General features: G+C 66.0%; 57 protein-coding genes and 2 pseudogenes (1 of these 59 only partly in view). 34 read left to right on the forward strand and 25 right to left on the reverse strand.

Features of this window, described 5'->3' with window-relative positions:
• Positions 1–132: pseudogene (locus L1892_RS18135) on the reverse strand (Rv2640c family ArsR-like transcriptional regulator); the annotation flags it as partial.
• A gap of 97 nt (positions 133–229) precedes the next feature.
• On the opposite strand from L1892_RS18135, the gene L1892_RS18140 reads away from it, so the two are divergent.
• A complete protein-coding gene (locus L1892_RS18140; RefSeq protein WP_005179519.1) occupies positions 230–715 on the forward strand; it encodes an ArsI/CadI family heavy metal resistance metalloenzyme in 486 nt (161 codons plus the stop codon).
• Positions 716–737: 22 nt separating this feature from the next.
• Here L1892_RS18140 and L1892_RS18145 read toward each other — a convergent pair whose 3' ends face one another.
• Genes L1892_RS18145 through L1892_RS18165 form a run of 5 tightly spaced genes read right to left on the reverse strand, consistent with a single transcriptional unit; the run spans position 738 to position 3,750 of the window.
• Positions 738–1,148, reverse strand: a complete 411-nt coding sequence (locus tag L1892_RS18145; RefSeq protein WP_005179518.1) for an arsenate-mycothiol transferase ArsC — start codon at positions 1,146–1,148, stop codon at positions 738–740.
• Positions 1,145–1,570, reverse strand: a complete 426-nt coding sequence (locus tag L1892_RS18150) for an arsenate reductase ArsC (RefSeq protein ID WP_012834432.1) — start codon at positions 1,568–1,570, stop codon at positions 1,145–1,147. The genes L1892_RS18145 and L1892_RS18150 overlap by 4 nt, the downstream gene beginning before the upstream one ends.
• A 41-nt stretch (positions 1,571–1,611) precedes the next feature.
• On the reverse strand, positions 1,612–2,295 hold the full coding sequence (locus tag L1892_RS18155) for an arsenate reductase ArsC (protein ID WP_005179509.1): 684 nt from the start codon (positions 2,293–2,295) through the stop codon (positions 1,612–1,614).
• Positions 2,288–3,391 carry an ACR3 family arsenite efflux transporter gene (arsB, locus tag L1892_RS18160; protein WP_005179505.1) on the reverse strand — a complete coding sequence of 368 codons (1,104 nt, stop codon included), beginning with the start codon at positions 3,389–3,391 and terminating at the stop codon, positions 2,288–2,290. Before arsB ends, L1892_RS18155 begins: the two co-directional genes overlap by 8 nt.
• On the reverse strand, positions 3,388–3,750 hold the full coding sequence (locus L1892_RS18165; protein ID WP_007240805.1) for an ArsR/SmtB family transcription factor: 363 nt from the start codon (positions 3,748–3,750) through the stop codon (positions 3,388–3,390). Before L1892_RS18165 ends, arsB begins: the two co-directional genes overlap by 4 nt.
• Before the next feature lie 156 nt (positions 3,751–3,906).
• On the opposite strand from L1892_RS18165, the gene L1892_RS18170 reads away from it, so the two are divergent.
• On the forward strand, positions 3,907–5,187 hold the full coding sequence (locus tag L1892_RS18170) for an integrase core domain-containing protein (RefSeq protein WP_435948558.1): 1,281 nt from the start codon (positions 3,907–3,909) through the stop codon (positions 5,185–5,187).
• Between the two features lie 125 nt (positions 5,188–5,312).
• Positions 5,313–6,158: a DUF222 domain-containing protein gene (locus tag L1892_RS18175; RefSeq protein WP_372475208.1), complete on the forward strand. Its 846-nt coding sequence runs from the start codon at positions 5,313–5,315 to the stop codon at positions 6,156–6,158.
• A gap of 93 nt (positions 6,159–6,251) precedes the next feature.
• Here the strand turns inward: L1892_RS18175 and L1892_RS18180 are convergent, their stop codons facing one another.
• The 7 genes from L1892_RS18180 to L1892_RS18210 all read right to left on the reverse strand — a co-directional run bounded on the left by L1892_RS18180 (position 6,252) and on the right by L1892_RS18210 (position 10,086).
• On the reverse strand, positions 6,252–6,521 hold the full coding sequence (locus L1892_RS18180; protein WP_235725124.1) for a GlsB/YeaQ/YmgE family stress response membrane protein: 270 nt from the start codon (positions 6,519–6,521) through the stop codon (positions 6,252–6,254).
• A gap of 71 nt (positions 6,522–6,592) precedes the next feature.
• On the reverse strand, positions 6,593–7,456 hold the full coding sequence (locus L1892_RS18185) for a ParA family protein (RefSeq protein ID WP_235725053.1): 864 nt from the start codon (positions 7,454–7,456) through the stop codon (positions 6,593–6,595).
• Positions 7,457–7,535: 79 nt separating this feature from the next.
• On the reverse strand, positions 7,536–7,826 hold the full coding sequence (locus tag L1892_RS18190) for a hypothetical protein (RefSeq protein ID WP_235725054.1): 291 nt from the start codon (positions 7,824–7,826) through the stop codon (positions 7,536–7,538).
• Positions 7,827–7,891: 65 nt separating this feature from the next.
• Positions 7,892–8,614, reverse strand: a complete 723-nt coding sequence (locus tag L1892_RS18195; RefSeq protein WP_235725055.1) for an LpqN/LpqT family lipoprotein — start codon at positions 8,612–8,614, stop codon at positions 7,892–7,894.
• Between the two features lie 124 nt (positions 8,615–8,738).
• Complete coding sequence (locus L1892_RS18200; protein ID WP_235725056.1) at positions 8,739–9,248, reverse strand: O-acetyl-ADP-ribose deacetylase; 510 nt, start codon at positions 9,246–9,248, stop codon at positions 8,739–8,741.
• A gap of 20 nt (positions 9,249–9,268) precedes the next feature.
• Positions 9,269–9,484 carry a hypothetical protein gene (locus tag L1892_RS18205; protein ID WP_235725057.1) on the reverse strand — a complete coding sequence of 72 codons (216 nt, stop codon included), beginning with the start codon at positions 9,482–9,484 and terminating at the stop codon, positions 9,269–9,271.
• Positions 9,485–9,546: 62 nt separating this feature from the next.
• Positions 9,547–10,086, reverse strand: a complete 540-nt coding sequence (locus tag L1892_RS18210; RefSeq protein WP_235725058.1) for a hypothetical protein — start codon at positions 10,084–10,086, stop codon at positions 9,547–9,549.
• Positions 10,087–10,202: 116 nt separating this feature from the next.
• Here L1892_RS18210 and L1892_RS18215 point away from each other — a divergent pair, with 116 nt between their 5' ends.
• Positions 10,203–10,676 (forward strand): NUDIX hydrolase, encoded by a 474-nt coding sequence (locus tag L1892_RS18215; protein ID WP_235725059.1) that lies wholly within the window; start codon positions 10,203–10,205, stop codon positions 10,674–10,676.
• A gap of 14 nt (positions 10,677–10,690) precedes the next feature.
• On the opposite strand, the gene L1892_RS18220 is transcribed toward L1892_RS18215, so the two are convergent.
• Positions 10,691–11,173 carry an SRPBCC family protein gene (locus L1892_RS18220; RefSeq protein ID WP_308191722.1) on the reverse strand — a complete coding sequence of 161 codons (483 nt, stop codon included), beginning with the start codon at positions 11,171–11,173 and terminating at the stop codon, positions 10,691–10,693.
• A gap of 239 nt (positions 11,174–11,412) precedes the next feature.
• Here L1892_RS18220 and L1892_RS18225 point away from each other — a divergent pair, with 239 nt between their 5' ends.
• The 13 genes from L1892_RS18225 to L1892_RS18285 all read left to right on the forward strand — a co-directional run bounded on the left by L1892_RS18225 (position 11,413) and on the right by L1892_RS18285 (position 27,040).
• Positions 11,413–12,354, forward strand: coding sequence for an NADP-dependent oxidoreductase (locus tag L1892_RS18225; protein WP_235725061.1), 942 nt, complete (start codon positions 11,413–11,415; stop codon positions 12,352–12,354).
• 65 nt (positions 12,355–12,419) lie between these two features.
• The gene (locus L1892_RS18230) at positions 12,420–13,253 is read left to right on the forward strand and encodes an aldo/keto reductase (protein ID WP_235725062.1); all 834 of its coding nucleotides are present in this window, start codon (positions 12,420–12,422) and stop codon (positions 13,251–13,253) included.
• A 106-nt stretch (positions 13,254–13,359) separates the two neighbouring features.
• Positions 13,360–14,535: a pyridoxal phosphate-dependent aminotransferase gene (locus tag L1892_RS18235; protein ID WP_235725063.1), complete on the forward strand. Its 1,176-nt coding sequence runs from the start codon at positions 13,360–13,362 to the stop codon at positions 14,533–14,535.
• A 96-nt stretch (positions 14,536–14,631) separates the two neighbouring features.
• On the forward strand, positions 14,632–15,924 hold the full coding sequence (acmB, locus tag L1892_RS18240) for a methyl acetate hydrolase AcmB (protein ID WP_372475210.1): 1,293 nt from the start codon (positions 14,632–14,634) through the stop codon (positions 15,922–15,924).
• A 172-nt stretch (positions 15,925–16,096) separates the two neighbouring features.
• Positions 16,097–17,734: an aromatic/alkene/methane monooxygenase hydroxylase/oxygenase subunit alpha gene (locus L1892_RS18245; protein WP_235725064.1), complete on the forward strand. Its 1,638-nt coding sequence runs from the start codon at positions 16,097–16,099 to the stop codon at positions 17,732–17,734.
• 170 nt (positions 17,735–17,904) lie between these two features.
• A complete protein-coding gene (locus L1892_RS18250) occupies positions 17,905–18,945 on the forward strand; it encodes a 2Fe-2S iron-sulfur cluster-binding protein (protein ID WP_235725065.1) in 1,041 nt (346 codons plus the stop codon).
• A 26-nt stretch (positions 18,946–18,971) separates the two neighbouring features.
• Positions 18,972–20,078, forward strand: a complete 1,107-nt coding sequence (locus L1892_RS18255; RefSeq protein WP_235725066.1) for an aromatic/alkene monooxygenase hydroxylase subunit beta — start codon at positions 18,972–18,974, stop codon at positions 20,076–20,078.
• Positions 20,079–20,086: 8 nt separating this feature from the next.
• Positions 20,087–20,425 carry a propane 2-monooxygenase effector subunit MimD gene (gene mimD / locus L1892_RS18260; protein WP_235725126.1) on the forward strand — a complete coding sequence of 113 codons (339 nt, stop codon included), beginning with the start codon at positions 20,087–20,089 and terminating at the stop codon, positions 20,423–20,425.
• Between the two features lie 89 nt (positions 20,426–20,514).
• Positions 20,515–21,561, forward strand: coding sequence for an amidohydrolase family protein (locus tag L1892_RS18265; protein WP_235725067.1), 1,047 nt, complete (start codon positions 20,515–20,517; stop codon positions 21,559–21,561).
• On the forward strand, positions 21,558–22,325 hold the full coding sequence (locus tag L1892_RS18270; RefSeq protein WP_235725068.1) for an iron-sulfur cluster assembly protein: 768 nt from the start codon (positions 21,558–21,560) through the stop codon (positions 22,323–22,325). The genes L1892_RS18265 and L1892_RS18270 overlap by 4 nt, the downstream gene beginning before the upstream one ends.
• Positions 22,322–23,347 (forward strand): NAD(P)-dependent alcohol dehydrogenase, encoded by a 1,026-nt coding sequence (locus tag L1892_RS18275; RefSeq protein WP_235725069.1) that lies wholly within the window; start codon positions 22,322–22,324, stop codon positions 23,345–23,347. Before L1892_RS18270 ends, L1892_RS18275 begins: the two co-directional genes overlap by 4 nt.
• 33 nt (positions 23,348–23,380) lie before the next feature.
• Positions 23,381–25,057, forward strand: a complete 1,677-nt coding sequence (gene groL, locus L1892_RS18280; RefSeq protein WP_235725070.1) for a chaperonin GroEL — start codon at positions 23,381–23,383, stop codon at positions 25,055–25,057.
• A gap of 201 nt (positions 25,058–25,258) precedes the next feature.
• On the forward strand, positions 25,259–27,040 hold the full coding sequence (locus L1892_RS18285; protein WP_494516554.1) for a sigma-54-dependent Fis family transcriptional regulator: 1,782 nt from the start codon (positions 25,259–25,261) through the stop codon (positions 27,038–27,040).
• A 52-nt stretch (positions 27,041–27,092) separates the two neighbouring features.
• Here the strand turns inward: L1892_RS18285 and L1892_RS18290 are convergent, their stop codons facing one another.
• Entirely contained in the window at positions 27,093–27,758 is a 666-nt protein-coding gene (locus L1892_RS18290) for a DUF6891 domain-containing protein (RefSeq protein ID WP_372475228.1), read from the reverse strand.
• A gap of 156 nt (positions 27,759–27,914) precedes the next feature.
• On the opposite strand from L1892_RS18290, the gene L1892_RS18295 reads away from it, so the two are divergent.
• From L1892_RS18295 to L1892_RS18325, 7 genes and pseudogenes are all read left to right on the forward strand, one after another.
• Positions 27,915–28,616 (forward strand): class II aldolase/adducin family protein, encoded by a 702-nt coding sequence (locus L1892_RS18295; protein ID WP_308191723.1) that lies wholly within the window; start codon positions 27,915–27,917, stop codon positions 28,614–28,616.
• Positions 28,613–29,518, forward strand: coding sequence for a carbohydrate kinase family protein (locus tag L1892_RS18300; protein ID WP_235725072.1), 906 nt, complete (start codon positions 28,613–28,615; stop codon positions 29,516–29,518). The genes L1892_RS18295 and L1892_RS18300 overlap by 4 nt, the downstream gene beginning before the upstream one ends.
• Positions 29,519–29,627: 109 nt before the next feature.
• A complete protein-coding gene (locus tag L1892_RS18305; RefSeq protein WP_235725073.1) occupies positions 29,628–30,038 on the forward strand; it encodes a RidA family protein in 411 nt (136 codons plus the stop codon).
• Positions 30,039–30,135: 97 nt separating this feature from the next.
• Positions 30,136–31,521 carry an FAD-binding oxidoreductase gene (locus tag L1892_RS18310; protein WP_235725074.1) on the forward strand — a complete coding sequence of 462 codons (1,386 nt, stop codon included), beginning with the start codon at positions 30,136–30,138 and terminating at the stop codon, positions 31,519–31,521.
• A gap of 107 nt (positions 31,522–31,628) precedes the next feature.
• On the forward strand, positions 31,629–32,774 hold the full coding sequence (locus tag L1892_RS18315) for a helix-turn-helix transcriptional regulator (RefSeq protein ID WP_235725075.1): 1,146 nt from the start codon (positions 31,629–31,631) through the stop codon (positions 32,772–32,774).
• A gap of 108 nt (positions 32,775–32,882) precedes the next feature.
• A pseudogene (locus L1892_RS18320) lies at positions 32,883–33,076 on the forward strand (IS1380 family transposase); the annotation flags it as partial.
• 471 nt (positions 33,077–33,547) lie between these two features.
• Complete coding sequence (locus tag L1892_RS18325; protein ID WP_235725076.1) at positions 33,548–34,795, forward strand: HNH endonuclease; 1,248 nt, start codon at positions 33,548–33,550, stop codon at positions 34,793–34,795.
• 222 nt (positions 34,796–35,017) lie between these two features.
• Here the strand turns inward: L1892_RS18325 and L1892_RS18330 are convergent, their stop codons facing one another.
• Entirely contained in the window at positions 35,018–35,599 is a 582-nt protein-coding gene (locus L1892_RS18330; protein WP_372475213.1) for a TetR/AcrR family transcriptional regulator, read from the reverse strand.
• A 107-nt stretch (positions 35,600–35,706) separates the two neighbouring features.
• On the opposite strand from L1892_RS18330, the gene L1892_RS18335 reads away from it, so the two are divergent.
• The 7 genes from L1892_RS18335 (at position 35,707) to L1892_RS18365 (ending at position 43,764) form a co-directional block, all read left to right on the forward strand.
• Positions 35,707–37,482 carry an acyl-CoA dehydrogenase gene (locus L1892_RS18335; RefSeq protein ID WP_235725078.1) on the forward strand — a complete coding sequence of 592 codons (1,776 nt, stop codon included), beginning with the start codon at positions 35,707–35,709 and terminating at the stop codon, positions 37,480–37,482.
• Positions 37,483–37,528: 46 nt separating this feature from the next.
• A complete protein-coding gene (locus L1892_RS18340; protein WP_235725079.1) occupies positions 37,529–38,290 on the forward strand; it encodes an SDR family NAD(P)-dependent oxidoreductase in 762 nt (253 codons plus the stop codon).
• A 3-nt stretch (positions 38,291–38,293) separates the two neighbouring features.
• Positions 38,294–39,076, forward strand: a complete 783-nt coding sequence (locus L1892_RS18345) for an SGNH/GDSL hydrolase family protein (protein WP_235725080.1) — start codon at positions 38,294–38,296, stop codon at positions 39,074–39,076.
• Positions 39,077–39,114: 38 nt separating this feature from the next.
• A complete protein-coding gene (locus L1892_RS18350; protein WP_235725081.1) occupies positions 39,115–39,615 on the forward strand; it encodes a PH domain-containing protein in 501 nt (166 codons plus the stop codon).
• Positions 39,602–41,098, forward strand: a complete 1,497-nt coding sequence (locus tag L1892_RS18355) for a PH domain-containing protein (protein WP_235725082.1) — start codon at positions 39,602–39,604, stop codon at positions 41,096–41,098. Before L1892_RS18350 ends, L1892_RS18355 begins: the two co-directional genes overlap by 14 nt.
• A gap of 198 nt (positions 41,099–41,296) precedes the next feature.
• The gene (locus tag L1892_RS18360; protein WP_235725083.1) at positions 41,297–43,108 is read left to right on the forward strand and encodes a hydroxysqualene dehydroxylase; all 1,812 of its coding nucleotides are present in this window, start codon (positions 41,297–41,299) and stop codon (positions 43,106–43,108) included.
• A 41-nt stretch (positions 43,109–43,149) separates the two neighbouring features.
• The gene (locus tag L1892_RS18365; RefSeq protein ID WP_235725084.1) at positions 43,150–43,764 is read left to right on the forward strand and encodes a TetR/AcrR family transcriptional regulator; all 615 of its coding nucleotides are present in this window, start codon (positions 43,150–43,152) and stop codon (positions 43,762–43,764) included.
• 25 nt (positions 43,765–43,789) lie between these two features.
• Here the strand turns inward: L1892_RS18365 and L1892_RS18370 are convergent, their stop codons facing one another.
• On the reverse strand, positions 43,790–44,200 hold the full coding sequence (locus L1892_RS18370) for a L,D-transpeptidase (RefSeq protein WP_235725085.1): 411 nt from the start codon (positions 44,198–44,200) through the stop codon (positions 43,790–43,792).
• 404 nt (positions 44,201–44,604) lie between these two features.
• Between L1892_RS18370 and L1892_RS18375 the strand changes: the two genes are divergently transcribed.
• The 3 genes from L1892_RS18375 (at position 44,605) to L1892_RS18385 (ending at position 48,531) form a co-directional block, all read left to right on the forward strand.
• Positions 44,605–44,886 (forward strand): DUF1490 family protein, encoded by a 282-nt coding sequence (locus L1892_RS18375; protein WP_235725086.1) that lies wholly within the window; start codon positions 44,605–44,607, stop codon positions 44,884–44,886.
• An 88-nt stretch (positions 44,887–44,974) separates the two neighbouring features.
• Positions 44,975–47,086 carry a heavy metal translocating P-type ATPase gene (locus L1892_RS18380; RefSeq protein ID WP_235725129.1) on the forward strand — a complete coding sequence of 704 codons (2,112 nt, stop codon included), beginning with the start codon at positions 44,975–44,977 and terminating at the stop codon, positions 47,084–47,086.
• Between the two features lie 476 nt (positions 47,087–47,562).
• Positions 47,563–48,531 (forward strand): LysR family transcriptional regulator, encoded by a 969-nt coding sequence (locus L1892_RS18385; protein ID WP_235725087.1) that lies wholly within the window; start codon positions 47,563–47,565, stop codon positions 48,529–48,531.
• A gap of 32 nt (positions 48,532–48,563) precedes the next feature.
• Here L1892_RS18385 and L1892_RS18390 read toward each other — a convergent pair whose 3' ends face one another.
• The 8 genes from L1892_RS18390 to L1892_RS18425 all read right to left on the reverse strand — a co-directional run.
• Entirely contained in the window at positions 48,564–49,781 is a 1,218-nt protein-coding gene (locus L1892_RS18390) for a vWA domain-containing protein (protein WP_235725088.1), read from the reverse strand.
• A gap of 13 nt (positions 49,782–49,794) precedes the next feature.
• On the reverse strand, positions 49,795–50,673 hold the full coding sequence (locus tag L1892_RS18395; protein WP_235725089.1) for an AAA family ATPase: 879 nt from the start codon (positions 50,671–50,673) through the stop codon (positions 49,795–49,797).
• Positions 50,670–51,620, reverse strand: coding sequence for an XdhC family protein (locus L1892_RS18400; protein WP_235725090.1), 951 nt, complete (start codon positions 51,618–51,620; stop codon positions 50,670–50,672). Before L1892_RS18400 ends, L1892_RS18395 begins: the two co-directional genes overlap by 4 nt.
• A gap of 21 nt (positions 51,621–51,641) precedes the next feature.
• Entirely contained in the window at positions 51,642–54,053 is a 2,412-nt protein-coding gene (locus L1892_RS18405; RefSeq protein ID WP_235725091.1) for an aerobic carbon-monoxide dehydrogenase large subunit, read from the reverse strand.
• Entirely contained in the window at positions 54,050–54,577 is a 528-nt protein-coding gene (locus tag L1892_RS18410) for a (2Fe-2S)-binding protein (protein WP_235725092.1), read from the reverse strand. The genes L1892_RS18405 and L1892_RS18410 overlap by 4 nt, the downstream gene beginning before the upstream one ends.
• A 52-nt stretch (positions 54,578–54,629) precedes the next feature.
• Positions 54,630–55,520 carry an FAD binding domain-containing protein gene (locus L1892_RS18415; RefSeq protein ID WP_235725093.1) on the reverse strand — a complete coding sequence of 297 codons (891 nt, stop codon included), beginning with the start codon at positions 55,518–55,520 and terminating at the stop codon, positions 54,630–54,632.
• Between the two features lie 53 nt (positions 55,521–55,573).
• The gene (locus L1892_RS18420) at positions 55,574–56,734 is read right to left on the reverse strand and encodes an XdhC family protein (protein WP_235725094.1); all 1,161 of its coding nucleotides are present in this window, start codon (positions 56,732–56,734) and stop codon (positions 55,574–55,576) included.
• Between the two features lie 149 nt (positions 56,735–56,883).
• On the reverse strand, positions 56,884–57,321 hold the 3' portion of the coding sequence (locus tag L1892_RS18425; protein ID WP_235725095.1) for an NUDIX hydrolase. The gene runs 39 nt beyond the window's last position; only the last 438 of its 477 coding nucleotides appear in the window; its start codon lies beyond the right edge, outside the window; the stop codon is at positions 56,884–56,886.

Raw genomic sequence — 57,321 nt, forward strand, 5'->3', positions numbered from 1 at the left:
CCGGACCGGATCGGCCAGCGCCTTGAGCCGCAGAGCGATTTCTAGGGCGGTGTCGTCATCGAGAGGGGCCGCCGACACGGGCGCACAGCAGATCGGGGCACTGATGTCGACCATCGGCAGGGCCTTCGGCATGACCCGACCATACCCTGGTACTTGACATATGTCGAAAAGGTGGCACCCTGCAGGTGTCAGTAGTTCGATATATGTCTCACAGGTGAAGGTGATGGTCGTGTCCCGTATGCAGCTCGCGCTCAATGTCGATGATCTCGATACCGCGATCGAGTTCTACTCCAAGCTGTTCAACACCACCCCGGCCAAGCGCAAGCCGGGATACGCCAACTTCGCGATCGTCGAGCCGCCACTGAAGCTGGTGCTGCTGGAGAATCCCGGCCAGGGCGGCACGATCAACCATCTCGGCGTCGAGGTGGAGTCGAGCGAGAAGGTGCACGCTGAGATCGCCCGGTTGTCCGGGGAGGGTCTGTTCACCCAGGAGGAGATCAACTCGACCTGTTGTTTCGCGACGCAGGACAAGGTGTGGGTGACCGGGCCGGCGAAGGAGAAGTGGGAGGTCTACACCGTGCTGGCTGACTCCGAGACGTTCGGGACCAGCCCGAAACTGTTGGAACAGAACGCCACCGAGGACGCCGAGCAGGGTTCGGTGTGCTGCGGCGGCAACGCCGCAGACCAGGCCGAGGCGCGCACAGCCTGCTGCTGACAGCCTCGGTTCGCGTTCTCGCCTACCGCGCGATGCGGTCGGCGAGGGCGCGGATCCGGTTGGTGATGTCGTCGCGGATCAGCCGCATTCGTTCGATACCGTCGATGCCCCGTCCGGAGGGTTCGTCGGTGTCCCACACTTCGAGGGCGACGCCGTCGGGTGGGGTGACCTCGGCGGTGCCGACCACCACGACCAGGTCCACGGCTTGCATCAGTTCATCGGTGAGTTGCCGCGGCTGATGTCCGACGACGTCGGCGCCGACTTCGGCGAGTACCTGGGCGGACAGTTCGTTGACCTGGCCGCCGATTTTCGCGTTGGTGCCGGCTGAGGATGGGGTGATCCGGTCGGTGACTGTCGGTGTGAGGTGTTCGGCCATCACCGATTTGCCGCGGTTGGACACGCACACGAACAACACCTGCGGTGGTGTGCTCATTGGCCGACTTGCTGGTCGGCGGGTACCAGTTCGTCGAGGAGGTTCGCGACGAGTCCGCGGATCTGATCGCGGATGGGGCGGACCGCGTCGATGCCTTGGCCGGCTGGGTCGTCGAGAGCCCAGTCCCGGTAGCTGACGCCGGGGAACACCGGGCATGCATCGCCACAGCCCATGGTGATCACGACGTCGGAGGATTCGACGGTGTCGGGGGTGAGGATCTTCGGTGACTGTGCGGAGATGTCGATACCGACTTCAGCCATCGCCTCGACCGCGGCCGGGTTGATGGAGTCGGCGGGAGCAGATCCGGCGGAGCGGACCTCGACGCTGCCCTGGCTCAAGGCGGTGAGGAAACCGGCGGCCATCTGCGAGCGGCCAGCGTTGTGGACACACACAAATAGCACCCTAGGTCGAGATGTAGACATGAGACACAAGCCCTTTCAGCTGTGAAGGAACATCAGATACGTCACACACGTTCGGTGGTGAGTTCGGTGAGAAGACCACGAACTCGGGCGTCAAGATCGTCGCGGATCGCGCGAACCTCGTCGAGGGGACGGCCCTGGGGGTCCGCGACCGTCCAGTCCAGATAGCGTTTGCCGGGATAGATCGGACACGCGTCGCCGCAACCCATGGCTACGACCACGTCGGCGGCGGCGACTACATCGTCGGTGAGCGGTTTGGGGTACTGCGTGCCCATGTCGACGCCGATCTCGGTCATTGCTTCGACGACGGTCGGGTTGATCGAGTGCGCGGGGGCTGACCCGGCGGAGCGCACGTGTACCCGCCCGGCGGCGTGGTGGGTCAACAATCCGGCGGCCATCTGTGAGCGGCCGGCGTTCTGGACGCAGACGAACAGAACTTCGGGCACATCCTTGGGCACCGATCCATCGGACTGGGCCAGGGCGCGTAACCGATCAGCCGCGAACCTGCCCGCCAAGGTCGTCAGGTGCGCATGCACCCGGGAGGTGCGCCGTAAGGCGGTGTAGGACTCGAACACACAGCGTTCCACCGTCTGGCGAGACACCACCCCCTCATACTTGGCGGCCAGGTCAGCGGCGGTACGGGCGAGCACGGCATGGGGCATCAACAGTTCGGGCTGCGCGCGGTGTTCACTGCGACTTAGCTGCTCGTCCAACAGATCCTCAGGCATCGCGAGCCGGCTCCTTCGACACATCCGGGCTGGAGGCAGTGGTTGGGGTGGTGAAGCGTTTCCGCAGTGCCAGGGACACGTACACGAGGGCGACGAGGACGGGGACCTCGATGAGTGGTCCGATGACTCCGGCCAGGGCCTGGCCGGATGTTGCACCGTAGGTGGCGATCGCGACGGCGATGGCGAGCTCGAAGTTGTTGCCCGCGGCGGTGAACGCCAGCGTGGTGGTTCGCGCATACCCCAGCCCCATCGCGGCCCCGAGCACGAACCCACCGCCCCACATCACCGCGAAGTAGATCAGCAGCGGCAGAGCGATCCGCACGACGTCCCACGGCTGCGACGTGATCTGCTCACCTTGCAACGCGAACAGGATGACGATGGTGAACAGCAACCCGTAAAGGGCCCACGGCCCGAGACGCGGCAGGAACGAGGACTCGTACCAGTCGCGGCCTTTGGTTCGCTCGCCGATGCGGCGGGTGAGGAAGCCTGCGACCAGGGGTATACCGAGGAAGATCAGCACCGACTTCGCGATCTGCCACGGCGAGGTGTCGATGGTGGTCTGCTCCAGGCCCAGCCATCCGGGCAACACCGAGAGGTAGAACCAACCCAGCACGGCGAACATGACCACCTGGAACACCGAGTTCAGTGCGACGAGAACAGCAGCGGCTTCGCGGTCGCCGCACGCCAGGTCGTTCCAGATGATGACCATCGCGATGCATCGGGCCAGGCCGACGATGATCAGTCCGGTCCGGTACTCCGGCAGATCCGGGAGCAGGAGCCAGGCCAGCGCGAACATCAACGCCGGTCCGATGATCCAGTTCAACGCCAACGACCCGAGTAGCAGGCGACGATCACCGGTGACCGAGTCGAGTCGGTCGTAGCGCACCTTGGCCAGCACCGGATACATCATGATCAGCAATCCGAGGGCGATCGGCAGCGAGATGCCGTCGAGCTCGACCGCCGCCAAAGTGTCACCCAGGCCGGGGACGACTCGACCGAGCAGCAGTCCGGCGACCATCGCGGCGCCGATCCACACCGGCAGAAACCGGTCCAGCGTCGACAACTTGCCCGCGACCGCGGTGTCGGTGGCGGTCACTGGTCGGCCTCACACGACCGCGTTTCCCCCACGACCGTGGCGAGATCGCCCAGCAGGCCCGACAGTTGTTGCAGCGCTTCGGTGTTCACCCGGTAGTACACCCAGGTCGCGCGGCGCTCGCTGGTCACCAGACCCGCCTGGCGCAGCACCTTCAGATGGTGCGAGATCGTCGGCTGCGACAGCTCGAACGGCCCGGAGATGTCGCACACGCACGCCTCGCCGCCCGGATGCGCAGCGACCTCCGACAGCAACCGCAGTCGAACCGGATCAGCGAGTGCCTTCAACAGTGGGGTGACAGCCCCGGTCTCGTCGCTACTGAGGCCGCGGCCGGGTGGCAGCAGGAGATTCTTATTCGACACGCGTCAATATTGACACACGTCGATGCAGGCGACAAGGTGGCCGACCTGGAAGCAGGCTTGCGCTTTCGCGTTGGTGTCCACGACAAGCAACCGGTTGGGCTCCGATCGAACCGCCATCCTCGGGTCAGCTCACGTGCCGCATTCAACGCTCAGACGGTGGCTGTTAATGAACCTATCGACCCTGTCGTCCGGCTAGCTATCTCGCAGTGGCCTGATGATGCACCCCGCGGAGCGGTCTCAACATTCTGCGTCGAACACGGAATTTCTCGAAAGTCGTTCTACGAGCTGCGTAAACGCGCCAAAGTCGAGGGGCCCGCGGCAGCCCTCGAACCGCGGACCCGCCGCCCAAAGTCGAGCCCGTCAGCGCTCAGTGACGAGGTCAAGTCACAAGCGGTGGCGGTGCGCGCCGCCTTGGAAAGGTCGGGTCTGGACCACGGACCGATCAGCGTGCACGACAAGATGCGGTCGATGGGCATGGCACAGGTCCCCTCGACAGCATCGCTGGCCCGCATCTTCCGCGATGCCGGAGTAGCCCGGCGTGAACCGAAAAAGAAGCCCCGCTCGGCGTGGCGGCGGTTCGTCTATCCCGCACCGAATGCGTGCTGGCAACTCGACGGCACCGAATACGTTCTGACCGGCGGACGTACGTGCGTCATCCTGCAACTGATCGACGATCACTCTCGCTACGCCGTGGGCTCCCACGTGGCCGCCGGTGAGACCTCCGACGCCGCGATCGCGGTGTTCGACAAGGCGGTGACCGCTCACGGCGTGCCCCAGCGACTCCTCACCGACAACGGGCCCGCTTTCAACCCCTCACGCCGCGGCCGCATCGGTCAACTCGTCGAACACGCCCACGCGCTCGGAGTCGAAACAATCACCGGCAAGCCCTACAAGCCCACCACGCAGGGCAAGAACGAACGCTTCCACCAGACACTGTTCCGCTACCTGGACAAACAGCCACTTGCCGACACCCTGGCCGAGTTGCAGGCCCAGGTCGACGCGTTCGACCACATCTACAACACCGAGCGGCCTCACCAAGGACTGCCCGGGCGGGTCACACCGTTGACCGCCTGGCAGGCAACACCGAAAGCCGACGCGCCACACCCCAAATTCGGTCGGCCGTTGCTCGATCCGCCGACACCACGCCCTCGGCCCGCACAGCGGCAACCCACCGACCTACCCGACGGCGTCCTGGCCAGAACTGTCAGCACCTCCGGCACCATCAGCGTGGACGCAGTCACCTACTTGGTCGATGTGGACCACGCCTTCGACCAGGTCCTCGTTGTCACCGACGACAACACAATCGTCATCGCCAACACCGAAGGCGAAGTCCTCGTCGAACACCCCCGACCCGCCCCAGGAATCACCTACGTCGGAAATCGACAACCCCGCGGCCCACGCCCCACCAAGAAGACCGCACCGTCACCGAAGTCCTGACACACCAAGTGTCACCAATGTCCAGATGCAGAAACGTCACCGATGTCCCGATACATCACAGTTGCGGGTTCGACTGGTTGCGGCATTATCGAACATACGTTCGGAACGGTCAGTCGGGGGTGAGTATGGCCGAGTTTCATGAGTGTGATGCAACCGATGCCGCGCCCACCAAGTCTGCGCCCACCGACTCTGCGCCGCCTGATTCGGTGCCCCATGATTCGGTACCCCCTGATTCGGTACCTTCTGGGTCGGTGTCGGCGGGGTCGTTGTCGGAGGTGCCGGGTCTGCTCGCCGAGCTGGATGCGGTGGTGGATCGGTTGCCGCATGACAAGAAGGTGGCCGCCGAGGCCACCCTGGCCGGGTTGGCGCGTGAGCACACGCCCGCCGAGATCGGTGAACTCGGGCAGCGGCTACTCGACAACCTCGACCCCGACGGCGAGTTGTCCGACGGCAGTGACCGTAAACGACGTCGTAACGTGTGGGTCAACCGGCAAGACGCCCAGCAGATGTCGAAACTAACCGGTCACCTCGACCCGGAAACCCGCGCCCTGATCGAAACGCTGTGGGCGGTATGGGCCACACCCGGCCTCAACAATCCCGACGACCCCGACTCGCCACCCGCGCGCAACGGTTGGTGTCTTTCGCCCGCCCCGACGGGCACGTGTGCTCAGCACCCGACTGCGATCAGCCCGCCGCCCACGCGGAGATGCATCACGCCGTGCGTGACTTCGCCGACGGCGGCAACACCGACATCGTCGACCTCGCCCCCGCCTGTGGCCCCCACAACCGGATGGTCGGCAAAACCCGGGCCAGTTCACCGCCGGGGTCTACACCGACGGCCCCGACGCCGGCCGCGTGTGGTGGCGACGCAACAGCGAACCCGACCCTCGAACAGGCACGCGCCCGCATCCACCCACCACCAGCACAGGCGCCGCCGCAGCGTCTCAACTCATTCGAACTCACCGAGATGATCCCCCAACCCATCTCGGTCATGGAGGCCTGCCTCGCGCACCGCCTGTACACCAGCGCCACTGGCCGCGGGGCGGTCACTGACCGCAGGGTGGTCACACCTTCGATCGACCACGCACGAGGCCGACAATCCACAGCAGCAGGCAGGCCCCGGCGAGACAGGTCACGAAACTGAAGATCAGTCCGCCGCCCTCCACATCGACGCCGAACAGGGCGAGGATGAACCCTCCGAGCAGGCCACCGACGATGCCCACCACGATGTTGAGCAGAATGCCCATCTGAGCGTTGGTCTTCATGATCATGCTGGCGATCCACCCGGCAAGGCCGCCCACGATGATCCATCCGATGATTCCGAGTCCGAGCATCATTCCTCCACCTGGTCGGTACGCGGCGGCAGCTGGACCAGACCGCGTTCGGTCGCACACCCGACTCGACGCTACGCGGTGGACGAGACCTTCGCGGCCGCTTCGATCATCAGTGCCTGTGTCACGCCCCGGAACTGCTCGAAGTGCCCGTGATGGCCGTACTTGGCGCGCAGGTTCACGTACGGCCGGTACTCCGCTGCGGCACCGATCACGTTGGCCTCGTGGAGGTACGCGGGCAGTACGTTCTGTATCGACGGGTCCCGACGGAGCCGTAAGACCGTGTCCTGGTGAAGTGTCGCCGCAGCGCGGAACTTGGTCACCACCACACCCAATTCGGTGATCTTACGGCCGATTTCCCTTCCGAAGTCGGCGACCTGACGCTGAACATGACCGATCGCGTACGTCGACAACACGTCCGGGATCGTCGGAATCACATAGGCATCGGCCAGCGAGAGACCGTTGAGACTGAACGGACCGACATTCGGCGGGCAGTCGATGAGGATGAAGTCGTAATTGTCGGCGATCGCGGCAACCGCGCGACGCAGCACGTCGATCAGCGCGGCGTGGTCGTCGGCGGCCACACGGCGTGCACTCAGTTCCTCCTGCAACTCGATGAAGTCGAGGGAGGCCGGCAACAGGTCCACACCCCGCACCGACTCGACGGGTGACACATCGCGCTGAAGCGTCGTGTCGAGATCGAAACGCCTGGTGTCGTCGAGTGCGTCCGCGAACAGCGTCGCCAGTGTGTGTCCCCGCTTGTTGCATTGCAGCCACCGGTCCTGTCCGATCATCATGGTGGTGAGGTTCGTCTGCGCGTCGAGATCCACCAGCAGAACACGCTGCCCGAACTCGGCCAGGAATTCGGCCACACCGGCAGTCAGCGTCGTCTTGCCGACACCTCCCTTGAGGCTGATGGTCGCGATCGCCGTCGGCATGGCCCACCCCGTGTGCTGGCAGTTTCGGTGGACAGCGTATCCCGGATCGGCGGTACACCGGGCAGCTGCGAGCCCAGGGTCATTCGTGGAACTCGTTCTTCGGGAGTCGTGGGCGCGTTCCGGTCGGGCGCCGACGTCCCGGTATCCGGAGCGTCCAACGCGCCGGTGCGACCGTGAAGTCCATCCATCGCCCATCTCCGAGCCAGAGTGACCAGAGATCCTCATCGGGGAAATCGCCCATCCGCACATAGATCTGCTGATCGGCGGCGCGAGCGGTCAGCCAGCCCTGATCGTCCGGGTCGTCGGCGAAGACCGCGTCGGCGGCCAAGACCTGCTCGAGATCGTCCACTCGGTCGCTGCGTCGGACCATGTCCTCCCCTGTCGGTGTTGAACTGCTGGTGTGTCGACCATCGGCGAATCGGGCGGCTGTCCCGATCAGTCGTCGAATCGGACCGAACTGACGGCGGCGGTAATCGATCGGCGGAACGCAGCACCCTCGCGCGCCGGGGCGGTTCCGGTGGCGTGCAGCAGATATGCGACGTTTCCGCGACGGTAGGCGGCATACCGGATGGCACAGAACCAGGTCTCGTCATCACCGACGTAGGTTCCCGACTGGACCGACGATCCCTCGGTGCGGAAACCCGGCTGAGTACGCGTGGCTTCGCTCTCGTCCCACTCGGGCAATGAACGAGCCTCGACAAACGCGTGATCCATGAGCTCGGACACAGCTACGGCGTGATCGATGACGAAGCGGGTCAACACGATCGCGATGGTGCCGTCGTGGCCATGGCCGGCGAGGTACAACCGCAGATAGCCGGGCGCCAGCACGCTGCTCCAGGTGTCGTCGTCGACGTCTACCAGGATTTCGCCGGGAATGGTGTCGGCGTCGGTGACGCGACTTGCGCTCACCGACATCTGTGCGAGTCGATCCAGAATCGGGATGTCGGTCGACTGCGACTGCCGACGACCCGCGCGATGCCACTCGGCCGAGCTGTAGGCGAATCGAGGGGGTCGCAGGACGGTCGGCTCCACCGGCGGCGTGTCCGCGTCATCACGAGCACGTGCGGAAAGTGACTCGACATGAGCGGGGCAGTCACCTGACCCGAACACGGCGCCGTCCCCGACCGCACCGGGGGCATTGCCGGTGTCAGTGGTCATCGGCCGATCCGCACCTCAGGCATGCACCGTGCGCGCAGCGAACGGTCGCGCCGCATTCGGCTGAGTCAGGTCCCGTTGAGTCGGCCACGCACAGAGGATAGTCGGGCGACGCCCGATGTGGGGTTCAGGCGAGGATGCGGCGTGTGATGTCGGCGATCCGGCTTGAAAACGCCACGAGCGTAACGGATTCGACAGTCGAATCCGCACCTTTGACAGCGCGAACCTGCTGCTGGACGGCATCGTCGACCGGCCAGCCATAGGCACCGCCCGAGATCAGCGGAAATGCCACCGATGCCGCGCCGAGGGCGTGCGCCAACCGAAGGCTTCGGGTGTAGCAGGAACGGAGGACAGACGACCGGTCTTCGCCGGGGGCGTAGACCGGACCGACGGTATGGATGACCCATTGCGCCGGAAGGTCGCCCCCGGTGGTCGCGACGGCCGCGCCGGATTCGAGCCCGGACGGCAGCGACGTCTCCCGCAGCAATCGGCATTCGGCCAGGATCGCCGGGCCGCCCGCGCGGTGGATCGCTCCATCGACACCTCCGCCACCGAGCAGCGACGAGTTCGCCGCGTTGACGATCGCGTCGACGCGTTGGGTGGTGATATCGCCGATGGTGACCTCGATGGTGGTCATGCGTCCAAGCTATCGATCGGTCAGAAGGACGCAGGTCCGTTGGTGTTCTTTCGCGAGCGCGCCTTGTACAACGCGAATGCGCCGTAGATCGCCAATCCGAGCAGTGCGATCCAGAACAGGCCCTTGAGCAGTGGGCCCACCATCGCGAGCGCGAGTAGCACCACTGCGATGACGCCGAGGACCTTCCAGAAGGTCATGCCGCTGTTGGTGGTTCCGTTGGGATTCGTTGATGTCATGTCTCCACTGTGATCCGGTTGGCGCGAAAAATCACCTGTCTGCAGGCGAAATCGGGGAAAGTTCAGGGGTATCCCTGACGCTGCGCCGAGGGGTCGGTCGGCGCTGATCTCGGCAGGATGGTCGAGGCCTGATAGGAGCATCCCAACTCATCCGGCGCCGCGAATCCGCACCGATCCCGGAACCAGGTGACCACGATCTCGGCGACCCGCCGCCGTGAACGGCTCATCAGGAATCCGTGGGTGCAGTCGGCGAAGGTGTCGTCGTAGAACCACCTGTCGAGGGCGTCGCGACCGACGGTCTGCGAGGCGAGCAGCGGTACGGACATCAGCGTCGTCGACAACCGGACCAGATAGGTCTGCGAGGCCAGCACCTGGATCTGCGCGCAGTCGACGTCATGTTCGTCGTCGGGGTGCGCAACGGCCGGACCGATGTCGAGGATCGCAGCGCGCCCCATGTCGGCCATCGACTCCACCAGCCACCGCTCCATCGCCGGCCAGTCCACGGCCCGCCGCCGGGCGCGATGTCCGGCGTGTGCCGGGTGCCGGTCCGGTCGACGTCGATCGGCATGATCGTCGGTGTGGTCGGGCTGGTACTCGTCCATGTGCGCACCTCCTGTGAGTGAATCGCGGTCAGTGAATCACTTGGCACCGACAATTCCGTCGCGCGCGCCCGACCTCGCCTTTTGCCGGGTTCCGTCGGCACCGGCAGGATGAACGGGTGCCGATTCCCGAATTCATCCGCGATCTGCGCCATCACGTCGGCCACCGCCCACTGTGGCTCTCCGGCGTCAGTGCCGTCGTACTCGACTCCGATGGACGAATACTGCTGACCCACCGCGCCGACACCTGTCAGTGGGCGGTGGTGTCGGGGGTGTTGGAACCCGGGGAGGAGCCCGCACGTGCGATCCTGCGCGAGATCTCCGAGGAGACCGGGGTACGCGCCGAAGTGCAGCGGCTGACCAGTGTCGACGTCACCCCGATGATCACCTATCCGAACGGGGATCAGACGCAGTATCTCGATGTCTGCTTCCTCGCCCGCCACCGTGACGGGGAGCCACTTCCCGCCGACGACGAGAACATCGCCGTCGAGTGGTTCTCTCCGGACGCCTTGCCCGCTGACCTGGCCACCACTTCTCAGCTGCGCATCGACAAGGCGCTGCGCGACGATCAGGCAGCCTGGTTTCGTCGCTGATCGGGTTCTTCTGATCAGTTCGCCGACGTCGCGTCGTCGACGATCGCTTGCTGGATGAGCCGGTAGTACTCGCGCTGCGCCGGATAGTAGTCGTCGAAATCGACTGCGGCCGGGTCGGTTTCGTGCATCACGGCAGTCAGCCTGTCCAGGTAGTACTCCCAGCCCGGTCCGGTGTTCTCGATCGCCGTCGGGTCGTTGACCATCTCAGCGAGAGTCACGGTGGTGATGCCGTCGGCCTCGACCATCTCCACGACCAGATCCCAGGTGCCGAAGTCGTCGGTGGCGCGGATCTGGAGGACTCGCGGCGGTTCGCACCGACGGATGTCGTAGCGCACGGGGATCATGTTGTCCTCGCCCTCCGCATTCATGGTGAACTGGACGTAACCCTGCGTCGGGTCACCGGTGTAGAACCCGATCCACCGGGCCAGTCTGTCCGATTCCGTCACTGCCGCCCAGACGTCTGAAATCGGTGTGCGATAGGTGCGGGTGAACTCCACCGCGTCGCCCTCCGGGCGCAGTCGGCGGCGTCCGCTGGGGACGAGCGTCGTGCTGTTTCCTCCTGGTCATCACGTGCCCACCAAGTACTTGCCCACTCAATATGTGCCCACCGAGCCCACCTGCACCAGGCCTGCCGCGTGCACCTCGAGGCTTCGGCCGATTGTCCCCTATCGCGCCCGTCACCAGTGAGTCCGAGACTGCTGGAATACTCCGGGGGCGTCGCGACCTTGAACGGGGCATGGCCCACAGAATCGTCGCGACCCGTTACGGTCCCCCCGCCGAGGCCTTGGAGCTGGTGCAGACGGAGCCACCGTTGCCCGGCCCGGGCCATGCGATCGTCGAGACCAAGGCGATCGGGGTGAACCCTGCCGACGCCAAGACAGTCCGAGGTGAGATGGGCGGAGACCATTCCCGACTGCCGCTGCCGATCGGCTTCGAGGCAGCCGGGGTGATCTCGGCGGTCGGCGACGGCGCCGTGACCCCGGACGGCATGTTGTCCGTCGGGGACCGGGTGATCGTCTATCGAGCCCAGGGCGCTTACACCGACCGGCTGGCGGCCGACCTGACCTCCGTGCACCGCATCCCCGACGAGCTCGATTTCGAGCAAGCGGCCGGCCTCCTGTTGGTGGGGGTCACCGCAGCCGACACCGTGCGCACCGCACACGTCGAGAGTGGGGACGTCGTCCTGGTCCACGGCGGATCGGGGGCGGTCGGCGTCATCGCGATCCAATTGGCCCGGGCATCAGGTGCGACTGTGCTCGCGACTGCGTCTGCGCGCAACCACGATCATCTTCGGTCCCTCGGGGCGATCCCGGTGACCTATGGCGACGGGTTGCTCGACCGCGTCCGCGATGCCGCTCCGGGTCCGATCACATCGGTGATCGACACCACCGGTACCGACGAGGCGATCGACACCTCGCTCGAACTCGTCGACAACCCCGGCAAGATCGTCAGCATCGCCGCATTCGGCCGCGCGTCCGACGGCATCGTCCTGGTCAACGGCAGCACACCGAGTAGTCGCCGCCATCGTGCCGAAGCGGTGGAACCGTTGATCGCGAGCGCCGCCGACGGTTCGCTGGTCACCGAAGTGGCCAAGACGTTCCCGCTCGCCGACGCCGCGGTCGCGCTCACCGAGCTCGAGATCGGCCATCCGCGAGGCAAATTCATCCTCGTGCCCTGAGACCACCGGGTACGACCACACAGAACGGTGCAATTTTCGATTTGACGAGGAAGGTGACATCACCCATGTCAGTACCCACCATCACCCTCAACAACGGCGTCGAGATCCCACAGCTGGGCTTCGGCGTATTCCAGATACCGCCGGAGGACACCAAGGCCGCCACCCTTGCCGCGCTCGAAGTGGGTTACCGCCACATCGATACCGCCGAGATGTACGGCAACGAGAAGGAGGTCGGTCAGGCGGTCGCCGAATCCGGCATCCCTCGTGAACAGATCTTCGTCACCAGCAAGCTCAACAACGGCTACCACGCCCACGACGACGCGCTGCGCGCCACCGAACAGACGCTGGCCGACCTCGGTGTCGAGGCCGTGGACCTTTTCCTCATCCATTGGCCGTTGCCCGGCATCGATGTCGACTATGTCGAGACGTGGCGCGCACTGGAGAAGATCCATTCCGAGGGCAAGGCCCGCGCCATCGGCGTGTCGAACTTCCAGCAGGCCCACCTCGAGCGACTGTTCGCCGAGACCGACGTGGTGCCCGCGGTGAATCAGATCGAGGTGCACCCCTATCTGATTCAGAATTCATTGCGCGCGTTCAATTCCGAGCATGGAATCGCCACCGAGGCGTGGTCGCCGATCGCGCAGGGCGACGTCCTCGACGACCCGGTCCTCACCAAGATCGCCGGCGAGAAGAACCGCACCCCGGCACAGGTCACATTGCGGTGGCACATCCAGCGCGGCGACATCGTGTTCCCGAAGTCGGTGACCCGTTCACGCGTCGAGGAGAACTTCGCGTTGTTCGACTTCGACCTCTCACCTGAGGACATGGCCGCCATCGACGGGATGAACAAGGACCGTCGTCGCGGACCGAACCCGGACGAGTTCAACTACATCCCGTGATGAGGTCGGACCGTCCGTGACAGGAGGTCGGACCGGACACCATCTGCCGTACGCAGGGCGCGACCCCTGGACCCGCTCGACCTCGGCGCCAGAGCACAATGGCGCCATGAGGTTCTCGCAGCGGGCCGAGGCGGTCGCGCCCTTTTACGCGATGGAGTTCGGTAAGCGTGCCGCGCAGTTGGAGGCGGCGGGCCACCACGTCGTGAAACTCAGCATCGGCGAGCCCGATTTCGGTGCGCCACCGGCGTTCCTGTCGGCGGTACGCGACCTCACCGACGGCCGTCAGCTGGCCTACACCGCAGCGCTCGGCCTACCCGAGCTGCGGTCGGCGATCGCCGGGTTCTATTCACGACACTTCGGATGCGAGGTCGACCCCGACCGGGTGGTGGTGACCTCGGGGGCGTCGGCCGCACTGTTGCTGAGCTGTGCGGCGTTGATCGATCCGGGTGACGAGGTGCTGGTCGCCGATCCGTCCTATCCATGTAATCGCCGCTTCGCCGAGAGCTACGGTGCGCGAGTCCGACTGATACCGACGACACCGTCGACCCGCTTCCAACTCACGACCGAGTTGGTCGCCGACGCCTGGGGAGAGCGGACGCGGGGCGTGATGGTGGCCTCCCCGTCGAACCCGACCGGCACGTCGGTGCCGTTCGACGAGTTGGCCGGCCTCTGTGGCGAAGTGGGCACCCGCGGCGGATGGCGTATCGTCGACGAGATCTACCTCGGATTGGCCGACGACTCGGACGGCCACCCGCCACGCAGCATCCTCGCCGCAGATCCTGACGCGATCGTGATCAACAGTTTCTCCAAGTACTTCGGCATGACCGGGTGGCGGCTCGGGTGGTGCATCGTGCCCGAGCAGATGGTGCCGGTACTCGAACGCTTGGCGCAGAACTTTTACATCTGCCCGCCGACACCCGCCCAATACGCCGCCCTGGAGTGCTTCACCGACGAATCGCTCGCACTCACCGAGGCGCGCCGCGCCGAGTTCCGCATCCGCCGCGAACTGGTGATCGATGGTCTGCGTCGGATCGGGTTGTCGGTGCCGGTCGCGCCCGACGGCGCGTTCTACGTCTACATCGACGTCGCCCCCACCGGCCTGACCTCGGCTGAGTTCTGCGACCGGGCGTTGGCGCAGGCACACGTCTCCCTGACACCGGGCAAGGACTTCGGACATCACACCGCCGACGACCACGTCCGCCTGTCCTATGCCGCCTCGACGGACGATCTGACCGAGGGGCTGCGGCGGCTCGGCGACTTCGTGGGCTCGCTGCATCCCTGACCGGGGCGTGGCCGTCGGCTGTCGTGCGCCGCACACATACACTGCCGATCGTATGGAGGGGATCTGTCGGGGGCCGGGTTCGAGGAGGATGACAAGGTGAGCAGTCCGTACGAGGTCGACACGGCAGCCATCGTCGCGGCTACCGAGACGGCTGTCGCCGCAGCGACCGCCGGCGCCCCCCGGTTACCGGGCGTCGTCGCCGGCACCACCTCCGCCGAGAAGCTCCTCTCACTGACCGCCGGCGGAGTGCGCGCGGTCGACGGCGCCCTCGCCTCGACGTCCGACCCGATCGTCACCGACCCAGTGGCCACCGAGGCAAGGGCCACCGAGGCAAAGACTACCGAGGCAGTGACCACAGACAGTGTCTTCGCACTCTTCTCGACCACCAAGACGATCACGGCGACGGTTGCGCTGCAGCTCGTGGAGGACGGCAGCCTCGACCTCGACGCACCGGCCGCCGACTATGCACCGCGGTTGGGCGACGTGGCCGTCCTCGAGGGCTTCGACGGCAACGGGAATCCACGGTTGCGCGCGCCGCGATCGGCTGTCACGACTCGCCAGTTACTCACGCATACGGCTGGATTCGGGTACGACTTCTTCGACGAGTCCTATCGCCGTCTGGCCCAGGAGCACGGTGTGCCCGGCACCATCAGTGCCACCCGCGAGTCGCTGACCACACCGCTGCTGTTCGATCCGGGCACGTCGTGGTGCTACGGCAGCAACGTCGACTGGGCCGGGCAGGTTGTGGAGGGCATCACCGGCCGGCGGCTCGGCGAGGTGATGAGCGAGCGCGTGTTCTCCCCGCTCGGCATGGCCGACACGGCGTTCACACTCACCGGCGAGATGTCCGGCCGGCGTGCGCTGATGCATCACCGCACGCCCGACGGTGGTCTCAAGACCAACCGGAAATGGGCACTGCCCGACGAACCGGAACTGCACATGGGCGGCCATGGACTGTATTCGACGGTCCGCGACTACCTCGCCTTCATCCGGATGTGGCTCAACGACGGTCTGTCGGACGGCGGGGATCAGATCCTGCGGCCCGAGACGATCGAGATGGCCGAACGCGATCAGCTCGGCGACCGGCGGGTGGACCGGCTGCACGGCGCGATCCCAGCGCTGTCCCACGACGCAGAGTTCTTCCCCGGCGTGCCGAAGACGTGGGGGCTGACGGCGATGATCAACGAAGAGCCCGTGCCCACCGGCCGGCCGGCCGGCGCCCTCAGCTGGGCCGGGTTGGCCAATCTCTACTTCTGGATCGACCGGCGCAGCAGGATCGGTGGCTTCTGGGCAACGCAGCTGTTCCCGTTCTTCGATCCGACGGCGCTGAATGCGTATCTCGGATTCGAGACCGCCGTGTACGACGCCCTGAAGTGCACCTCGCCTTGATGATCACGCCCGGGTAGGAATGCGCTGACCTGCAGGTATGCCCGACCACGCCAGATCAATGTGCTCGCCGTCTCACACTGAGACGCATATGACCTGAATCACAGGGTTACATCGGAGGCGCTCCAGCCCAGCAGGCCGGCACCTCGTCGGCCTTCTCACGAGGAGGCGCACATTGAGCAGGCAGAGCTTGACCAAAGCACATGCGAAGATCACCGAGTTGTCGTGGGAGCCCACCTTCGCGACACCGGCGACCCGGTTCGGCACCGACTACACCTTCGAGAAGGCTCCGAAGAAGGACCCTCTCAAGCAGATCATGCGGTCCTACTTCCCGATGGAGGAGGAGAAGGACAATCGCGTCTACGGCGCCATGGACGGCGCCATCCGCGGCAACATGTTCCGGCAGGTCCAGGAACGGTGGCTGGAATGGCAGAAGCTGTTCCTGTCGATCATCCCGTTCCCGGAGATCTCCGCAGCGCGTGCGATGCCAATGGCCATCGATGCGGTCCCCAACCCGGAGATCCACAACGGTCTCGCCGTACAGATGATCGACGAGGTTCGTCATTCGACGATCCAGATGAACCTCAAGAAGCTGTACATGAACAACTACATCGATCCCGCCGGCTTCGACATCACCGAGAAGGCGTTCGCCAACAACTACGCCGGCACCATCGGCCGCCAGTTCGGCGAGGGGTTCATCACCGGTGACGCGATCACCGCAGCCAACATCTACCTGACGGTTGTCGCGGAGACCGCCTTCACCAACACCCTGTTCGTCGCGATGCCGGATGAGGCGGCCGCCAACGGTGATTACCTGCTGCCCACCGTCTTCCACTCGGTGCAGTCCGACGAGTCGCGCCACATCTCCAACGGCTACTCCATCCTGTTGATGGCGTTGGCCGACGAGCGCAACCGCCCGCTGCTCGAGCGCGACCTGCGCTACGCGTGGTGGAACAACCACTGCGTCGTCGACGCCGCCATCGGCACCTTCATCGAGTACGGCACCAAGGACCGGCGCAAGGACCGGGAGAGCTACGCGGAGATGTGGCGTCGCTGGATCTACGACGACTACTACCGCAGTTATCTTCTGCCGCTGGAGAAGTACGGTCTGACGATTCCGCACGATCTGGTGGAGGAGGCGTGGAAGCGCATCGTCGACAAGCACTACGTGCACGAGGTGGCCCGCTTCTTCGCCACCGGCTGGCCGGTCAACTACTGGCGCATCGACGCCATGACCGACAAGGACTTCGAGTGGTTCGAAGAGAAGTACCCCGGGTGGTACAACAAGTTCGGCAAGTGGTGGGAGAACTACAACCGTCTCGCCTACCCGGGTCGCAACAAGCCGATCGCCTTCGAGGATGTCGACTACGAGTACCCGCACCGCTGCTGGACCTGCATGGTGCCGTGCGTGATCCGTGAGGACATGGTCACCGACAAGGTCGACGGCCAGTGGCGCACCTACTGCTCGGAAACCTGTGCGTGGACCGACACCACCGCCTTCCGCGGCGAGTACGAGGGCCGTGAGACACCGAACATGGGTCGCCTCACCGGTTTCCGCGAATGGGAGACCCTGCACCACGGCAAGGACCTCGCCGACATCATCACCGATCTCGGCTATGTCCGCGACGACGGCAAGACGCTGATCCCGCAACCGCACCTCGATCTCGATCCGAAGAAGATGTGGACGCTGGACGATGTCCGCGGCAACACCTTCCAGAGTCCGAATGTGTTGCTGAACGAGATGTCGGACGCCGAGCGTGACGCGCATGTTGCGGCATACAAGGCCAACCGCAACGGGGCAGTCCCCGCCTGAGGCCGCGGGTTGCCAGGTGGTCTCGATACGCCGCCTCGCCTAGCGGCTCGCCGGCTACTCGACCAGCGAACCGGGGGTCCACCAGCCCAACCGGTGGTCGAGTAGTTCCGAGCCGCTAGGCGAGGAACGTATCGAGACCACGCCACACCACCACTCACACAGGAGAACCCGTGGCCGACACCCACCGCATCAACTTCGAACCCGTCGACATCGAGATGGAGGTCACCGAGGACGAGACCATCCTCGACGCCGCGTTCCGACAGGGCATCCACCTCATGCACGGATGTCGCGAAGGTCGGTGCTCGGCATGCAAGTCGTACATGCTCGACGGTGACGTCCAGATGGACGACTACTCGACGTTCGCGTGCAACGACGCCGAAGAGGCCGAGGGGTACGTACTCCTCTGCCGGACATACGCATACAGCGACTGCGACATCGAACTGCTCAACTTCGACGAGGACGAGTTGCTCGGCGGCGCACCGATCCAGGATGTCCGCACCCGGGTCACCGCGATCGAACCGCTGACCCGCGACATCGTGTCCTTGCGCCTCGACGTCGTGGAGCCCGCGGCATTCGAGTTCAAGTCCGGTCAGTACGTCGACCTCTTCATCCCGGGCACCGACGAGAAGCGGTCGTTCTCCATCGCGACCACTCAGCAGACGCCGGACAAACTCGAGTTCGTCATCAAGAAGTACGCCGGAGGCCTCTTCGCCGGGATGTTGGAGGAGGGACTCTCCGTCGGCGACGAGATCATGGTCAACGGTCCGTACGGGTCGTGCACGCTGCGCAGCGGCCATGTGCTCCCGATCGTGGCCATCGGCGGCGGCGCCGGCATGGCCCCCCTGCTATCGCTTCTGCGCCACATCAGCGAGAACGAGATCAACCGTCCGGTGCGCTTCTACTACGGCGCGCGGACGGCCGCCGACCTCTTCTATCTCGACGAGATCGCCTCTCTCGGTGCAAAGATCGCCGACTTCTCGTTCACCGCATGCCTGTCGGAATCCATGGCCGACGTCGGTGACGGCGTGCACGTGGTCGAAGGCAACGTCACCGACATCGTCAAGGGATGCGAACCCGACCTAGCGCGAACGGAGGTGTATTTCTGCGGGCCGCCCCCGATGGTCGACGCCGCCTTGGCCCTCGCCGAGACGGCCGGAGTGCCCAGGGACCAGATCTTCTACGACAAGTTCACCAGCCCGGCTTTCGACTAGAAGCCCGAACGACAGGAACGAAAGGTATGTCCGCACCAACCGAACCGCGGGAACGCAGCTTCCCCTCCATCGAATTCACCGACGCCGAAGCCGGCGCCAAGGAATTCCCGAGCAGTAAGAGCCGCAAGTACAACTACTATCAGCCGGCCAAGAAGCGTGCGACCACCTACGAGGACGTCACCGTCGACGTCCAGCCAGACCCGGAACGTCACCTGACACAAGGGTGGATCTACGGGTTCGGCGACGGACCGGGCGGCTACCCGCAGGAATGGACGGCCGCGAAATCCAGCAACTGGCATGCCTTTCTCGATCCCAACGAGGAATGGGATCAGACGATCTACCGGAACAACTCGGCGGTCGTACACCAGGTGGACCTGTGCCTGCAGAACGCCAAACGCGCCCGCGCCTACGACGTGTGGAACAAGCCGTGGCTGAAGTTCATCGAACGCAATCTCGGTGCCTGGATGCACGCGGAGAACGGCCTCGCGCTCCATGTGTTCACCTCCATCCAGCGGTCCGGCCCGACCAACATGATCAACACCGCCGTCGCGGTCAACGCGGCCCACAAGATGCGGTTCGCACAGGATCTGGCCCTGTTCAACCTCGACCTCGCCGAGGTGGAGGACGATTTCGACGGCAGCGCACATCGTGATGTGTGGATGAACGCACCCGAGTGGCAACCCGTACGGGAGACGGTGGAGCGACTGACGGCGGTCGGTGATTGGTGCCAGCTGCTGTTCGCGACCAACATCGTCTTCGAGCAGCTGGTGGGTTCGCTGTTCCGTTCCGAACTCGTCATGCAGGTGGCCGCGGGCAACGGCGACTACATCACCCCCACCATCGTGGGCACGGGCGAGTACGACTACGACCGCGATCTCGCCTACACCCGCAACCTCTTCCGCATCCTCACCCGCGACGAGACCTACGGCGAGTCCAACAAGGCCTTGCTGAACGAGTGGATGGCCGTATGGGTGCCGCGTTGTCTGGATGCAGCCCGGGCACTGCAACCGATCTGGTCGCAGCCTGCCGACAAGCCGGTGACCTTCGCCGCCAGCCTCGACGCCGCGATCGCCAAGTTCCGAAGCGTCCTCGAATCCATCGACGCCGACATCCCCGAGGAGTTGAACCAGTGAGCACCAGTATGCAATTCGGAGCCGAGACCGAGTTCTCCAACATGTGCGGTGTGACGCTCATGAACACGCCGATCGGCCGGGTGGTCGCCGACGTGATGGGCGCAAAGGAGGGCGTGGAACTCACCGAATACCCGTCGATGATCCGCGTCGACGGCGTCGACCGTCTCGATTTCGACTACGACGAACTGACCGACGCCCTCGGCCAGGACTTCGACGGATCGGTCTTCGAGGAGATCAGCTCTACGCATTACGGACGCATGGTCCACCTCGACGACCGCACGATGTTGTTCGCCAGCCCCGAGGACGCCGCGGAATTCATCGGTTTCGACCTGACCGCGTCCTCGTGAACCTCACCGCCCGGGGGTGGCTACCCACCCCCGGGCGGTGATCTCCACCCCGACCTGTTCCAGCCCAACAGAGAGAACGAGTGAGAAGCATGTACGAGAAGAACGGCGACAAGTACTTCATCGTCGACGGCCATGTCCACCTGTGGGATGGCCGCGAATCCAATCAGCGCAACATCCACGGCAAGCAGTTCATCGACTGCTTCTACGACTATCACAAGAACCTCAGCCCCGAGGAACAGGTCTGGGACTACGACACCTATTGCTACTACGGCGCAGATCGGCTGTGGAACGATCTGTTCGTCAACGGCCCAGTCGACCACGCGATCTTCCAGGCCACCATTCTGCGCGAGTTCTACGTCAACGGGTTCGCCCAGGTCGACGACTCACTCAAGCTGGCACAAGACAATCCGGACAAACTCACCTACAACCACGCCTACGATCCGCGGGACGGCGAGCAAGGACTGGTCCAACTCCGGCGCGACGCCGAGACCATGCAGCTGCAGGGCGTCAAGCTCTACACCGCCGAATGGCACGGCGACTCACGCGGATACAAACTCGACGACCCGTGGTCGCGACGGTACCTCGAAGAATGTATCGAGCTGGGCATCAAGAACGTCCACGTGCACAAGGGGCCAACCATCCGGCCGCTGGATCGCGATGCCTTCGACGTCGCCGACGTCGACAAGGTGGCCACCGACTATCTCGACCTGAACTTCATCATCGAACACGTCGGTCTGCCCCGGTTGGAGGACTTCTGCTGGATCGCCACCCAGGAGTCGAACGTGTACGGCGGCCTGGCCGTTGCCATCCCGTTCATCCACACCCGACCGCGCTACTTCGCCCAGATCATCGGCGAACTCCTCTACTGGATCGGCGAAGACAAGATCCTGTTCGCCTCCGACTACGCGCTGTGGACCCCGCAGTGGCTGGTCGAGCGATTCGTCGACTTCCAGATCCCTGAGGACATGACGGAGTACGCGCCCATCACCGTCGAACAGAAGAAGAAGATCCTGGGCCTCAACGCGGCCGCGTTGTATCCCAACATCGAAGTGCCAGAGGAGTTGCGAATTCCCACCGATGCCGCAGACCCCGGTGTGGAAGTCGCAGCCGGCGCCAAAGACGCGGTGAGCGCATGACCGCGGTGGCCGACGGGCCGGTGACCACCACGGTCACCGACGCCGTCCTCGCCGCGCTGGGCACGGTGGTCGATCCCGAGCTCGACGAACCGATCACCGACCTCAACTTCGTCCGCTCCATCCTGATCGACGACGACGGCGTCACCGTGCACCTACGGCTTCCCACGTCGTTCTGCTCACCCAATTTCGCCTATCTGATGGCCTCCGACGCACAGGACGCATTGCATCAGATCGACGACATCGGACTGGTCCGTGTGCTACTCGACGACCACCACGACAGCGACAAGATCAACGCCGGTCTGGCCGCGGAGGCGGGCTATGTGGGCACTTTCGGAGCGGAGGCCGACGACAGCCTCGACGAGCTACGGGAGATCTTCGTCCGCAAGGCACACACCGCCGCCATGGAGCGCTGCGTATCTGCGCTGCTGGCGTCCGGCGAGGTCACCATCGCCGACCTGGGGCATCTCACGGTGCGGGATCTGCCGCCGGGGCCGGCGAAAGCCGCGCTGCTACGCCGTCGGGTGAACGCTGGACTGAGCCTGTGCCCCAACAGTCTTGTCCTCGTCGATGACGACGGCCATCCCGTCGCACGCGACGACATCGCCATGGCCCTGCGCTTTGCCCGATCGGTCCGGATCTCCATCGAGGGCAACGGGCATTTCTGCCGAGGCCTGTTGGCCACCCGATACGCCGACGACACCGACTGCGATGGCCGCAGCGGCCCGGTCATCACCGACCTGCGATCGCCGAGGAGAACATCATGAAAGCCGTCCAGGTGGTCGGATACCACGACAAGCTACAGCTCACCGACATCCCCGATCCGGAGATCACCGGCCCCCTCGATGTGATCGTGAAGATCGGCGGGGCCGGGGTGTGCCGCACCGATCTGCACATCCTGGAAGGCCAGTGGGCCGAGAAGAGCCAAGTGACGTTGCCGTACACGATCGGCCACGAGAACGCCGGTTGGGTGCATGCGGTCGGTGATGCCGTCACCAATGTGGCCGTCGGCGACACCGTCATCCTGCACCCGCTCATCACCTGCGGATTGTGTCGGGCCTGCCGCGATGGCGACGACGTGCATTGTGAGAACAGCGATTTCCCTGGAATCGACACCGACGGTGGCTACGCCGAGTATCTGAAGACAACCGCACGCAGTGTCGTCCGCATCAACGACTCACTGCAGCCGTCGGATGTGGCGGCACTGGCCGATGCCGGCCTCACCGCCTACCACGCCGCGGCGAAGGTCGCGCGCATGACCCGGCCCGGCGACACCTGTGTGGTGATCGGTGCGGGTGGTCTGGGCCACATCGGCATCCAGGTGCTCGACGCCATCTCGGGAGTCACCATCGTCGTCGTCGACCGCAACCCGGCCGCAGTGGAATTGGCGGTCGAGGTCGGGGCGCATCACGGCATTGTCGCCGACGGCACACATGTGCAGCAGATCCTCGAGATGACCGGCGGTCACGGTGCCGAAGCAGTGCTGGACTTCGTCGGCGAGGGCGGCGCCACCGCGGAAGGTATCGCGATGTTGCGTCGCGCCGGCAACTACTTCGTCGTCGGATACGGCGAGAACATCGACGTCCCCACCATCGACGTCATCTCCACGGAGATCAACTTCATCGGCAATCTCGTGGGGTCCTACAACGACCTGACCGAGCTGATGACCCTGGCCGCCCAGGGCAAGGTCGCGTTACACACGACCAAATATGCCCTCGACGACTATCAGCAGGCGATCGACGACCTCGACGCCGGCCGAGTACGTGGTCGCGCCATTCTCATCCCCTGATTCCCAAAACAAATCACGAAAGGCAGTGACACCATGGCCAAAGAGTTGCGCTACAACGCCGAAGCGCGGCTACGGCTGGAACGGGGCGTCAACGCCCTGGCAGACGCAGTCAAGGTGACCCTCGGACCCAAGGGCCGCAACGCGGTCCTCGAGAAGCTCACCGGCCCACCCACCATCACCAACGACGGGGTCACCATCGCCCGGGAGATCCAACTGCGAGATCCCTTCGCCAACATGGGCGCCCAGTTGGTCAAAGAAGTCGCCATGAAGACCAACGGGGTGGTCGGCGACGGCACCACCACCGCCACGGTGCTGGCGCAGGCCATGGTCCGCGAAGGCCTACGTGCCGTCGATCAGGGCGCCAACCCGATGCGCGTCCGCCGCGGTATCGAACGAGCGGTCGCCGCCGTGATCGACGCGCTGACCGATCAGGCCGTGCAGATCGGCGGCCGGGCCGATCTCGAACGGATCGCCAGTCTGGCCGCCAGCGACGACGAGGTCATCGGGGCAGTGATCGCGTCGGCTGTCGAGCATGTCGGCCGCACCGGTGTGATCACCACCGAGGAGAGCGACGCCCTCGGACTGTCCGTCGACGTGGTCGACGGGATCGAGTTCGACCACGGCTACATCTCCGGCTACATGGTCACCGACCACGAACGCATGGAGGCCGTCCTCGACAACCCGGTCGTGCTGCTGACGAACAAGAAGATCACCTCGGTGCAGGAGATCATGCCCGCCGTCGAGTCGGCCAAGCGTGCCGACCGGCCGCTGCTGGTCCTGGCCGAGGAGGTCGACGGTCCTGCCCTGCAACTGCTGGTCGGCGGCAACATGCACAAGACGATGCAATCGGTGGTGGTGCGAGCCCCCGGTTTCGGACACCGGCGGGTCGCCGAACTCGAGGACCTCGCGATAGCGCTCGGCGGGCAGGTGATCGCCAAGGACACCGGACTCGAGCTCTCGGAGGTTTCGCTCGAGCTTCTGGGCACCTGCGACCGGGTCACGGTCACCGAGAACGAGACCACGATAGTCGGCGCGCATGGCGACCAGTCGATGGTCGACGCACGAGTCGGGCAGCTCGAGGCACAGTTCGGTCGGGCCCGTATCGATGCCGACCGCGACGTCCTCGAACTGCGGATCGCGCGGCTGACCGGCCGGGTGGCCGTCATCCGGGTCGGCGGCGTCACCAGCGTCGAACTCAAGGAACGCATGCTCCGCGTCGAGGACGCACTGGCCGCGACGCGAGCAGCCGTGGAGGCAGGCATCGTGTCCGGCGGCGGCACGGCCCTCGCCCAAGCCCATCGCGCGCTGGAGGCATTGACCACCGATGGCGACCCGGTGGGTGCCGAAGCGGTCGCCGACGAAGCGGTCGGCATCGACGTGGTGCGGCGCTCACTCGCCGAACCGCTGCGCTGGATCGCCATGAACGCCGGATTCGATGGGGACGAGGTGGTGCGTGTAGTGACCGGACTGCCCATCGGGCACGGCTTCAACGCGCTGACCGGTGGGTACGGCGACATGTTCGACGAAGGTGTGATCGACCCGTGCAAGGTGACGCGGGCAGCACTGGAGAGCGCCGCATCCATCGCGGCGCTGTTGATCACCACCGAGACCGCAGTGGTGGAGGAGGTGCTCACCCATCCCGGCGCGATCGATGCGCCCGGCTTCGGCGACCTGGCCGAAGGGATGGTGCGGCCGTCGAACATCTACTGACCGGCGGGCCCCGCGCGGGCCTCCCCTGAACTGGGCCGGCCGCGATCCGGACGAGTGCGTTCGCGGCGTTGATCGCGGCCGGCCCTCCTCGCCACGATGACCGCATAACCAGGTTCTGTGCGGTGCGCGAGACGTTAGACTCGAACCGGTGTGAGATCCGCATCACAGCGCGGTCCACATCACAGAGGAGTTTGTTTGTCTGTGGGATTTCAGCCGACATCACCGAAACCACCGACCGCGGTCGCTGCGGCACGGGAGCGATTCCTGTCCGACGACAACATGCCGGTCGGGGTACGCGAGAGCATCTCGACGTCGTGGCGCCGATCGCGTGACTTCAACGTGCACGCCGATCGTCTGGAACTACCGTTCGTGCGCGAACCCAACCTGGAGAGTCCGCTGGTCAGCGCGGCCCGTCCAGTCATCCGACAGCTCGCCGACGACCTGTCCGCCGAACCGGTCAGCATCATCCTGACCTCCGCGGATGGGGTCGTGCTGTCGCGGGCCACGGCACATCGGCCGCTCGAGCGCAGGCTCGACGAGGTGAGTCTGGCCCCCGGCTACAGCTACCGCGAGGAACACGCCGGCACCAACGGGATCGGGACCGCACTGGAGAATCGGCAGGCCACCCTGGTCCGCGGCTCCGAGCATTACGCCGGGGTCCTCGCCGACCTGTCCTGCGCAGGGGTGCCGATCGTGCACCCCGTGTCCGGGACGTGTGTGGGTGCGCTCGATCTCACCGGACTCGCCGACGACGGCGGCCCGTTGTTGCTGTCGCTCGCGAAGTCGGCGACGGCACAGATCGAACAGCGGATGCTGTCCCAGGCGAGCGAACGCGAGTCGCGGCTGCTGAACGCATACCTGACCACCTGTCGACGTGCACCGCAGATGATGGTGTTGGCCATCGCGGGCGAGGTCGTGCTGATGAATCGGCGGTTGCGGCTGGCCATCGATCCCCAAGATCAGATCTCGCTGCTCGAGCACGCCGTCGATCAGACGCTCGACACCACGGCATCGCGCCGGGTCGGCACGATGGCCAGCGGGCGGGTCGCGCGACTGTCACCGATCCCAGAGTTCTGGGATGAAACAGCGGGAATGGCCATCTTCCACGTGCACCTGATCGATACCGGCAAACACACAGAACCGCCCATGACCCGGCGCCGCGGCTCGGCGTTGCCCGGCGTCGTGGGGCGTAGTTCGTCGTGGCATCAGTCCTGTGATCGGGTGGTCCGCTACCTCCGCGCGGGTGACTGGCTCGCCGTGTCCGGCGAGACCGGCACCGGACGATCCACTGTGCTGCGCGCCGGAGCCGCCCTGACCCGGGGCAACGTTCGGGTGTTTGCGGCGGCCGATCTCCAGATACCGGAGTCCCTCGACGCCCTCGACAGCGAACTCGACCGGGACGACTTCAGCGTGATACTGCGCGACATCGACACGCTCGACGGCGACACGTTGGCCACGATCGCCGACATGCTGCAGGGCCGCGAAGGGGCCGGCTGGGTGGGGGTGACAGTCGGCGATGTGACCGTCGATGCACTGCACGACGCGGATGCCGCGGCCATCCTGCTCCCGTTCTTCACCCACACGGTGCCCATCCCGCCACTGCGCCATCGCATCGAAGATCTGCACGACCTGATCCCGGCGCTGCTGCGGCAACTCACCCGCGGGCGCGAGCTGACGGTGTCGTCGGCGGCCATGCGTCAGCTCACCAAGTACAGCTGGCCCGGAAACGTCGCCGAACTCCGGCAGATCCTGCGCCAGATCGTCACCCACCAACGATCCGGTGTCATCGACGTGAACCAGCTTCCGCCGACGTGCCGCGCCCTCAGTCGACACACGCTCACCCGGATCGAGGCCATGGAACGCGACGCGATCATCCGAAGCCTAGAGGAAAACGGTGGGCACAAACCGGCCGCCGCTGCCGCGCTGGGTATCTCACGCGCCACGATCTACCGCAAGATCAAGGAATTCGGCATCGACGTGTGACAGCTCGGATGGCGGTGGCACCACCCACCGCTGTGCGCACCCGGCGCTCTGCCTACTCGGGCGCACCCGGCAACGGCTTGCGCCAGGCACCGATCCGCACATCGATCCGGTCATGATGTCCGCCCGACCAGATCACCTCGAGGTCGTGGCTGCGCAGCACTGCGACGATCTGTTCGGCCAACATCGTCTCGGTCTGCTCGTAGGCGAGGTGTTCGGCGTCGGTGTCGCCGTCCGACATCGCATCCAGTACCGATTCCGATACGGATTCGTGCGGCCGGAAACCGCTGTAGGACAGGGACAGAACAGGGTCGTCGTCGGCGATGTGGCCTGCGTCGGCCTCGGCGAAGAAGACATAGGCCCACTCACGAAACTTGTACCAGTCGTCGCGCTCGGGCGCCGGGGTGCGTTCGGCGTCGATGAGCGCAGTCGCACAGCGCGCGCAGCAGGCGAAGTTCATCCGGGCCAGGACGCCTGCGGCATCGAGTTCGGCGAACGCGGCACTCAACCGGCCGAAGTCACCGGTGTCGTTCCACGCAGCCTCCTCCGCACGTCGGGCGACCCACATTCGTCGTACCTCGGCGGTCACCTCGTCGGCCGACGCACCGTTGTCCTCGGCCCAATCGCGCGCGTCGGACTCGACCTCGTCGAGGTCGGTGAACCCCGGCGCCAGTCGCGACCTGATCAGCTGTCGTAGATCGGTGAGACGTTCTCCCCGCATCACGCTCCCATCGTCGATCCCCACGAAGTTTGGACGCACCGGCAGGCGTCGGGGTTCCGGCTCGACGGGGTTTCGTTCGTTCGAAGGACCGCCGAGCACTCGTCGCCACCACGACTTCGGCTGTTCGACCGACACCGGTCGCGTACGCTCACCGACGTGTCCCCCAGCGATGCATCCTCCGGCCACGACCCGTCCGGGCCGCTGTCCTTCGTAGACGAACGCACCGCCTTGGCCGCTGCAGCGCACCGGCTGCACCGGACCGGGATGACACACGGTACCGGTGGCAACCTGTCGATCCGGTGTGGCGACACCGTGATCTTGACGCCGTCGGGCTGCCGATTGGCCGACGTCACCGCCGACCACATGGTCCTCGTCGATCTCGACGGTACGGTCGTCGAGGACACCGTCCACCGCCCGACGTCGGAACTGCGAATCCACCTCGACATCTACCGGCGCACAACGGCACGCGCGGTCGCCCATGCCCACCCGGTGGCGTCGATCGCGGTGGCCAACATCGTCGACGAGTTGCCGGTGGTCCACTACACGGCGGCGTTGACCGGCGGGTCGGTCCGGGTGGCCGCCTACGCGGTCTTCGGCAGCGAGGCACTCGGCGACGCGGTGGCCGCCGCGTTAATCGACCGGACTGCGGCGCTGATGCGCAACCACGGATCGGTCGCCTATGGCGATGACATCGACATGGCCTGCGAGCGTATCGAACTCGTCGATTGGCTGGCCGACATCTACCTGCGTTCGGCTGCGGTGGCGACGCCGGCATCCCTTACCTCCGACGAGGTCGTCGAGGTGATCGCCACGGCGCTGCAACGACAGTACTCACCATTTCCCGGGAGGAAGACATGAGGATAGCGACGCTCGGCGCGCATGTTCTCGACGTGCTGGCACAACCGGTCGATGAGATCCCGGACGGTCAGGGTGCCGTGCTGGTGCAGAGTATCCGGATGTCGGCGGCCGGCCCGGCCGGCGGCACCGCGATCACCCTGGCCAAACTGGGCGTCGAGGTCCACACCGTAGGCGCGGTCGGCGACGACGACCCCGCCGGCATGCTGAGGATGATGCTCGGACGGTTCGGCGTGCACACCGACCACCTGGTGGCCGTCGCCCAGCCGACCTCGATGAGCGTGCTGCCCATTCGCAGCAACGGTGACCGGCCGGCGCTGCATGTTCCGGGCGCCAACCTCGCCTACCCCCTTCCCGATGCACCTCGCGACCTGCTGACCACGGTCGATCACGTCCACGTAGGTGCTCCCGAACTGCTCAACCCGCCGGAGCTGGCGCCGCTGCTCGCCGACATCCGCGCAACCGGTGTCACCGTGTCCGCCGACATCCTCACCGACGGCGATCCGGGTGTCCTCGCCTGGCTCGAACCGGTGCTGCCCCACCTCGACTACCTGTTGCCCAACGACGATCAGATACGTGGACTGACCGGCGAGAGCGATCTGGTGGCCGCCTGTCGCCGGCTGATCGATCGCGGCGTCGCAACCGTGGCACCGACCGCCGGCGCAGACGGCGCCTATGTGGTTACCGCCGAGACCACCGACCACGCAGCCGCACACGATGTCGACGTCGTGGACACGAGCGGCTGCGGCGACGCTTTCTCGGCCGGTTTCCTCGCCGCGCGCGTACACGGACTCTCCCTACTCGAGTCGGCCGAGATCGGTTGCGCGGTGGCCGGAATCGTGGCAACAGGATTGGGTTCGGACCACGGCGAGATGTCGTGGGACACCGTGTCGCGCGAGCGCTGAGTCGGTGACCTGGGGGTCGGTCGGATGACCGACCCCCAGGTTTCTGGGTGCGCGATTCCCCGGTTGATCGGGATGGGCAACGTGGCGGCGACGAGCCAGGCTCATAACCATGAACACACCAACCGACACCATCGTTGCCATCAACCCGACGACCTGGAACGCCCCGTTCCGCTTCGACCACGCCCAGTTGCGACCTGCCCCCAGCCAAGTGCTGAGCATTGCCGGGCAGGCTTCTGTCGCCGACGATGGCACCGTCGTGCACGAGGGCGACGTGGCGGCCCAACTGTCGCTTGCGGTCCACCACATCGAAGAGATCCTCGCTTCGGCGCAGATGACCCTCGCCGACGTCTTCATGATGACCATCTACACCACCGACGTCGCAGCCACCCTGGCCGCGTATGAGGCGCTCACCGAACGACTCGACGTACACGGCGCCACCCCGCCGGCCGCCCTGGTCGGGGTCACCGCCCTCGCGCTACCCGGTCTCGCCGTCGAGATCGCGGTGCAGGCGGGGCGCTGAGTTTCGTCGTCCCAATCCCGTTGTGCGGCCCTCTCACCGCAACCACGGTCCCCCAACGTAATTCATCAACGCACACCGATTCATCCAAGGAGAAACCATGTCCATCACCACCCCCGAAGAACACATCCCGCCCGCCGGTCCCCTCGACGTCACAGAACTCGACGCGGCCGTCGCCGGCCCGGTGCTCACCCCCGACGACGCCGACTACCCCACCGAACTGGCCGGTTTCAACGCGGCCGCCACACCCGCGCCGGCCGTCGTCGTGGGCGCGACGTCGCCGGCCGACGTCGCCGAGGCAGTGCGCTATGCCCGCGCCAACGGACTGCGTGTGGGCGTCCGGGCCACCGGACACGGGCCCGTCATCTCCGGCCGTGGCCACCTGACCATCACCACCTCCCGCATGACCGACATCCAGGTCGACGCCGCGGCCAAGACCGCCCGGGTCGCCGCCGGGGTCCGGTGGCGCGATCTCGCTGCCGCAACGGCACCGCACGGGCTGACCGGGCTGGTCGGGTCGTCGTCATCGGTGGGCATCGTCGGCTACACGCTCGGTGGTGGACTCAGCCCGCTGGGACGGCAATTCGGCTTCGCCGCCGACCGGGTACGACGTATCGAACTGGTGACCGCCGACGGTGTCATCCGGACGGTCGACGCGGGTGCGGGTTCCGACCTGTTCTGGGCACTGCTCGGGGGCCGCGACGGGTGCGGCATCGTCACCGCGATCGAACTCGACCTGATCGATCTGGCCACCATCTACGGAGGTGGTGTCTTCTTCGCCGGCGATGCGGCCGAGCAGGTGCTGCACGCGTGGCGCGACTGGGCGCCCACCCTGCCGGACACCGCCGGATCGTCGGTGGCCATCGTGCGGCTCCCACCGGATCCGAATCTGCCGCCACCGCTGCAGGGACAAACTGTCGTGCACGTGCGTTTCACCTACACCGGCGATCCCGCCGTGGGTGCGCAGATGCTGGCGCCGATGATGTCCGCCGGACCAGTGTTGTTGAGCAACGTCGACGTCCTGCCGACGGCTGCCCTCGACGCGGTGCACATGGACCCGCCCGGTCCGCTCCCGAGCGTCGAGCGCGGATGCGGTATCCGTGATCTACCGGCCGAGGCCGTCGACGCGGTGTTGGCCGTCGCCGGACCGCAGGTCGCGAGTCCGCTGGCCATTGTCGAGATCCGACTGCTCGGCGGTGCGCTCGCCTCACCGCAGGGCGTGCCCAACGCGGTGACCGGGCGCGCGGCCCGCTATTGCGTGATGGCGACCGGGGTACCCGCGGGACCGCTGGGCGATCAGGCCGGCGCCCACGTCGCCGCCGTCAACGGCGCCCTCTCCCCATGGGCGAGCGACGGTCTGCTCAACTTCGCGGGCCAGACCCCGGCCGCCGAGCTGTCCACACTCTGGACAGCCGCCGACTGGTCGCGACTCGAGGAGATCCGACGCCGCCACGACCCCGCGGGGATGTTCACCCGGATCGGCTGATCACACACTGACGGCGAGGGTGCACCGCGCACCCTCGCCGCGGGCTGTCCGAATTCCCCCAAATTTCTGGGATAGACAGATGACCTGCGAAAACGGAGAATCTTTTCATGACGACGAGTCTGACTGCCGAGCGCGTTCGCAGTGATGTCGACGTACTCGCCCGCGCCGGTCTCGACGTCGGCGACTTTCTCGGTGAGGCGATCGGTTCGCTGATTCGCGCCGTACCGCACGCGGCGGCGTGTATGGCGACCGTGGATCCCAACACTCTGCTGCTGACCAGCACCCGCAAGTTCGGAAACCTGTTGGGGCGCAACGAGCACGACGACGAGTGGGGACTGCGGGAGTACGGGGCACCGGAGTGTTCGTCGTTTCGGCAGCTCGCCCGCGCCGGTGTCGATGCCGTCGGCATGCACGACCTGACGGCGGGCCGAACCCAGGATTCACCCCGCATGCACGAGTTCATGCGGCCGCACTATGACTTCACCGACGAAGCGCGGCTCATCCTGCGTGACGGCGACCAGGTGTGGGGTGGCATCGCCTTCTTCCGCGAGCTCGACGAGCAGCCGTTCATCCCGAGCGAGATCGAATTCCTGCGGACGTTGTCCCAGCCGCTCGCCCGGGGCGTCCGCACGGGTTTGCTCGCGAGCATCGTCGCGGAGCCGCAGACGACGCCCTCAGGACCCTGCGTACTCATCGTCGACAGTTCCAATCAGATGATCCAGATGAGCGCCGGCGCCGAGGAGCGGGTGGCCGATCTGCTGTCCGGGGCGAACAGTGGTGCCGCGACGTCGGTGATCACCAGCCTGGTGAGCGCCGCACGCCGTTACGGGCGGGGCGAATCCGATGTCCCACCGAGGCTGCGGGTACGCGGCGCATCGGGCATGTGGCTTCTCGTGCACGCCTCGCCCTTGTCGAGCACCGTCGATCGCGTAGGCGAGGTGGTGGTCACCATCGAGGAGGCACGGCCGCCGGAGATCGTGCCACTCGTGGTGGCCGCCTTCGGCCTCACGTCCCGCGAGCGCGACGTCACCCAGATGGTGCTGCAGGGGGTCGCAACCAAGGACATCGCCACAACGCTGCACGTATCCGCCTATACCGTCCAGGACCATCTCAAGTCGATCTTCGACAAGGCGGGCGTGCGCAGCCGCCGCGAACTGATCGCGCGCGTCTATTTCGACCAATACGCACCCCGGATGAACGATCCGCTGCTGCCATCGGGGTCTTACTCCGCCGGCCCATCCGAGCTGATGTGACCGACGGTGCCGTCAGTGGTTGATGCCGTCGAGTGCTCGATCGACTGTCGGACGAATGGGTCGTTCCGATCTTGCGCGTTCTGGGCGGCGATGGCCCGGACGGGGCCGGAAGTCGCCGAGATCGACTTCACTGCGTTCACGTCAAAGCCACAACACTGCAGGTCCCCGGGCGGCTGGTCTTACGCCGCATCCCGACCTCCGGTCGCAGGGCGACGGGCCTGTTTCAGATGTGTCGGTCTCATTCGTTTTTCACCACCAGCGACCTCGACACCGTGACCGCCGACAGGACCCACCGCGATCATCGAGCAGATCCACCCCGACGCTGGTGTGTGCAGTGATCGCGTTCAACCTCACCCGTGCCGCCGCCACGGTAACGGCAGATGGGCTAGAGCGGAGGCTTTCCGCCGCACCCCGATCTGCCCTAACCATTCGCGCCGACGGGCCCGAACCTGAAATCCATTGACACATACCGAAGTTCGAGATCGGCAACTCACACACGCCCGCCACCAGCCCCAGCCCGCTCAACACGATTCACCGCGACCGAATCATCGATCGGCGGCTCGAGGCCAATCCAGCCGAACTTGCCGCACGTTCGGGCGAATTGTCTTCTCGCGGTGATTTCTACCCACAACGCGAAACTCCTGTGACTCCTGTTCACCAAAGTCCACTGAAAACAGCAGTTTACACTGCGCACCCATCCAAAACTTCTGTCGCAGAATAATTCTCACCAGAACTTCCTTGACATCGAACATTCTTTCGATTACCTTGGAATCATGAGAACTCCGGGGGATCTCACATCCATCACTGATTCACTGCGTGAGCTGCGCTTCGACGACGACCTGTCCGGTCGTGCAGCGTTCGATGCGATGACCACACTGGTCACATTGCGCAATCTGATCGACCATCACGCCGCGACGGTGGTCGGCCATCTGGACCGACTCGGTGTGGCCCGCGACCACGGCCGCAAACTCAGCGAGTTGTTGATCGTGATGGGGCTCGCGCCGGCGGTGGCGACCCGTCTGATCCGCATCGCGACCGCCCGCGAGAAACTGCCGACCCTGGCCGCGCACGCCGCTGATGGGGCGATCTCCGCCGAGCATGTCGACGCGGTGGGTAAGGGTGTCGATCATGTCGGGAAAAGATCGGCGGAACCGATCGACGATGTGGCGCGTCTAAATATCGTGACCGAACTTCTCGCGCACTTCTTTTCCGGCGCCACCCCCGCCGACATCGGTAAACGCGCGCGTCGTCTGGGCAACCAGGTGGCCGAGGACACCGGTGGGCTACCGGCATCCGAGGACCGCAACCTCAACACGCTCACCCACGATGTCGACGGTGACGGACGCCTACAGGTGCGCGCCGACCTCAACACCGAAGTCGGCGAAAAATTCTCGGCGGCGATGGAAGAGTTGGCGGCACCCCGCCCCGAACCTGACGGTTCACCGGATGCGCGTTCCACCGAGCGCCGGCATGCCGACGCCCTCGAAGCGTTGCTGGATATCGCTGCCCGCAGCGGCGATGCGGCCTCGGCACCCCGTCACCAACTGCTGGTGTCGGTGCCCGCCGATACCCCGGATCTGGCCGAACTACCATTCATGGGGTCGATCACCGAAGCCATGCTGCGCACCCTGACCTGTGACACCACCGCGACCGTCGCGATCGTCGACGGCGAGGCGGTGCCGATGGAGATGAGCAAAGACAAACGCCTGTTCCCAGCCCATCTGCGTAAAGCGTTGCACAAACGCGACGAGTGCTGCATCAAATGCGGTGTGGCGGCCACCCGATGCCAAGGCCATCACATCGTGCATTGGGCTGATGGTGGAATCACGGTGTTGGACAACGGCTGTCTGCTGTGCCCGTCGTGTCATGCCGACATCCACCACAACGGGTGGCAGGTGATCATGGGCCACGACCGACATCCCTGGCTCATCCCACCCGTCGCTGTCGACCCGCACCGGCGACCGATACCGGCCCACAACCGGCGCACCCTCAACCTCGACAACCTACCCGCCGCCGCCTGAGCCACGCCGACCGGCAAGTAGGTCACGCAGCCAAGTCTTCCCACGCACCCGACCCCGGTCGGGACCGCAACCGTCCCTTGAGAACTCCATAGCGTGAACCGGCGACACCACGGTGTCGCGTACCCGACGGCCACCACAGTTGCACGCCAACCAGGGTGGTGCGCGGTACGCGACACCGTGCGCCGGCGGCCACATTGCCCGAAAACCGTATGCGCGTGGCGATCACCGCACCATACGGACCGCAAGCTCCCCGTAGGCTGCACCGAGCTCCACCGGATCCTGGTGAGTGCGCGACGGGAACCACCGGCACACGTCGACACACAACGACGACAGGGCCAGCACTACATCGTCCGCCGCGGTAACGGTGAACTCACCGGAGTCGATCCCGCGATGCACGATCGCGGCCAGCACGTCGGAGGTTTCGCGGCGGATCGCGGTGATCGTCCGATAGTGCTCGCGAGTGAGGCCATGCAGTTCGTATTGCACGACCTTGGCCAGTTCGTGATGCTCGGCCTGCCAGCGGGTGAACTCCTCGATCACGATCCGCAGCCGTTCGGCCGCAGGCAGCGAGTCGTTGTCGGCCTTGCGCAGTGCCGACAAAACGCCCTGATGACCATCCATTGCGATGGCGTAGAGCAGCTCTTCCTTCGACTTGTAGTGCGGGTACATCGCCGCGGCGCTCATGTTCAGCCGTTTGGCGATCTGCCGCGTCGACGTCCCGCCGTAGCCCACCTCGGCGAACGATGCGATGGCGGCCTGACGAATCCGTTCGGCGGCCGCAGAGTCCCGCGTCGTCACCGGCATCTCGCACCTCACTCGATCAAGGGCCTTGTTGACCTCATCGCACTGTACGATGCATCATAAGCGAGCGCTTAGGAGATGAGCGATCGCTTAGCCAACGAAGGAGCATCATGGCCGCACCACTCTCCCGTCGCGATCTCGAGTTCCTGCTCTACGAGTGGCTCGACGCCGAGGCCCTCACCGCTCGCACTCGTTTTCAGGAGCACTCCCGGGAGACGTTCGACGCGGTGCTCGAGCTCAGCGAAGACCTCGCCACCAAGCGCTTCGCCCCGGTGAACAAGCTCGGCGACCAGCACGAACCCTACGTAGGTGAGGACGGCAAGGTCGTGTTGCCGGCCGAGATCACCTCCGGCATCGCCGAGTTCGTCAAGGCCGGCCTCACCGCAGGCTCCTTCGACGAGGCACTGGGCGGGATGCAGTTGCCCACGGTGATCAGTCGTGCCTCGAGCGCCTGGTTCCAGGCCGCCAATGCGGCGATGTCGTCCTACGCATTCCTCACCGTCGGCAACGCGAACCTGCTCGCCGAATACGGCACCCCCGAGCAGATCGACACCTGGGTGCGACCGATGGTCGAGGGCCGCTTCTTCGGGACCATGTGCCTGTCGGAACCGCAGGCTGGATCGTCGCTGGCCGACATCACCACCAAGGCGCAGCCGCAGTCCGACGGCTCCTACCGCATCACCGGTACCAAGATGTGGATCTCCGCCGGTGAGCACGAACTGTCGGAGAACATCGTGCACCTCGTGCTCGCCAAGGCACCCGGCGGCGAACCGGGCGTGAAGGGCATCTCACTGTTCATCGTGCCGAAGTATCTCGCTGACGGCACCCGCAATGACGTGGCGCTCGTCGGGCTCAATCACAAGATGGGCAATCGCGCCACCACCAACACTCTGCTGAACTTCGGCGACGGAACGCACACCCCGACCGACATTCCCGGCGCGGTCGGATACCTCGTCGGCGCGGAACACCGCGGGTTGTCGTACATGTTCAAGATGATGAACGAGGCCCGCATCGGGGTCGGATTCCTCGCCACCGCACTGGGATACGCCGGTTATCAGGCGTCACTCGAATACGCCAAGGTGCGCACCCAGGGCCGTCCGGTCGATCAGAAGGACCCGGCGAGCAAGCCGATACCGATCGTCGAGCACTCCGACGTCAAGCGGATGCTGCTGGCGCAGAAGTCCTATGTGGAGGGCGCGCTGGCACTGGAGCTGTACTGCAGCAAGCTCGTCGATCTGCAACAGACCGGCTCCGACGAGGAGCAAGCGCGCGCGGGCCTGCTGCTCGACGTACTCACCCCGATCGCCAAGAGTTGGCCATCGCAGTGGTGTCTGGAGGCCAACAGTCTGGCCATCCAGGTGCACGGTGGGTACGGCTACACCAAGGAATTCGATGTCGAGCAGTACTACCGCGACAACCGTCTGAACCCGATCCACGAGGGCACCCACGGCATTCACGGCCTGGATCTGTTGGGCCGCAAGGTCGTCATGGCCGATGGTGCCGGGTTGGCATTGCTGACCGACACCGTCGGCGCCACCATCGATCGCGCCATCGCCGAGCCCGACACCGCAGCGTTCGGCGAACAGCTGCGCACCGCCGTCGACCACCTCGTGGCGACCACGGCGGCCGCCTGGTCGACGGGCGATCCGGCCGTCGCCCTGGCCAACGCCACCACCTATCTCGAGGCCGCCGGCCACATCGTGGTGGCCTGGATGTGGCTCGAACAGCTCCTGGCCGTCGGCGCGAAGACCGGGAACTTTTATGACGGCAAACGCGCAGCGGCTCGCTATTTCTTCGGCTACGAACTGCCCAAGACCCGCACACAGCTCGAGTTGGTCGCGGCACTGGACCGGACCACCCTGGACACCGACCCGGCCTGGCTGTAGCGGGGCCCGCCACGCCACGCCACGCCACGAGATTGAGGAGAACTGCATGTCTATAACAGATCTGTTCGACGTGACCGACAAGGTCGTGATCGTGACCGGCGCGTCGTCGGGGCTCGGGGTGGCGTTCGCCAAGGCCTTCGCCGAGGCGGGCGCCGACATCGTGCTCGCCGCACGGCGTGCCGAGAAGTTGGCCGACACTGCCGCCGAAGTGGAAGCACGGGGCCGCAAAGCCCTCAGCGTGCCCGCCGACATCGCCGATCCCGACCAATGCCAAGCCGTCGTCGACGCCGCGATGGAGGCGTTCGGCCACGTCGACATCTTGATCAACAACGCTGGTATCGGGACGGCGGTGCCGGCGACCCGCGAGACGCCCGATCAGTTCCGATCGGTCATCGACATCAACCTGAACGGGTCGTACTGGATGGCGCAGGCGTGTGCGCGCGTCATGCAACCGGGCAGCGCAATCATCAACATCTCCAGCATCCTCGGACTCACCACTGCCGGGCTCCCCCAGGCCGCGTACTCGGCCAGCAAGGCCGGTGTCATCGGGCTGACCCGAGATCTCGCCCAGCAGTGGGGTTCACGCAAGGGAATTCGGGTCAACGCCATCGCCCCCGGATTCTTCGCCAGCGAGATGACCGACAGCTACCAAGACGGCTACATCGATTCCCAGGCACCGCGCATCCTGCTCGGCCGCATCGGACAAGGCGAGGAACTGGCCGCCGCCGCCATCTGGCTGGCCTCACCTGCCGCCGGGTACGTGACAGGGCAGACCATCCCGGTCGACGGCGGCATCACCGTCACCTAAACCATGCGGCAGCAGACGAATCCAGTTCGATACGTCGCGGTCGGCGACAGTTTCACCGAAGGTCTGGGCGGAGCGCTGGTCGGCGAGCAGGCGCGGGGGTGGGCAGATCTGGTCGCCGACGGGCTCGCCCTGCACCATGGCCACATCGAGTACGCGAATCTGGCGATCCGTGGCCGGTTGTTGGCGCCGATCGCGACCGAGCAGGTCGACGCGGCACTGGCCCTCGATCCACTGCCGACGCTGATGACGTTCAACGGCGGCGGCAACGACATGTTGCGGCGCGGTATCGATCCCGACGGACTGATCGAACTGACCAGGATCGCGGTGCGCCGCTGCGTCGAAGCCGGGATCGACGTGCTGTTGCTCGCCGGCGCGGACCCGTCCGGCGGACTGCCGTTCGGTGACACCATCCGGACCCGCGGGGAGACGCTGACCATTGCGACGGCGGCGCTCGCCGAGGAGATGGGTGTGAGGTTCGTCGATCTCTTCCACGATGCCGAGCTCCGCCGACCCGGGTACTGGTCCGACGATCGACTCCATCTCAACCCCGTCGGCCATCAGCGTGTCGCCGCACAGCTGTTGGCTGCGCTCGGCGTGCACACGGTGCCGATCCCGGATCCACCGCTCGCCGCTGCCGGTCGCGGTCGCGCCGTGGAGGATCTACGATTCGTCCGCACCCATCTCACACCCTGGGTAATCCGGCGCCTGCGTGGTCGCTCATCCGGTGACGATCGAACGGCGAAGCATCCGACCTGGGTCACGGTCGACACGACGTCGGTCGGCTGAGACGCGTAGGGCACCGGAGTTCGTAGACTGTCGGTGACATGGCTGACACCCCTGCGCTGCTCCTGCGCGAACCCGCCCACCGAGTCGATCGACGGTCGATCACGATGTGGCGGATGACGCCCCTGTTGGCGGGGCTCCCCTTGCTCGCTGCCTGCGTCATCGTCGCGGCGCTCGTCGATCAGGTGCGGCTGATCGCCGTCATCGCCGCGATCGTCTGTGCGCTGGTCACTGCGTTCTACGTCACGGTCGTACCGATGTGGCGCTATCGGTTTCACCGTTGGGAGATCAGTGACGAGGCCGTGTACACCCAATCGGGATGGTTCACCCGGTCGCGCGTGATGATCCCGATCGCACGTATCCAGGTCGTCGACACGGCGGCCGGCCCGATCGAACAGTTGCTCAACCTCGCCACGCTTACCGTCACCACCGCATCCTCGGCGGGCACCATCCGTATCGTCGGACTCGACTCAGCTGTCGCACGCACCACCGCCGCCGACCTCACCGCGCGTACGCAGGCCGACACCGATGACGCGACCTGACCCCGGCGCCATCGTCGTCGACCGCCACGACCAGTGGCATCGTCTGTCCCCCTGGATGATGGCGGTCCGCCCCGTAGAGCAACTGCCGCAGCTGATCCCGGTGGCACTGGCGATCGTCTTCGCCGGCCGCAACGCGCCTTTGCTCATGCTGGCGCTCGGCGTCGTCGCCGTGGTGGTGGTCGCCCTGGTCCCGTGGCTGACGACCCGCTATCAGGTGACCGACGAACACGTGCGGGTGCGCAGCGGGTGGCTGACCAAGAAGGTGGCCACCGCCCGCCGGGACCGCGTGCGCAGCGTGGACCTCACCGCATCGCTCCCGCTGCGCATCCTCGGCCTGCAGAAGGTCCGGATCGGTACCGGCGGTGACAAGCAGTCGTCGGTGGTGGAACTCAACGCGATCGGTGCACCCGAAGCCCACGGATTGCACGAATCCCTGATGGCGACCGCGGCGCGCGACAGCGCCCAGACCGCTACACCCTCCGATCGCGTGTCGGCTCCCCAGCAGCTCTCACGCTTTCGGCTGTCCTGGCTGCGCTATGCACCGTTCTCGATGGCAGGGCTCGCCGCGGCCGCCGCCGTCGGTGGGCTCGCCGCGCAGATCGCCGGTGAGGCCGGCCTCTATGAACGTGGGGCCGACATCGCCGAGAGCACCGCCGACCGGCTCCGCGCGATTCCGGTACCGCTGCTCGTCACGACGGCAGTCGTGGCCGTGCTCGTCGTTGGTGCGGTGCTGTCGGTCGCGGGCTACGTACTCGGGTACTGGAACTTCGATCTGAGCCGCAACGGCGACGACGCGACGTTGCGGATTCGGCGCGGACTCCTGACGACCAACGCGACCAGCCTCGATGAGGAACGGATTCGCGGCGTCCACCTTCACGAACCGATCTTGATGCGGCCGCTGCATGGAGCACGTCTGCATGCCATCGCCACCGGATCGTCCAAGAGCCCACTGTTGCTGCCACCCGCACCGGCCGACGAAGCGATCCGTGTCGGCCGGCTGGTGACCCACGACGGCGACGAACTCACGGTGCCGCTGATCCGACACGGTTCCGGGGCCCGGTCGCGACGCCTCACCCGCGGCTTTCTCGGCGGCGCTCTGATCGCCGTCCTGGTGATCGTCGCCGTCGCGGGCCCGCTGACCTGGCCGTGGCTGGCCGTCGCCATCGCCGCTGCGATCGGCGGCAGCGGCCTCGGCGTGGTGCGCTACCGCAATCTCGGATACCGGATCACTGATCGGTCGGTGGTCGTCGCCCCACCGCGGGTCGCGCGTCATCGCTACGCCGTGGCCCGCGACGGTGTCGTCGGCTGGGCCTCGCGCGAATCGTTGTTCCAGCGTCGCCGCGGCGTCGAGACGCTGGTGCTGGCGACCGCCGCCGGCACCGAGGCCTACGCGATGGTCGACCTCGCACCAGAGTCGTCCGCACACGTCATCGACACCGTCTCCCCCGACCTCGTCGCGCCCTTCCTCAGTCAGACCCGTTGACTGGGCGCCGTTTCCCGTCGAGTGGGCACCGTTTACCGTCGAGTGGCTCCCGATGGCCTCGTCCACACGGCACCACGTGCCCACTGAGACACTTGACCAACTTTTTGAGACTGTTTCGCCAACTCGTCCCACGGTCGCTCTAAGAGTGGTAGAAATCACATCAGTCAGTACTGACTGGTTTGTCGAGGGACGGGGACCATGGACATCGACCGAAACGACATCAATCGACGTTCCGCACTCAAGGGTGCGGCTGCCGCAGCGGTGCTGGCCGGCACCGCGGTCGCCTTACCAAATGTGGCGGTGCCGTCGGCCCGAGCGGTCCCGCGCGTCGGCCAGAGCAAGGGCCGCGAGGTGGCCATCTTCGGCGGCGGGATGTCAGGGCTGGCGGCCGCGCACGAACTGATCGAGCGCGGATTCCGGGTGACCGTGTACGAGCCCGCCTTCCTCGGCGGCAAGGCGCGTAGCCACGATGTGCCGAACACCGCACGCGGCGGTCGTCACCATCTGCCGGGAGAACACGGCTTCCGCTTCTATCCAGGCTGCTACCAACATGTTCCGGACACGATGGAGCGCATTCCGCTCGCCGGTGGCGGCGACGTCAAGCACCGTCACCTGGTCAACGTCGAAGCCGCGGTCGTCGCATTCGACGACGCGGGGTACGCGCCGGTGTCGGCCCCCGCCTCGATCATGGGTTTCGTTGACCATGCCGCCGACATCGTCAACCTCGAGAACCTGCGCAACGCACTGACCACCGGTCTGAAGTTCGTGGTGGACATCCCGCCGCATGAGCTGGCCTACTTCGTGGCTCTCGAGCTCGTCATCGCTACCAGTTGCGAGGAACGACGCCTGGGCCAGTGGGAGAAGCAATCTTGGCTGCAGTTCGTCAAAGCAGACGGCAAGTCGCCCGCCTACCGCGCCTACCTGGCGGGCGCACTCACACGTGCCCTGGTCGCGGCGAAGTCACACACCGCGTCTGCTCGCACGATCGGCCAGATCGGCCTGGCGCTGGCCACCTCCGCCACCGGGCTGGTCGGGCAGTACGACGCGGAGCTGGTCAACGGTGGCGTCGACCGGATCCTCAACGGGCCGACCAATCACACCTGGATCGATCCGTGGGTCGCCTATCTCCGGTCGCGTGGGGTGCGCTTCGCCATGCGGACCGGCGTCAGCCGATTCCAGGTGGCGGGCAAACGCATCACCGGTGCCACCATGAGCGACGGCAGCACCGTGACCGCCGATTGGTTCGTCGCGGCGATGCCCATCGACCGACTCAAGCCGTTGCTCACCCCCGACCTCGTGGGTGCCGATCCAACACTGGCCGGAATCCATCGCCTACAAGACGATTGGATGGTCGGCATCCAGTACTTCCTGTCCCGCGAATCCGAGGTGCCGCCGAGTCACATCGCATCACTCGGAACCCCATGGGCGCTGACGGGACTGTTCCAGGCGAAGCCGTGGAATGTCGACTTCGCCAAGACCTACGGGGACGGCACGGTGCGCGACTGCCTGTCCATCGACATCTCCGAATGGGAGAAGCCCGGAATCCTCTACGGCAAGACCGCGAAACAGTGCACCCGCAAGGAGATCGCGCGCGAGGTGTGGGCGCAGATGAGCCGGGCGATGAACGCCGGCGGAAAGCCGATCCTGCGCGATGAGGAACTGGTCAGCTGGTCGCTGGACCCGGGTATCACCTGGTCCCCGACCATCCAGAACGCCACCCCGCTGATGGTCAACACCGCCGGCTCCTACGCGGATCGTCCCACCGCGCACACCCGGCTGCCGAACTTCTTCATCGCCGGCGACCACGTCCGGACCAACATCGATCTGGCGACGATGGAGGGAGCCAACGAATCCGGTCGACGAGCCACCAACGCGATCCTCGCGGCAGCCGACAGTCCCGCACGGCCCGCGCCGGTCTTCCCGTTGTGGGAGTTGCCGATGCTCGATCCGTTCAAGGACGAAGACCGCAAGCGTTATCGCGCGGGTCAACCGCATGTCCTCGACGTCTGACGCCGCAGCACAGCGCGCCGCGTCGACACTAGACTCGCGGCATGGATCCCTCGCCGCGCGCAACCGACCACCCGGCCACCCGGCCACGCGGTGAGCGCACCCGGTCCCAGATCCTCGATGCCGCGCTCCGCATACTGGTCGAACGCGGCTACGCCAAGACCAGCACACTGGCGATTCAGGCCGAAGCAGGTGTGACGCGGGGCCGGCTACTGCATCATTACCCCTCCCGAGACAGCCTTCTGATGGCCGCCGTCGATCATCTCGCACGCACCCGCATCGCGGAAATGCCCGAACAGGTGGACTGGCCCAGTGATCCCGCCGAACGGATCGGGCCCGCGATCGAACTGGGCTGGACCACGTTTCACCAACCGTATTTCGTCGCATCGATGGAACTGTGGATCGCCGCACGGACCAACGAGCAGCTCCGCAACGCACTGGTGCCGACGGAACGGCGCCTGGGACCGACGGTGCGTAGCGCCGTCGCCAGTTTCCTCGGCGACGAACTGACCTCCCGACCGCGGTACCCCGAGCTGTACCCGCTGCTGTTGTCGAGCATGCGTGGGGTGGCCACCACCTATCTCATCGACCGCCGCGATCCGACCACCGACCCACACCTCGAGTTGTGGAAGTCGATGACAAGGACGTATCTCCTGTGACTCCCGAACGGCGAGATGCCATCGATCAGGGGACGATGGTCACCGTCGTCCCGATGCGAACCCATTGGTACAGCTTGTCCATCTCCGGTCGCGGTACATGTATGCAGCCGCGCGATACGCGCGATTTGTATGCGGTTGTATCGCCGTAAGCGAAGTCCTGCCACGACGAGTCGTGGAATCCGTAGTCACCGACGAACGGCAGCCAATAGTTGACGAAGACCCGATAGTCCGGACCGGTCAGGAACCGATCTGTCTCGCGGCTGTTGATGTGCCAGGTGCCCAGCGGCGTTCCGTCACCGAGCGCCACCCGGCCCGTGGTGACCGGTGAGTATCCGACGGGATTGTCGTGTTCACACAGCGCAAGACTCTGCTCGCTCAGACTCACTGTGATCAATCGGGCATCAGTGTTGCCCTCACAGTTCAGAACCTGCGCCATCGGCGACACCTGACCGGTCGCAGCATCGTCGCTACTCTGCGCGGAACGTTCGTCCACGCTCGGCTGAGCGGGCGAAGCGCTGAGGTGAACCACCACGAGCGCGGTGACTGCCAGAGCAGCGACAACCAGCAGCAGCGACCAGGCAGCGTCCCTGGCGTCGGCAGAGTCTTTCGAGCGAATTGTATTGACCCAGTTCACAGTTCGATATCTCGCAGGTACGTATAGCAGTTGCGGCGCCGGCAGGTTGAGCGCCACGGCAATCACGCGACGTCGAGACCAACGCTACCCCTTATCGACAACGATTTCCGAATTGCCGGACGCTCATGCTGTAATGGAAACGATTCCGACAAGAATGACGTCGTATGGAAGTCTGTTTGCCGACGAATACTGCAGGAAGAACTTCAGTGTCGATCCACGGACTACTCGCGAAAGCGGGCGCCACCGTCGCCACCGGCTTGGTCGGCGCCGCCGCCTACGATGCTGCACGCGCCGTCGTCCGTCGGGCGCCGCTGCGCGAGGGCGCTGTCATCGCCACCACCTGGGGCATTCGCGGCACCCGCAAGGCCGAAGAGGTTGCCGAATCGGTCCGGCTGAACACCTCGGACATCGTGGCAGAGGCGAAAGGTCGCCTAGGCGAGGAGTCGACACCGCCCGGTACTGCAGTCACGCACGACCACGACCACTGACCGGGTGAGCACGACGACCACCGCCACAGCGTTGGACAATCCGACGGGACACATCGCCACTCGCTCCGATGCCGCCGGCCGAGTCCGCATGACCGTGCCGTGGCTGCGCTGCGCGGATCGCCACACCGGCGACCAGCGGGCGGTGGCGATCGAAGAGAGCGTCGCGCACGTACACGGTGTGCGCGCCGTTCACGCGTATCCGCGGACGGCGTCGGTCGTCGTCTGGCTACGGAACGGAACCGACCGTACCGCCGTCATGCACGCGATCGAAGCCGCTGCCCTCACCGACCCCGAGCATGTCCCCCAGCGCCCGCCGCACTCGGCGGAGATCACCAACAGCGATCTCCTCCGCATGGGAATAGGCGCGGGCGCACTGGTACTGCTCGGCGTTCGTCGGTACGTCTTCCGCCATCCCCCGTTCCTCGGACCGACGACCCGTACCGCGGCGACCGCGATCACCATCTTCTCGGGATACCCGTTCCTCAAGGGCGCTCTGCGGTCGCTGCGGGGTGGCCGTGCCGGTACCGACGCGCTGGTATCCGCGGCGACGATCGCCAGTCTGCTGTTGCGGGAGAATGTCGTGGCGCTCACGGTGCTGTGGCTGCTGAACATCGGCGAGTTCCTACAGGACCTCACGCTGCGGAGAACCCGGCGCGCGATATCCGATCTGTTGCGCGGCACCCAGGACGCCGCTTGGGTACGCCTCGACGACGGCACCGAGGTTCAGACACCGATCGACGCACTGCACGTTGGCGATCACGTCATCGTGCACGAACAGATCGCGGTGGCCGTCGACGGCGTCATCGTCGATGGCGAAGCCGTGGTCGATCAATCGGCGTTGACCGGCGAGAACCTGCCGGTCGCCAAACACACCGGCGACCGGATACAGGCCGGATCGGTCGTCATGACGGGCCGCATCGTCGTGGAGGCAGACGCCGTCGGCCCCGACACGGCCATCGGCCGCATCATCACCCGCGTCGAGGAGGCGCAACGAGACCGCGCTCCGATCCAGACGGTCGGCGAGAACTTCTCCCGCCGATTCGTACCCGCGTCGTTCGCGCTGTCAGCGCTGACCCTGCTGGCCACTCGCGATCTACGCCGGACGATGACCATGCTGCTGATTGCCTGCCCGTGCGCGGTTGGCCTGTCCACGCCGACCGCGATCAGTGGTGCCATCGGCAACGGCGCCCGCCGCGGCATCCTGATCAAGGGCGGCTCGCACCTCGAAGAGTCCAGCCGCATCTCCGCGGTCGTGTTCGACAAGACCGGGACGCTCACCGTGGGACGACCGATCGTCACCAATGTGGTGGCATTCTCCGACGACTGGCAACCCGAACAGATCCTCGCCTATGCCGCGAGTTCGGAGATCCATTCACGCCACCCACTGGCCGAGGCGGTCATCCGATCGACCGAAGAGCGCCGCATCGAGATTCCCACCCACGCAGAGTGCGAGGTGATCGTCGGACTCGGCATGCGCACCCGAGCCGACGATGGGCGCGAACTGCTCCTGGGGAGCCCGTCTCTGCTGGAGAATCACGGCGTCGCCATCGGCGAGGATGCCCTCGACTGGGTCGACAAGCTGCGGCACGCCAGCGAGACCCCTCTCCTCCTTGCCGTCGACGGACAACTCGTCGGCCTCGTCAGTCTGTCCGACGAGTTGCGGCCGGAGGCGCGGGCCGTCCTCGACGCCCTGCGCGCCGACGGTGTCACGGAGATCGCCATGCTCACCGGCGACCATCCGGTCACTGCCGCGACCATCGCCGGCCAACTCGGCGTCGACCAGTGGGCGGCCGAGGTCACTCCGGACGACAAGCTTGCGCTGGTCCACGAACTCCAGGCCCGCGGACACGTGGTGGCCATGGTCGGTGACGGTGTCAACGACGCACCGGCCCTCGCTGCCGCCGACGTCGATATCGCGATGGGTCTCGCCGGCACCGATGTCGCGGTGGAGACGGCCGACATCGCCCTTGCCGGTGACGATCTCCGCAAACTTCTCGACATCCGCGATCTCGGCGGCCACACGGTGGACGTGATTCGGCAAAACTATGGGATGTCGATCGCGGTCAATGCGGTCGGGCTCATCGTGGGCGCGGGCGGCGCGCTCTCTCCTGTCATCGCGGCGATCCTGCACAACGCCTCGTCGGTTGCGGTGGTGCTCAATAGCTCTCGGTTGATCCGCTATCGAGTCGTCAGTGACTGAGAAGCCACGCTGTCGGGATAACTCGCACATCGGCCAAATGGATCGAGACTCCGCCTCAACGGCGGTCTGCAACAGTCCTCCATTGAGGGCGCCGGACCCAAGGACGGCGGTGAACGGGTAGACGGGTGCAGTCATCGACGGCCGTGCGGCCTGATCACAACGGAGCGGAGCGTCCGCGGAACCTCTCGACACTCGGCGGGGTGTCCCTGATGGCGTGTTTGAGCTGATCCGAGGTGCGTTGGGGCATGACATCGTCGGGATCTGACGACGATTCGTCGAGCAATTGCCAGAGCGCTCTGCATCGGTGACCGGCACACACGGTCACCATCGGACCGCCTCGTTCGTTATCGACCTTCAAATCATTAATGGTAATCATTCCCGTTTGTGATGTGGAGCGGCATTCACCGACAACTCGCGGCAGATCATGCCGCGATCGATCGGCTCACCGCGGCGCGGCCTCAAATACCATGGGGTCCATGACATCGGCCCAACTGCGCGCATTCGTCGCCATCGTGCGGACCGGGTCGGTCAAGCAAGCAGCAGCAGAACTCGGCCTCACCGAGCAGGCGGTGTCGATGCATGTCGCCCAACTACGCAAGAGCCTGGGCGACCAGTTGTTCCGACGCACACATTCCGGACTGGCGTTCACCCCTGGGGGTTTGCGGCTCGCGGCGCGCGCAGTGGAGATCCTGGGCCTGCAAGACCAAACGGTCAGCGAAGTCGAAGCCGCTGCCGGTGGCCAGCGGACAATTCGCCTCGCCGCGTCGAGCCTGTTCGCCGAGCACGCCGCCGGCGGGTTGATCGATCTGTTCACGCGCCGCGCAAAGGACCTCGGGGTGGAACTCACCGTCCAGCCGCCAGATCAGTTCGCCACCCTGCTCGCCTCGCGTGCCGTCGACATCGCCATCGGACCGGCACCGCTGGAATCGGAGACGACGGCGGCCGTCCCGGCGCTGAGCAGCCGCGAGTTCCTGACCTATGACATCGAGGTGATGGCGGCCCCGAGCCATCGGTTCACCGAGCGGCGGGCGAGCCCGGAGGAACTGGCCTACGCCACCTGGAATCTCGGCCCATCGGCCACCGGAAAACGCGGCGCCATTCCCGAGATGCTGGCCGATCTCGGCATCGCCGAGGAATCCCAGCGGATCTTCCAGAGCGACGCCGCCGCCTGGGAGGAAACCCAACGCGGCACCGGATTGACGCTGGCGCTGACCTTCGCGGTGCACTCCGATCTGGCCGCCGGGCGCCTCACCCGCGTCTCAGGTGCGGGTGTGCACCGGCGCGCCACCTGGAGCGCGACGACCCTCGCCCACGACGCCACCCGCACGGCCGGTGAACTCATGCGCTTCGTCACCACTCCGAGGGCGATCCAGGCCATGCTGCGCGGTTCGGGTGTACCGGTGAAGAACTTCCGGCCCGCGGTCTATGTCACCCTGTGGAATTGACGTCACCTGGTGGAATCGAGTCCGTGAACCATTCATCGCCGGCGAAGCTCGGTCACCGCGGTGACCAGATCGGCGAGGTCGGCGACTGTCGCCGCCGGGAGCACGCGGTCGCAGTACGGCAGGGCGGCAGCCATGCCGCCCACGAGCGGCTCGTACCCGTCGGCACCGGCGCGCGGGTTGAGCCAGACCACCGCGAAGGTTCGGCGCGTTATCCGCGCCATCGCGCGTGTCATATGCGCCGGATCGTCAGAATCCCAACCGTCGGAGGCAATCACGCAGATCGCTCCGCGCAGCGTCTGCCCGTGGCGGGAGGCGACCAGTGCCTGCAGGCTCGACGCGATCCGGGTTCCGCCGAATCGGTCGGTCACCTGCGCACTCGCCTTCTCGATGGCGTCGTCGACCGAGGAGCGGGCCAGCATCGGCGTCATCCGAGTCAGCGTGGTGCCGAACGCGAAGGTCTCGCCGCGTCCGTATCGCGTCAGTACACGCATGACGTGCAGGTAGGCGCTGGTGTAGGCCTGCATGGACGCAGACACGTCGCAGATCATCACCACGCGGCGATCGCGCCACATCGCCCCGCGATAGACAACGTCGGCCAGCTCCCATCCGGTGTACCGGGAACGTGCCAATGTGGCGCGCAGGTCGATTCGCCTACCATCGACGCGCGTTCGTTCCCGACGCCCGCGTCGACGGGGCCACGTTGCGATCGCGCCGTCCAACCATGCCTCGACCTGCCGCAGTTGTGCGGTGTCCAACCGGTCGAAGGGCAGTCCGGAAATCGCTTCGATGGCGCTGGGACGAGGCACCCAGACCGGTGAACCATCGTCATCTCCGGCGGCCGACTCGTCGACGACCGACATGCGCGGCAGCGTCGCCCACGGCAACGTGTCTCCCGCACCCCCACGTCCGGCCGCATCCCTGGCAACCGGACGGTCCTGTTGCCCCGACCGAACCGTCGACCGACTGCGCATCGCGACCGGATCCAGCGAGAAGACCGCATCGTCGAACACCGCGGCGAACACGGCATCGAACGTCGACAGGTCGGATTGCCTACGCACCAGCGTGATCCGCATCGTCCAATACAGCTGCCGTCGATCCGACAGCACGGCTCGCCCCAGCACGTCGAGTGCGCGGCACAATACTGCGGCATCGGCGTGACCGACCGGCAGCCCCGCGGTTCGCAGCCGGTCGATGAAACCGGCCGCAAAAGCCGCCCGGTCGACATGCGCCACGATCGCCGCTCTGGTCATTCCGGGCGCCGTTTCAGAGCACGGAACCGTGTTCGAGCGCCGCCAGCAGCGTCTCGTGGTCGTCGGGCGTCTTGACCAGGGTGCCCAGCGTGGGCGCCACCGTGGTGGCGACCAACTCGGTGACACCGAGGGTGATCAGGGCCGACACCCAGTCGATCGCCTCGGCGATACCCGGCGGCTTGTCGAGGTCGAGTTCCCGCACCCGACCGACGAACACCGACGCGTCTTCCAGCAGGGGTGCCGAGGCGCCGGACACCGTGCGCCGCAAGATCGCGACCACCTGCGCCGCACCGGGATAGACGATCCAGTGATAGAGGCAGCGCCGCCGCAACGCCTCGTGGAGCTCACGACTGCGGTTGGATGTCAGCACCACCAGCGGCCGACGCTGCGCCCGGATGGTGCCGAGTTCCGGCACGGTGACCGCGCCCTCACCGAGGAACTCGAACAGCAATGCCTCGAATTCATCGTCGGCGCGGTCGATCTCGTCGATCAGCAGAACCGGCGGGCGGGCTCCGCGGTGCCGGATCGCCGCCAACAGCGGCCGTTCCGAGAGAAACTCGGGCGCATACAGATCCGCGTCGGAGAAATCCTGACCCCGCGACTCCGCCATCTTGATGGCCAGCAGTTGACGCTGATAGTTCCATTCGTACAGGGCGTCGTGGGCCGCCAGCCCCTCATAACACTGCAGGCGGATCAGGTCGGTGTCCAGGGCGGTGGCCAGTGCGGTCGCCGCCGACGTCTTACCCACCCCCGGTTCACCTTCCAGCAGGATCGGCATCTGCAGCGACGTCGCCAGGAAAAGCGCAGTCGCCAGACCTTCGTCGGCGAGATAATCCACGGCATCGAGGTGGCGCGCGACGTCGTCGGCCGAGGAGAACAACGGCGACGTCATCGAGCCGCCTGCAACCCACCCGCCGACCGCGCGACGAAGGTGTCCCGACATCCTTTGCAGCAGAACCAATGTGAGCCGGAATCGTCGTCATACTCGATGGTATCGGCGGACACCATCACGGTCATCCCGCAGATCGGGTCGACCTCGCGTCGAGGCTCGACTACAGCTGGGGCATCCTCGGGTGCGCCGGTGCCGGCCAGACCGTCGCGCCGAATGGCCGCCACCACCGCAGCCAGCACCGACAGCGCAATCTCCGGCGGCGTGCGTGCACCGATGTCGAGGCCGACCGGGGTGTGCACGCATGCACGGTCGGTCACCGACAGATCCATCGCGTCGAGTACCGTTGCGCCGCGCCTCACGCTTGCCACCAGTCCGACGAACGGCACGTGGTGATCAAGTGCCGTGCGGATCGCCGCGGCCTCATCACCGCCGTGACTGGCGATGATCGAGGCCACCACCCCATGGGGTTCGGTGAACTCCCACACGCCGGCGGCTTCCTGGTCCACCCGGCTCACCGCCCAACCCAGCAACCGGGCCTGGTCGACGATGGCCAACGCGATCGGCTTGTCCCCGACGACCTGAATGATCGGGGTGGGCACCACCGGTTGGATGAAGATCTCCAGCGCACCCCCGGACAGACATGGGTTGACCGCGACCCGCGCGCCAGAGGTCTCCGGATACGTCTCGGCGCCTTCGGGCAGAACCCGCAGCAGGACCCCTTCACCGGCGGCGATCGAGTCGACGGCACTCTGGCGCACCGATTCGACCGCGCACTGGCCGCCCACGAATCCGAACATCTCTCCGTCCGCCATCACCAACGCCTGGTCGCCCGCCCGGGCCGATGTCGGCGGCTGCGCCCGCACCACGGTGGCGCGCGCGAACGGTCTGCGCCGATCGGTGAGGTCGGCGGCCATCTCGTCCAGCGATCTGCCGTGTTCGGATGTCATGCTGCTCCTGTCGTCACGATCTCAGATCGGCGGCCGTGCCCTGCCCTGCATCGCCTCCCACACCCGGGACGGGGTCAGCGGCATGTCGGCATGGCGAATACCGAAAGGTGCCAACGCATCGACGACGGCGTTGACCACCGCGGGTGGTGACCCGACGGTCGCCGACTCGCCGACGCCTTTGGCGCCGATCGGATGGTGCGGCGAGGGTGTCACGGTCTGTCCGGTCTCCCAATGCGGCACCTCGAGCGCGGTCGGGATCAGGTAATCCATCAGCGACCCGTTGAGACAGTTGCCCGACTCGTCGAACTCGATGATCTCCATCAGGGCCATCCCGATACCGTCGGTCAGCCCGCCGTGCACCTGCCCCTCGACGATCATCGGGTTGATCCGGGTGCCGCAGTCGTCGACCGCGATGAACCGTCGCACTTTCACCACGGCGGTGTCGGGGTCGACGTCGACCACACAGATGTAGGCACCGAACGGGTAGGTGAGGTTGGCGGGGTTGTAGACCACCGACGCGTCCAGCCCGCCCTCGACTCCGGGTGGCAGGTCGCCCGCGCCGTGCGCCTTCATCGCGATCTCCGCGATCGTCACCGTGGTGCCCGGATCACCCTTGACGGCGAAAGTCCCCTTCTCCCATTCCAGATCGGCAACGGAGACCTCGAGCATGCCCGCCGCGATGAGCTTCGCCTTGTCGCGCACCTTGCGGGCGGCCATCGCCGCCGCCGCCCCCGAGACAGGTGTGGATCGGCTGCCGTAGGTACCGAGCCCGAACGGTGTGTTGTCGGTGTCACCGTGGACGACGTCGATGTCGTCGGGGGCGATACCGAGTTCCTCGGCGACAATCTGCGCGAACGTCGTCTCATGCCCCTGCCCCTGGGACTGCACCGACAACCGGACCACGGCCTTGCCGGTGGGGTGGACCCGCACGTCACATCCGTCGGCCATGCCCAGGCCCAAGATGTCCATGTCCTTGCGCGGTCCGGCACCGACCGCCTCGGTGAAGAAGGCCACGCCGATACCCATCAGCTCGCCGCGCTCGCGTTTGGCGGCCTGCTCCGCAAGCAGGGCGTCGTAGTCGGCGATCCGCATCGCTTCGGTCATCGCGGCGTCGTAGTCGCCGGAATCGTAGATCCACCCGGTCTTGGTGGTGTACGGGAACTGGTCTGGCTGGATGAAGTTCTTGCGCCGCAGCGCGATCTGATCCATCTGCAGTTCGTGGGCGAGGCAGTTGACCAGACGTTCGACGAGATAGACGGCTTCGGTGATCCGGAATGAACAGGCGTAAGCGACACCACCGGGCGCCTTGTTCGTGTACACCGCGGTCATCGAACAGTACGCGGCCTCGAGCTGATAGCTACCGGTGAAAACGCCGAAGAATCCCGCCGGGTATTTGACCGGGGCAGCTACCCCGTTGAAGGCCCCGTGGTCGGCGAGGACGTTGGTGCGGATGGCGAGGATCCGTCCGTCTTTCGTGGCGGCGACCTCGCCGCGCATCACGTAGTCGCGGGCGAACCCGGTGCTGGTGAGGTTCTCGGTCCGGTCCTCCATCCACTTGACCGGCTTGCCCGTGACGATCGACCCGACCACCGCGCACACATAACCGGGGTAGATGGGCACCTTGTTGCCGAACCCGCCGCCGATATCCGGTGAGATGACACGGATCTTGTGCTCGGGGATGCCGGCGACCAATGCGTACAGGGTGCGATGTGCGTGTGGTGCCTGGCTCGTCGACCACAGGGTGAGCTTGCCGTCGACGCGATCGAAATCGGCGACCGCGCCACAGGTCTCCATCGGTGCGGGGTGCACGCGCGGGTAGACCATGTCCTGGGTGACCACCACGTCGGCGTCGGCGAATACCGCGTCCGTGGCGGCCTTGTCGCCGGTCTCCCAGTCGAAGATGTGGTTGTCGCTCTTGCCCTCGAGATCGTCGCGGATCACCGGCGCCGACGGGTCCAATGCGGTGCGGACATCGTGGACCGCGTCGAGGATCTCGTAGTCGACATCGATGAGTTCGAGCGCATCCCGTGCCGCATAGCGATCTTCGGCGACGACAGCCGCGACCTCCTGGCCCTGGAAGCGGACCTTGTCGGTCGCCAGCACCGCCTGCACGTCGTTCGACAGGGTCGGCATCCAGTCCAGTCCCAAACCCTTCAGGGTGTCACCGGTGATGACGGCCTTCACCTTCGGCAGCGCCTCGGCCGCGGTGGTGTCGATGTTGACGATCTTCGCGTGCGCCACCGGGGACCGCAGAATCGCCATGTGCAGCATGCCGGGCAACTGCACATCATCGCAGTACCGACCCAGTCCACGGATGAAACGCGGGTCCTCCTTGCGCAGCATCCGGCCGTAGCCCATCGGCTTGTGATTGTTGTCGACCAGGTCGTCGGGTCCGGACGCCGATGCCGGTTCGGGTGGAGTGGTGATGGTCATCGAAGTGCCTCTTCCGCAACGTCATCGGCGGCCGATGCCTCACTCGTGCCGTCGGGTTGGTGTGCGGCCCCGTGCTGTGCGGCCCACTGCACCGATCGCACGATCGTGGTGTAGCCGGTGCAGCGGCAGATCTGTCCGCTGATCGCCTCCCGGATCTCGTGCTCGGTGGGATTCGGGTTCTCGTCGAGCAGTGCGCGGGTCGTCATCAGCATGCCGGGTGTGCAGAATCCGCATTGCAGCCCATGACATTCCATGAATCCCTGCTGCAGCGGATCCAGCGTGGTGCCCTGTTCGAGCCCCTCCACGGTCCGCACCTCGTGACCGCCGGCCATCGCGGCAAGCATCGTGCACGACTTCACCGGCTGTCCGTCGACCTGCACCACGCAGGTCCCGCAGTTGCTGGTGTCGCAGCCCCAGTGAGTGCCGGTGAGGGCGAGGTGGTCGCGCAGGAAGTGAACGAGCAGCAGGCGCGGCTCGATGTCGCGGGTCACCGACTCGCCGTTGACGGTCATCGTCACTTGCATCGGATTCTCCTTGCCGGTCGGCATCTTTCGCGGATTCGGGATGGGCGGGTGATCAGGTGGCCGGGGTCGATGCCTCGACCCCGAGTCGTTGCGCGCTGCGGCGCAGGGCTCGTGCAGTGAGTTCGGCCGCGAGATGGCGTTTGTAGTCGACGGTGCCCCGACCGTCGGCGGCCGGATCACAGGCCTGCGCGGCGACCTCACCTGCCTGCCGCCAAGTCTGCTCAGTCGGGTCCGCGCCACGCAGCGCCTCGGAGATCGCCGGGATGTCGGTGGTGTTGGCGCCGACCGCGGTCAGGCCGACGCGGGCGTCGGCAATGGTGCCGTCGGTCAGCCACAGCGCGGCACCCGCGGCGACCACCGCCCAATCCCCCGCGCGTCGCTCGACCTTCTCATATGCGCTGGCGCCGCCCGGCCGGACCGGAACCCGCACCTCGGTGAGCATTTCGTTCTGTTCGACGGCGGTCTCGTAGGGGCCGCGATGGAAGTCCGCCATGCTGATCACCCGCTCCCCGTCGGAGCCTCGGATCACGCAGCGTGCATCAAGGGTGGAGCACACACTCGACAGATCCTCCGACGGGTCTGCCTGACACAGTGATCCGCCGAGGGTGCCGCGATTACGGACCACCGGGTCGGCAATCACCCGCTCGGCGTCGCGGAAGATCGGGAAGGTGTCGAACAGTGGTTCGCTGGCCAGCAGTTCGTGGTGTCGGGTCATCGCGCCGATGCGTACATCGTCGTCGGTGAACCGGATGTAGCCGAGTTCGTCGTGCAGATCGTTGATGTCGATCAGGTACTCGGGTGTCGCGAGCCGGAGTTTCATCATCGGCAGCAGACTGTGCCCTCCGGCGATCAGGCGGGCTTCGTCGCCCAGCTGGCCGAGGAGTCCGATGGCGTGATCGACGCTGGTCGCGCGCTCGTATTCGAACGGTGCCGGTACCTGCATGATGACTCCTCTGCTGTGATCGGGGGATCGTCCGATCGGCCGGGTCTACCCGGTCATCCGCCCACTCTCGTCGGGTCCGGCTGGATCCGGCTGATGCCTGGATGGATGTGATCGGTGAGGTTGGTCAGGGTGACCCCGGTTCCGCCGCGCCGAACCGCGATGATCTCGGCCATGATCGACACCGCGGTCTCGGCCGGGGTGCGACCGCCGAGGTCGAGTCCGATCGGTGAGTGCAGGCGGGCGAGAGCGGCGTCGGTGGCGCCCTCCTCACGAAGCCGACGCATGCGGTCGTCGTGGGTGCGCCGGGATCCCATGGCGCCGATGTAGACACCCTCGGGCGACTCGAACGCGGCCTGCAGGGCCGGGACGTCGAACTTGGGGTCGTGGGTCAGCACGCAGATCGCGGTGCGCGAATCGATCCGGCCGGCAGCCATCTCGGCGCGCAGATAGCGATGTGGCCAGTCGACGACCACCTCGTGCGCGGCCGGGAAACGGGCCGGCGTGGCGAACACCGGGCGAGCGTCGCACACCGTCACGTGATAGCCGAGTGCGGCTCCGGCATGCGCGAGGGCGGCGGCGTAGTCGACGGCCCCGAAAACGATCAGGCGTGGCGAGGGCGCCATGCTGTTGACGAACACGGCGATGCCGTCGCCGGTGCGCAGACCCTGCGGGCCGTAGCGCAGGATCGAGGTCTCCCCCAGGTCCAGCAAGCCTCGCGCGTCCTGGACGACGACCCGATCGAGCTCGGGTTCACCGAGACTGCCCCGGGCGCGCTCCGGTGCGATGGTCAGGTGCGCCCCGACCGGCACGTCCGGCTGATCGCTGGATGTCACCGTCGCGACGGCCACAGGCCGTCGGGCATCGACGGCGGCGCCGATCTCGTCGAGGTCGGGCCAGGTCTCGCGGGAGACCGGCTCGCAGAAGACGTCGATGGTGCCACCGCAGGTGAGACCAACGGCGAACGCGTCGTCATCGGCGATCCCATACCGCTCGGTCTGCGCCGTCCCGGACTCGACGACGTCACCGGCGAGTTCGTACACCGCACCTTCGACGCACCCGCCGGACACCGAGCCGATCACCCCGCCGTCGGCCAGGCGGGCCGTCGCCGCCCCCGGTTGCCGTGGCGCCGACCCGTAGGTGGCGACGACGGTCGTCAGCCCGACCGTCTCCCCGTTGCGCCAGCGCTCCACGAGTGTGGGCAAGACGTCTCGCATAGACACATCCTCGACTCTGCGGACACGCCACTGTGTCCGACATCACACCATGGTGACCATTCTCAGTTTGCGCCGGATCGGCCGGGCGTCAAGACGAAACTCAGTAATCGCTGAGGTTAGGTCGCCCTACCCGACCTCCCGCTTGCAGATCAGCGTTGTGATGCGAGGGTGTCGAGCAGTCGATCGACGAACGCCACCTGCGCCGGATTGAGTTTCACCCGCGCCGTCTCCGGGTCCACCCATTCAGCCCGATCCACCTCCGGAAAGCTCTGAAGCTTCCCCGACCTCGGTGGCCACACCATCTCGAAGCTGTTGCTGACGACGGTCGAGCTGTCGATGTCACCTTCCACGGCGAACGCAGCGACCACTTTCCCACTGGCCTGGGTGACGTCGCCGAGTTCGATGACCGGGCCGGCCGGTGCCGGCGACCCGATCTCCTCGGCGAACTCGCGCCGGGCGGTCGTCTCAGGTTCCTCATCCGGTTCCAGCAATCCCTTCGGGATCGTCCACGCGCCGTCGTCCTTGCGCGCCCACAGCGGCCCGCCGGGGTGGGCGATCAGGATCTCGACGTCGCCGCCGCGGCGGCG

It is taken from the genome of Gordonia tangerina (genome assembly GCF_021556435.1).
Taxonomy (GTDB): Bacteria; Actinomycetota; Actinomycetes; order Mycobacteriales; family Mycobacteriaceae; genus Gordonia; species Gordonia tangerina.

Coding starts and splice junctions, on each gene's coding strand:
- L1892_RS18210 (WP_235725058.1), bottom strand. CDS start 10,086: ATGGACGAGTACCAGCCCGACCACACCGACGATCATGCCGATCGACGT.
- L1892_RS18275 (WP_235725069.1), top strand. CDS start 22,322: ATGAAAGCCGTCCAGGTGGTCGGATACCACGACAAGCTACAGCTCACC.
- L1892_RS18255 (WP_235725066.1), top strand. CDS start 18,972: ATGTCCGCACCAACCGAACCGCGGGAACGCAGCTTCCCCTCCATCGAA.
- L1892_RS18200 (WP_235725056.1), bottom strand. CDS start 9,248: ATGACCACCATCGAGGTCACCATCGGCGATATCACCACCCAACGCGTC.
- mimD (WP_235725126.1), top strand. CDS start 20,087: ATGCAATTCGGAGCCGAGACCGAGTTCTCCAACATGTGCGGTGTGACG.
- L1892_RS18265 (WP_235725067.1), top strand. CDS start 20,515: ATGTACGAGAAGAACGGCGACAAGTACTTCATCGTCGACGGCCATGTC.
- L1892_RS18420 (WP_235725094.1), bottom strand. CDS start 56,734: ATGCGAGACGTCTTGCCCACACTCGTGGAGCGCTGGCGCAACGGGGAG.
- L1892_RS18310 (WP_235725074.1), top strand. CDS start 30,136: ATGTCCATCACCACCCCCGAAGAACACATCCCGCCCGCCGGTCCCCTC.
- L1892_RS18355 (WP_235725082.1), top strand. CDS start 39,602: ATGACGCGACCTGACCCCGGCGCCATCGTCGTCGACCGCCACGACCAG.
- L1892_RS18180 (WP_235725124.1), bottom strand. CDS start 6,521: ATGCTCGGACTCGGAATCATCGGATGGATCATCGTGGGCGGCCTTGCC.
- L1892_RS18380 (WP_235725129.1), top strand. CDS start 44,975: ATGACCGTGCCGTGGCTGCGCTGCGCGGATCGCCACACCGGCGACCAG.
- L1892_RS18415 (WP_235725093.1), bottom strand. CDS start 55,520: ATGCAGGTACCGGCACCGTTCGAATACGAGCGCGCGACCAGCGTCGAT.
- L1892_RS18175 (WP_372475208.1), top strand. CDS start 5,313: ATGGCCGAGTTTCATGAGTGTGATGCAACCGATGCCGCGCCCACCAAG.
- L1892_RS18195 (WP_235725055.1), bottom strand. CDS start 8,614: ATGACCACTGACACCGGCAATGCCCCCGGTGCGGTCGGGGACGGCGCC.
- L1892_RS18385 (WP_235725087.1), top strand. CDS start 47,563: ATGACATCGGCCCAACTGCGCGCATTCGTCGCCATCGTGCGGACCGGG.
- L1892_RS18155 (WP_005179509.1), bottom strand. CDS start 2,295: ATGCCTGAGGATCTGTTGGACGAGCAGCTAAGTCGCAGTGAACACCGC.
- L1892_RS18230 (WP_235725062.1), top strand. CDS start 12,420: ATGTCAGTACCCACCATCACCCTCAACAACGGCGTCGAGATCCCACAG.
- L1892_RS18305 (WP_235725073.1), top strand. CDS start 29,628: ATGAACACACCAACCGACACCATCGTTGCCATCAACCCGACGACCTGG.
- L1892_RS18410 (WP_235725092.1), bottom strand. CDS start 54,577: ATGCAAGTGACGATGACCGTCAACGGCGAGTCGGTGACCCGCGACATC.
- L1892_RS18145 (WP_005179518.1), bottom strand. CDS start 1,148: ATGAGCACACCACCGCAGGTGTTGTTCGTGTGCGTGTCCAACCGCGGC.
- L1892_RS18400 (WP_235725090.1), bottom strand. CDS start 51,620: ATGACATCCGAACACGGCAGATCGCTGGACGAGATGGCCGCCGACCTC.
- L1892_RS18235 (WP_235725063.1), top strand. CDS start 13,360: ATGAGGTTCTCGCAGCGGGCCGAGGCGGTCGCGCCCTTTTACGCGATG.
- L1892_RS18330 (WP_372475213.1), bottom strand. CDS start 35,599: ATGCCGGTGACGACGCGGGACTCTGCGGCCGCCGAACGGATTCGTCAG.
- L1892_RS18150 (WP_012834432.1), bottom strand. CDS start 1,570: ATGTCTACATCTCGACCTAGGGTGCTATTTGTGTGTGTCCACAACGCT.
- L1892_RS18270 (WP_235725068.1), top strand. CDS start 21,558: ATGACCGCGGTGGCCGACGGGCCGGTGACCACCACGGTCACCGACGCC.
- L1892_RS18290 (WP_372475228.1), bottom strand. CDS start 27,758: ATGCGGGGAGAACGTCTCACCGATCTACGACAGCTGATCAGGTCGCGA.
- L1892_RS18395 (WP_235725089.1), bottom strand. CDS start 50,673: ATGACGTCGCCGTTGTTCTCCTCGGCCGACGACGTCGCGCGCCACCTC.
- L1892_RS18225 (WP_235725061.1), top strand. CDS start 11,413: ATGGCCCACAGAATCGTCGCGACCCGTTACGGTCCCCCCGCCGAGGCC.
- L1892_RS18405 (WP_235725091.1), bottom strand. CDS start 54,053: ATGACCATCACCACTCCACCCGAACCGGCATCGGCGTCCGGACCCGAC.
- L1892_RS18360 (WP_235725083.1), top strand. CDS start 41,297: ATGGACATCGACCGAAACGACATCAATCGACGTTCCGCACTCAAGGGT.
- L1892_RS18300 (WP_235725072.1), top strand. CDS start 28,613: ATGAGGATAGCGACGCTCGGCGCGCATGTTCTCGACGTGCTGGCACAA.
- L1892_RS18390 (WP_235725088.1), bottom strand. CDS start 49,781: ATGACCAGAGCGGCGATCGTGGCGCATGTCGACCGGGCGGCTTTTGCG.
- L1892_RS18205 (WP_235725057.1), bottom strand. CDS start 9,484: ATGACATCAACGAATCCCAACGGAACCACCAACAGCGGCATGACCTTC.
- groL (WP_235725070.1), top strand. CDS start 23,381: ATGGCCAAAGAGTTGCGCTACAACGCCGAAGCGCGGCTACGGCTGGAA.
- L1892_RS18335 (WP_235725078.1), top strand. CDS start 35,707: ATGGCCGCACCACTCTCCCGTCGCGATCTCGAGTTCCTGCTCTACGAG.
- L1892_RS18190 (WP_235725054.1), bottom strand. CDS start 7,826: ATGGTCCGACGCAGCGACCGAGTGGACGATCTCGAGCAGGTCTTGGCC.
- L1892_RS18315 (WP_235725075.1), top strand. CDS start 31,629: ATGACGACGAGTCTGACTGCCGAGCGCGTTCGCAGTGATGTCGACGTA.
- L1892_RS18365 (WP_235725084.1), top strand. CDS start 43,150: ATGGATCCCTCGCCGCGCGCAACCGACCACCCGGCCACCCGGCCACGC.
- L1892_RS18340 (WP_235725079.1), top strand. CDS start 37,529: ATGTCTATAACAGATCTGTTCGACGTGACCGACAAGGTCGTGATCGTG.
- L1892_RS18345 (WP_235725080.1), top strand. CDS start 38,294: ATGCGGCAGCAGACGAATCCAGTTCGATACGTCGCGGTCGGCGACAGT.
- L1892_RS18325 (WP_235725076.1), top strand. CDS start 33,548: ATGAGAACTCCGGGGGATCTCACATCCATCACTGATTCACTGCGTGAG.
- L1892_RS18370 (WP_235725085.1), bottom strand. CDS start 44,200: ATGGCGCAGGTTCTGAACTGTGAGGGCAACACTGATGCCCGATTGATC.
- L1892_RS18185 (WP_235725053.1), bottom strand. CDS start 7,456: ATGCCGACGGCGATCGCGACCATCAGCCTCAAGGGAGGTGTCGGCAAG.
- L1892_RS18350 (WP_235725081.1), top strand. CDS start 39,115: ATGGCTGACACCCCTGCGCTGCTCCTGCGCGAACCCGCCCACCGAGTC.